Raw genomic sequence first — 56,559 nt, forward strand, 5'->3', positions numbered from 1 at the left:
AGCACCACGGCGTCGTGTCCCATCTGGCGTAGCCAGCTCGCTGCCACGGTCGCACGCACACCATCGGCATCGATCAGCACGAGGCGCGCGCGCCGCACGCCCACATACTGGTCGGTGGCCTGGATCAACTGGCCGCCGGGTGTGTTCTGGGCGCCGGGTACCGACCCGGCGGCATACTCCTCCGGCGTGCGGACGTCGCACAGGAAGGTAGTGCGCGAGCGGTCGTCGAGCCACGCGCGGGCCTCGGCCACATCGATGCGGGGGACTGAGAAGCGCTGCGCCATCGCCTGCGCGGCGGCGCGGCCCGCATCGAGGCCGCGGGGCGCGGCGTTGTCCGGATAGCGCCGCGTGCCGCCGTGTTCCAGCCTGAAGTCGTTCAGGTACCAGCCTTGCGTGCCGTTCTCCAGTGCGTATACGGGGTTGGGCACACCGAAATTGATCAAGGTCTGCGCACCGATGATGCTGCGCGTGCGGCCGGCACAGTTGATCACGATGGGCGTGGCCGGGTCCGGCACGAGGTCGCGCAGGCGGTAGGCCAGTTCGCCATTGGGGCAGCAGATGGCGCCGGGGATGTTCATCTTGCGGAATTCCGCGACGGGCCGGCCGTCGAGCACCACCGGGGCTTGCTCGCCGGCCTGCATGGCGGCCAGTTCGGCGGCCGAGACGCGGGGCGTGCCGTAATGGTGCTCGGCCAGTTCGCCGAAGGTCTTGGATGGCACATTGACACCGGCGAACAGCGCATAGCCGGCGGCATGCCAGCCCGGCACGCCACCGTCCAGCACGAACAAGCGCGTGTAGCCGAGTGCCGCCAGGGCCTGCGCGGCGCGCGGCGCCACGCCGTCGCCATCGTCGGCCAGCACGATGCGCGCCGAAGGATTCGGGGCCAGCCGGCCTATGTCGAGTTCGAGCCGGCTGTAAGGCAGCGGTACCGCGTAGAAGGGATGGCCTTCGCCGTACTGGCCATGTTCGCGGATATCGAACAGGGCGATCTCCTCCTGGTCGTGCAGCCAGCCTTTGAGGGCGGCGGGATCGAGCAGGGTGTAAGGGGTAGCAAGGATGTCGGGCATGCGGTTCTTCAGGCAAAAAGGGGGCCTGGCCTCCTGGCCGCGCACGGGCGGGAGGCAAGCGGTAGTGCGCTGGAAAAGGGCTTTGGCAGAGGCGGGTCGGTGCGGGCGTGTCAGTGCCGCACCGACCCGGTGCCGCTTAGCGGCGCGTCTTGACGCCCACGCTCATGGCCTGGCAACGGCCCGTTTCGAGGTCATAAGCGGTGCGGCTGGTCAGGGTTTCCAGGGCGCGGCCGTACATATGCAGGTGACGGATCACGGATTCGCCGCGAATTTCGACCGAGTGGATGTCGTCGGGGAGCAGCGCGATGCCCGAGCCCGGGCCCACTTCCACGGTGTGCGAGTGCGCCAGCGTACCCACGCCCGGCACGCTGCCGTCGTCGGTGCGCAGGTAGACGTCGTTGTACTCGGTCCCCACCACGCCGGCCACGCAGGCCCAGGTGGTGTGGTCATGCGGCGGGATGCGCTTGCCCGGCCGCATTACGTTGAGGTACAGCGCGAAGCTCTGGTCGGGATCTTCCGCAATCAGGTAGCGGGCCTGGCGCTCGCCTTCCTCGGGCGGGGCGAATTCGCTCTCGGCCCACAGTTGCGGCCTGGCTGCCAGTTGCGCCACCTGATCCAGGACGCTGGCCAGCGAGTCGCGGGTGACACCGCCGCTGGCTACGATTTCCTTGATGGATCGAATGGTTTCCCCGACGGCGGCCTGGCGTTGTTGTGCGATCGACATGTCTCTAGAATCCTTGCTGAGTCTTGATAGTTCTTGGTTTGCGGGGCGGGACGTATCTTTGTCTGGTTTCACTGTAATGAAGGCCAGTGCCCAAAACCACTTAATCACCCATGAAAACACTTAAGCAAGTCTAATGAATGCGTAATCTCGACCTGGACCTGCTGCGCACCCTGGTGGCCATTGCCGACCACGGCACGTTTGCCGCGGCGGCCGAACGGCTGCATCGCACCCAGTCTGCCGTCACCCAGCAGATGCAGCGGCTGGAGGAGCAGGTGGCGCTGGTGTTGTTCGAGCGGCAGGGGCGCGGCAAGCAACTCACGCGGCATGGCAACAAGCTTGTGGAATATGCGCGGCAACTGCTGAACCTGAACGACGAGGCGTTGCGCGTGCTGCGCGAGGGCGACCTGACCGGATCGCTGCGTATCGGCGCGCCGCACGATGTGGCCGACACCATCCTGCCGCCGCTGCTGTCACACATCGCGCGGGCTTCCCCCGCCTTGCGGCTGGAGATCCATGTCGGGCGCAGCCCTTTCCTGATGGAGTCGTTGCGGCGAGGCGAAATCGACCTGACTGTCTCCACCCGCGAAGACAGCAGCCTGGATGGCCTGGTGTTGCGCACTTCGCCCACCATCTGGGTGTGCGCGGCGGATTTTGCCTATGAGCAGGGCAGCACGGTGCCCTTGATCCTGGCCGACGAACCCAGCCTGTTTCGCAAGCTGGCGCTGGAAGCGCTCAAGGAGGCCGGCGTGCCCTGGCGCGCGGCCTATTTTGCGCCGAGCCTGATTGGCATCAAGGCGGCCATCCGCGCGGGCCTGGGCATCACGGCCCGCAGCATCGACCTGCTTGGCGCCGATATGCGGGTGCTGGGCGACAAGGACGGGCTGCCGCGCCTGCCCGATGTGACGTATTACCTGTGGGCCCGGCCGAATGCGGCCAACCCGGTGGCGCGGCAGGTGTTCTCCATGCTCAAGACCACTTTGCAGCGTGGACTGGCGGCTGCGTGAAAGTGGCTTGAGGCGGGTGGGGGTAGCTTGAGGTGGTTGTGGAGGGGCGTGCGTGCTGGCCCTCAGGCGGCCTGCGCGAGCCGGAAGGCGCCGACCGCCTCGGCAAGCTGGCGCGCCTGCGTTTCGAGCGAACCGGCCGCGGCGGCCGCCTGCTCCACCAGCGCCGCATTCTGCTGGGTGACGGCCTCCATCTGGGTGACGGCCTCGCTGACCTGCACAATGCCGGCGCTTTGCTCAAGCGATGCCGACGAGATGTCTTCCATGATCCGCGCCAGGCGCTGCACGGCGTCCACGGTCTCGCTCATGGTCTGGCCGGCCTGGGCGACGAGTGCGTTGCCCGCACCGACCTTGCTGGCGGAGTCGTCGATCAGGGACTTGATCTCGCGTGCGGCGCTGGCGCTGCGTTGCGCCAGAGCGCGGACCTCGCCCGCCACCACGGCGAAACCGCGTCCCGACTCGCCCGCCCGCGCCGCTTCCACGGCGGCGTTGAGCGCCAGGATATTGGTCTGGAATGCAATGCCGTCGATCACGCTGATAATGTCGGCGATCCGCTTCGAACTGCTGCTGATGTCGCCCATGGTCTGTATCACGCCGCGTACGTCGTCGCCGCCGCGCGTGGCCAGGCGGGCGGCTTCGGCGGCCAGTTCGCTGGCCTGGCGCGCGCTTTCCGTGTTGTTGCTGACCGTGGAGGTGAGTTCTTCCATGCTGGCGGCGGTCTGCTCGAGCGATGCGGATTGGTGCTCGGTGCGTGCCGACAGGTCGGTGTTGCCCGCGGCAATCTCGCGCGCGCCGGTGTTGACGGAGTCGGAGCTTGCGCGCACCTGGCTGACGGTGCGCGTCAGCGCCTCCTGCATGCGTGCCACGGCGGCGAGCACACGTCCCACTTCATTGCCGCTGGCCGCCACCGCGCGGTGGCTCAGGTCGCCCTTGGCCACGCGGTCGAGATGCTCGGCGGCGGCAGCCAGGGGCGCTACGACGAACGCGCGCAGCCCCAGGTGTACCGCCACGATCAGGCCCAGCGCTGCGGTGATGCCCACCACCACCAGTTTCACTACCAACTGGTAGCGCGCGCTGCTTGCTTCGGTTTCCTGTTGCGACAGCCGGGCCGCCTCCACCTGGAAGCGCTCGACACCCGCCGAGTAGTCCGCGCCCGAAGGCGTGACTTCCTTTTCGTTGAGGGTGGCATAGGCAGCAGCGTCGCCGCTGCGCAGCGCTGCCATGGCGCGCTCTATCGTGCCGGCATGGCGCCGCGCGGCGTCGGCGACCTGGCGGCGCAGGGACGCGTCCTGCTCTTCCTGCGCGGGCGTGGCCTCGAAGCGCTGCAACGCCCTGGCGGAATTTCCAAGGGCTTTGGCGGCGGCATCAAGTGCGCTGGCATCGACCCCGGCACCACCCTCGCGCGCCGTGGTGTAGGCCCGTGCCAGCGCTGCGCGGGCCCGGGTCATGTCCTTGTACGCATCGTTGAGCAACAGCGTGGTGGCGGAAAGCTGCTGGACGCGGCCGGTTGCCTGGTTGGCGGCTCCCAGCGCTAGCACGCCGACGCCGGCGCCAAACACGATCATGCATGCAAAGGTCACCAGGATGCCCAGCAAGGCGGTGCGCACGCTCAGGTTTTTCATCATCGGATCGGGACAGGGATTTGAGATCACTGGACTAACGGAGGCCGTGGCCCGGACTTGACCGGGATCATGCCGATGTTTGCGTCAGATCAATCCCGATGCGTGAAATAGGCGGCCAGGTGTCGGTTTGCGCACAACTTGCGGCCGCCCCTCAAGTTGTCGCCGCACCGCACCGATAGACAGGCTTTCCGCCCAGCGCGGGCTCCACAGCCATTAGCCTCCGGGCACCTCGCCATGCTTGCCAGCCTGACCATTCGCGCCCGCCTTCTCGCTACCGTTTCCCTGCTGTTCCTGCTTGCCCTGGGCGTGGGAGTGGCCGCCTTGCTCGGCTTGCGTGCCGCCAACGACGCGCATGAGTCCACCTACACGAACCAGCTCGCTTCGGCGCTGGCGCTGGGCGAAGCGGACCTGAGCCTCACCCGCGCGCGTACGGCGCTGGACCGCGCCATGCTCTACCCGGACAGCCCGGAAGCCAAGGGTTTGCTCGACCGTACCGAAGAGCTGACGCGGCGTTCGGACGAGGCATGGAAGCGCTTCATGGCCTTGCCGCGCGACAGCGAGGAAGACCAGTTGGCCGTGGCTGTCGCGGCCAAGCGGGAGGCCGCCAACCGCGATGGCATCGCCGCCATCATCGCCGCGCTGCGGGCCGGGGACCGCGCTCTGGCCGACCAGATCATGGACGGCAAGCTCTCCCGCCTGTTTCGCGACGCCAATGACAGCAGCCTCAAGCTGAGCCAGTTCCAGCTCAAGATGGCCGCTGGCAATTTCGAGGCGTCGCAGGTGGCGTATCGCCATTTCCGCAACGGGGTGATTGCCGCCATCGTACTGGCGCTGCTGGTGGCGGCCGCTTGCGCGGTGTTCCTGCTGCGCGCTATCGTTGGCCCGCTGGAACTGGCGCTGAAGCAGTTCGACCGCATCGCGGCGGGCGATCTCAGCCATCCCGTGCAGGTTACGCGCCGCGATGAGATGGGGCGCCTGCTTGAAGGCCTGGCGCGCATGCAGGCCAGCTTGGCGCACACCGTGGGGCGCGTGCGCCAGGGTGCCGGTGCGATCACCGCAGCCACGCGGCAGATCGCAGCCGGCAACGCCGACCTCTCCGGCCGCACGGAGGCGCAAGCCGCCTCCCTGGAAGAAACGGCATCCAGCATGGAACAGATGACCTCCACGGTGCGCCAGAACGCAGACAACGCGCGCCAGGCCAGCCAGCTTGCCGTCAGCGCGGCCGAGGTGGCCCACCAGGGCGGCGCGGTGGCAGGCGACGTGATGGCCACCATGGGCGATATCAGCGCTGCGGCCAAGACCGTCGCGGAGATCATCGGTGTCGTCGACGGCATTGCCTTCCAGACCAATATCCTGGCGCTCAATGCCGCCGTCGAGGCTGCCCGCGCGGGCGAGCAGGGGCGCGGCTTCGCCGTGGTAGCGGGCGAAGTGCGCGGCCTGGCGCAGCGCAGCGCCGGCGCGGCGCGCGAGATCAAGTCCATGATCGAGACTTCGCTGGCGCATGTCGCAACCGGCAGCAGCCTGGCCGGGCGCGCGGCCAGCACCATGGAGGATGTGGTCGCGGCGATTCGCCGCGTGACCGACATCATGGGCGAAATCGCCGCCGCCTCGGCCGAGCAGAGCAGCGGCATCGAGCAGGTCAACCGGGCGGTGACGTCGATGGACGAAGGCACCCAGCAAAACGCCGCGCTGGTCGAGCAGGCTGCTGCCGCGGCGGCCTCGCTGGAGGAGCAGGCGCGCCAACTGGATCAGGCTATCGCCGCGTTCCGCGTGTAAGCTGGCGGTCGGGCCCGCGCATATGGCGGGATGAGGGATGCGCGGTGGCGCCGCATGCCACTTTTGTGCGTTCGGTCCCATTGAACTAGGGTATACGTAGTGACAAAGGTGGCGGAACAGTGCCATCGTTACCAGCAGGCGGCCTGCGGTGGCCGAAGCACCGGGAATCCCCGGTTTCCTCGCAAACGGACCTGAATCGTGCGTCGACGTCTCTGGCCCAGGCTACTGTTATTGGTGCTGCTCGTTAGTGGCGTCTACTTCGTCTGCGCGGCCGTCAGCGAGGAGCTGGCCACTTCGCGGTTGCAGGCGCGCTACTTTGCCGGGCGGGCGAAGGACATCGCGTTCGCGGTGCAGGACGGTCCGAGTGATCGCATCCGCTTTCCGGAAGACGGGCCTTATGACCTGCGCTTCGGCTACAGCCGCTTGCCGGAGTTCACGGAACTGCTGGAGGCGCGCGGTTATCGCCGCGAACGCCAGGCGCGCTGGTCCGACCAGATGCTTGAGCTGACCGATTCCGGATTATTCGCGCCGTACCACGAAAAGACCCACGCGCGCCTCGACCTGCTCGATTGCAATGATGAGGCGTTCAATGCCACGAGCGCGCCGTCCCGTACCTACGGCAGCTTCGACCAGATTCCAGGCTTGCTGGTGGGCGCCTTGCTCTTTATCGAGAACCGCGACCTGCTCGATCCCGAATTTCCCACGCGCAACCCCGCGCTTGACGTGCGGCGCTTCACGCGCGCCGCAATGGACCAGGGCGTGCGTTTTTTCAACGATAAGCACGACGCCGCCGGCGGCAGCACGCTCGCCACCCAGATCGAGAAATACCGCCATTCGCGTGCGGGCCGAACCAGTTCGCCCAAGGAAAAGCTTCGGCAGATGGCCAGCGCGTCGATGCGCGCTTATCTGGACGGGCCGAACACCGTGGCCGCCAGGCAGCGCATCCTGCTCGATTACCTGAACTCCGTGCCGCTTTCGGCCCGTGCCGGCCTGGGCGAGATCAACGGGCTGGGGGATGGGCTGTGGGCCTGGTACGGGCAGGATTTCGACGAGGCCAACCGCTTGCTGGCGAATGCGGCAGGCCCGGGACCCGGCGCCGGCCAGGGCGAAGGCGAACTCGGCGAGCGGCAGGCGAAGGTGTTCAAGGAGGCGCTTTCGCTGATTATCGCGCAGCGCGGGCCATCGCATTTCCTGCGCCGCAATACCGCCGGGCTGGTGGCATTGACCGACAGCTACCTGCGCTTGCTCTCGGCTGCGGGCGCCATCCCGCCGTGGCTGCGCGACGCGGCGCTGGCGCAGCCACTGAAGCTGTCTCCCCCGTCGCTGGACCGGCCCGAAATCTCGTTTGTTTCGCGCAAGGCCCTGAGCGGCGTGCGCACCGACCTGCTGCGCTATCTCGATCTCGACAGCAGCTATGAACTGGACCGCCTCGACCTGACGGCCCATAGCACCATCAATACCGGACTGCAACGTGTCGTCACCGAGGCACTATTGAAGGCGGGCACGCGCGATGGCGCCCATGCCTTCAACATGTACGGCCACAACCTGCTGCGCGAAGGCGACGACCCCGGCAAGCTGGCGATCAGCTTCACGCTCTACGAGAAGATCGACGGCGCGAACCTGCTGCGCGTGCAGGCCGACAACCTGGACCTGCCGTTCGACCTCAACCGCGGCGCGAGGCTTAACCTGGGCTCCACCGCCAAGCTGCGCACGCTGGTGACTTACCTCGAGATCATCTCGGAACTGCATGAGAAATATGCCGGCATGACGCCCGCCGAGTTGCGTGAGGTCAAGCCGGCCAAGCTAGATGCGTTGACCCAGTGGGTTTTGAACTACCTGCTCACCGCTTCCGACAAGAGCCGTCCCGCCATCCTGGAGGCCGCCATGCTGCGCCGCTACTCCGGCGGGGCGGGCGAAGCGTTCTTTACCGGCGGCGGGCTACAGACCTTCACCAACTTCGAGCGTTGGGAGAACACGAAGATCATGCCCGTGCGGGAGGGGTTCGAGCATTCCGTGAATCTGGTCTTCATCCGCCTGATGCGGGATATCGTGCGTTACGAGACCTACCGGCTGCATCCCGATGCCGACGAGTGGCTGAACAACCCGGCCGCGCCGCAGCGGCGGGCCTACCTGGTCCGCTTTGCCGACAAGGAGGGTAGCGACTACCTGCGCGCTTTTTATTCGAAGTATCGCGGCAAGACCCATCAGGAAGCGTTGAAGCGCATGCTGGAAAACCGGCACTTCTCGCAGGTGGGGCTGGCGGTGGCGCTACGCAGCGTCGAACCCGACATCGATCCGGCGCAGTTCAACAAGATCATGCGCGCCACCCTGCCGCGCGTGGGGCTGACCGATGACAAGCTGGCGACGCTGTACCGCAAGTACGGCCAGACCAGCTTTTCGCTCAACGACCGCGGCTACCTCGCACGGGTGCATCCGCTGGAGCTATGGCTGCTGGATTACCTGCGCCAGCGGCCCGACGCCAGCCTGGATGAAGTCTTGCGCGACAGTACCGACCAGCGCCAGGAGGTGTACGCCTGGCTGTTCAAGGCCCGCAATCCCGGTGGCCAGACCCGCCGCATCCGCAGCCAGCTGGAGCGCCAGGCTTTCGCCGAAATCGCGCGGCGCTGGCAACGGCTGGGCTATCCGTTCAGCGGGATCACGCCGTCATATGCCTCGGCGATCGGCGCTGCCGGCGATCGTCCCGCCGCCCTGGCCGAACTGGTCGGGATTATCCAGGGCAATGGCGTGCGCCAGCAGGCGACCGCGCTGCGCAGCCTGGAATTCGCGCAGGGCACGCCGTACGCCACCGATTTCGGGCTGGCCGGGCAGGGCAAGCGGTTGTTGAGCGAGGACATTTCGGAGGTGGTGCGCGCGGCGCTGGTCGGCGTGGTGAATTCGGGCACGGCTGGCTCGCTGAAAGCCGCGCTGGGCAACAGCGGCATCGTGGCCGGCGGCAAGACTGGCACCGGCGACCATCGCTACGAAGTCTACGGGCCGGGCGGCCGGCTGATTTCCTCGCGCGTGGTCAGCCGCTCGGCCACGTTTGTGTTCTTCCTTGGCGACCGTTATTTCGGCAACGTTACGGCTTATGTGCAGGAACCCTACGCCGCGCGCTACGCCTTCACCAGCGCGCTGTCCGTGCAACTGCTGAAATCGCTCGCGCCTACGATCCTGCCGCTGGTGCGCGACGGCGGCGCGCGCTCTCCGCTGGCGTGCCGGCATTGAACGGCCGGCACGGCGGTCCCGCTGAATCCGCGGCTAGTCCCAGCAGTGGAGCCGCGCACAGTACGCGTCCTCGGAAGTCCGGGCATTGCGTTCGTATTCGGCGATTACCTGCAAGGTGGCGGACTGGAGCAAGGAGCCCGCGGTGAGCGAAGCGGCAAACTCGCGCAGACCCTGCAGGCAAATCACGATGGGAGGTAAAGCTTGGTCCTGCATGATGCGTTGCTGGCTCGTTGATGGGCGGGATGTGCCTCCCGACAATTCGATTGTAGGTAGCGGCGAGCCGGGCAATTGCAAAGCAATGTGTCTGCGCGAACCTTTGTGGTGTTGGGCCGCAAATCAGTTGCGTCCGAGCCACGGAGTGTAGCGCGTGAGCCGCGTGGCCATCACCATGGCTGCCCTGATTCATGGCGCGATGATGACTGCGGCAGCCATGCGGCCGGTGGGGCGTTGCGCGGCCACCACGGAAGCCGGCCCCGGCACAGGAATAAAGCAAGCCGTGGATGAGGTCGAGCGGGGATATCACATGGCCAGCCCCCCGGCACCTCGGTAAAAACATCGATAATGCGCAGTCCTTTGCGCGGCACGGAAGACGGGCGGTTGTCCTTGGGACGTTGTTCTATTATCATTAAATGTTAATCAAATTAACATGGCTGGCGCACTGGCTGGCACTCTGCAATCCCATGGAATCCAAAACCGCCCGTCTCACCCTGCTGATCGACCCGGTGAAGAAGAGCGCCTTCGAGAACCTGTGCGCGGCACAGGACAAGACGCCCTCCCAGGTAGTGCGCCAGTTGATTCGCGACTATCTTGAAATGCATGGCGTAGCTTATGCCACCAAGCCACGGCTTGGCGGCGAGGCGCAGGTGGGGGGCGAGGAAGCCTGAGCGCAGGCCGCCAAAGCGGCGGGGGCGGCTGGAAACGCGAGGCCGGCATCGCCGTCCTGAGTCGGCCGCGCGAACCGCCCGGGCTATCGCCTTGGGCGTCCCGACGTGAACGTTGGCCTCAGCGCCTGGAATGCCGGTCGCCGGGCACCGCGGACTGGTGTTCGGCCGGCCGTGGCGTGGTGATCCAGCGTGCTACCGCGGCGGCGTCCAGCGGGCGCGAGAACAGATAGCCTTGTCCCATATGGCATCCCTGCGAGAGCAGGAACTGGCGCTGCGCTTCGTTTTCCACGCCTTCGGCGACCACCGCGAGTTTCAGGCTGTCGCCAATACGGATGACGGCGCTGGCCAGTTCGCGGGCGGCGGCATCGCTTTCCAGGTCGATCACGAAACTCTTGTCGAGCTTGAGCTGGTGCACAGGCAACTGCCTGAGATAGCCAAGGCTGGAATATCCCGTGCCGAAGTCGTCCATGGACAAGCGTACGCCCTGTGCATGGATGGCCGCGACGGTGGCGGCAATGCCGGCGTCATCCTCCATCAGCAGCCCCTCGGTCATCTCCAGCACCAGCGCCTGGGCGGGCAGGCCGTGGCGAGCCAGGGTCTCGGCCACTTGTGCCGGCAGCCCCGGGTCCCGGAAGCTGGCGGGGGAGATATTGACCGAGATCGTGGGCACGGACAGCCCCTGCTGGCGCCAGGCGGCGAGTTGCGCGCACGATTGCTCCAGCACCCAGCGATCGAGTGCGCCGATCAGGCCGCTGTCTTCGGCCAGCGGTACGAAGCGGTCGGGTGACACCACGCCGAAATGCGGGTGATGCCAGCGGACCAGGACTTCCAGGCCGTAGAGCCGCCCATCCCGCAGGAACACCTGGGGCTGGAAATTGAGATGCAATTCCTCCGAGAGCAAGGCATCGCGCAGCGCCGATTCCAGCGCAAGGCGCTCCTGGGCGGCCCAGTTCATCTCGATGCTGAAGAAGCGGAACAGGTTGCGCCCCGCGGCCTTGGCGTCGTACATGGCCATCTCGGCGCAGTGCAGCAGGTAGTCCAGGGCATCGCCATCGGCGGGAAACATGCTGATTCCGATGCTGGCCGACGGCGCGATGCTGGCGTGATCGATGCGCAGCGGCTGGTGCAGCGCGGCCAGGATGCGCTTGCCCGCGGCAATGGTCCGGGCGCGGTCGCTGTCGGGCAGCACCAGAGCGAACTCGTCGCCCGAAAGCCGGGCCACCAGCGCGGATTCCCCGGCATGCGCGATCAGGCGCTGGGCAACCTCGCGCAACAGCTTGTCGCCGCCGGCGTGGCCAAGCGAGTCGTTGATATGCTTGAAACGGTCCAGGTCGACGAACAGCACGCTGAGCGTGGTGCCGGCCTGGCGCGCGGCGGGCAGCAGGGTGCTAGCCTGCATCTGCAGCAGGCTGCGGTTGGGCAGGCCGGTCAGCGAATCGTAGTGGTCGAGCTGCATGATCCGCTCGGCCGCTGCCTCGCGTTCAAACGCGAGCTTGCATAGCGAAGTGCACACCTCGAAGAGCTGCAGGTGGAACGCATCGGGCTGGCGGACAGTGCGATAGTAGAACGCCAGCGTGGCGAGTACGCGCCCGTCGCTGGCCTTGATCGGATACGACCAGCACGCCGCCAGGCCAAGCGGCAGGGCGAGATCGCGGTAATCCGCCCACAGCGGATCGTTGGCGATATCGCTGACCACCACCGGCTCGCCCAGCCAGGCGGCCGAGCCGCAGGAGCCGGCAGCGGGCCCTATGCTCATGCCGTCCAGTGCCGCCGCGTAGTGCGCCGGCAGGCTCGGCGCGGCCAGCGGGCGCAAACGGCCGTCGGCGTCCACCCGCAGTACCGAAGCAATCACTGAAGGCGCAACGCGTTGCACTTCCTCGCAGATCAGTTCCATCACGGCCGGGAGCGGTTGCTCCATCACCATGGCCTGCAACACCTTTCGCTGCAGCAGTTCGTAGGCTTTCTGCTGTGTGATATCCGTGAGGATGACGATGCCGTGATGCCGGTCGCCCCCGGTCGGATGACGGTCGCTGGCGACCAGATGCCGGACCGTGGCGGAGACCCACAGCGGGCTGCCATCGCGCGCGTACACCAGCGCTTCATGGCGTTCGCCGCCTGGGGAGGCGCGGTGGGCATGCAGCCGTTCCATCACGCCCGGATCCGTGAATTCGCGGGCCAGCAGCTCGCGCGGCGTCTTTCCAACCATCTCGCCGCGCGTGTAGCCGAGCATGCGCGTGAGCCCGGCGTTCGCGTACACAATATGCCAGTCGGCATCGACCACGAGGACCGCGCTGTCGATCTCGTCGGCGATGACCGAAAGCAGTGGATGGTCGTCGCGGCTGGGTTCGACGCTGCCCGCCACCTTCAACAGTAGCGTGCGCAGCGTGACGTCTCCGAGCCGGGTACTGGACTCCGCGATAAAGCCAAAGCGCCGCTCGCCGTCCGGCCGCAGGATCTGGACGGCGGGCAAAGGCAGGGCATGCTCGCCGTCCTGGCCGGGTTCCGCGCCGTGAGCGCGCGCGGCGATGCCGGGCAGCTTTTGCACGAGCGCGTCCACGTCCATCCCGAAGACTTGCTTGCGGGATGCCCCATAGAGTGTCTCCGCCGCTGCGTTCAGGAAGATCACCCGGTTGTCCGCGTTCAGTACGAAGACGGCGTCGGAAGCTTGCTCAAGCGAATTGCGGAACAACTGATGCGGGTCGGCTATGCTGAGCGCTTTGTCTCTGTCTGGCATGGGTGAGGTAAACGTCGCTAACGCCCGAGAATGCCCGCCTGGCCCGCCTGGGCTCATGGGACATTGACTCGGCTCTGATGCAGGTATCGGCATCCGGTAGCGGATCCTGAAGTTTTTTTTGCATACCGCTTTCCGGGAGTTGATTCAGCGACCGCTGAAAACCGCGGGTTGCCCGCGCAGGACCGCAATGGCAGCGCCTGCCGCAAGACCGGCGCGACGCGGCAAGCTTGGCATAATGGCGCGCTGTCCTGGCGGCGCGATGCACGTGCCGTTCCCATCGAACCGGAATTTCCCATGATCATCTGCGCCGGCGTAGGTCCCGGGCACCTTGACTTCCTCACCCTTGGCGTAGCGGACCTCATCCGCGGCGCCGACATCGTGGCCGGATTCGATACGGTCATTGAGGTCATACGGCCGCTGGTGCCGCCGAATGCCCGGATTGTCACCATGGGCTACCAGGACCAGGTCGAGCGGCTCGACTGGGTTGCGGCCAGGCATCATGCCGGCCGCCGGTGCGTGGTGCTGTTCATGGGCGACATGCACTTCAGCGGCTTCCAGTACCTGGAGCGGGTGGAACGGGCTTGCGGCCATCCGGTGGAAACCGTACCTGGCATTTCCGCCGCCCAGGTGCTGGCCGCGCGCGGCAAGGTTTGTTTCGACGAAACCACCTTCCTGACGTTTCACCGGCGCGGCGACCTGGATCCGTTCAAGCGCCATCTCCTGCATGTGCTGGCGGACCAGCGCAATGCCATCGTCATTCCACGTCCCTGGGATTTCATGCCCAGGGACATCGCCGCCTGGCTGGTGGCCCAGGGCGTTGCGCCGGCGCACCCGGTCGAGGTGTGGGAGAACCTGACGCTGGCAGATGCCGCGTGGCGGGGCACGCTGGCGCAATGCACGCAGGCGTTCAGCGACATGAGCATCATGCTGATCCGCAGCATGGCGCCGATGCCCAGCCAGATTGAGCCACGGCGCACCCCGGCGCAGGGGGACTCGGGACAGGAGAAAACTTGATCTGCCGCAACACCCGCGCATCGCCCGCTTGCGCTGCACTGCACACGGAGTAGAGTCCATCACGGATGGTCGGACAAGGTCTCCGCGCGATCGCGGACGTCCCCGGAACGGAGGGAAAACACCATGGATTTCAAGACCGTGCTGGTCGAACTCGGCTCCGACGCTGGCTGTGCGGATCGCGTCGGCCTTGCCGCCGGGCTGGCGCAGCGCTGCGCGGGCCATGTGATCGGCGTGACAGCCACCGGCATGCGGCTCGAGCCTTTCCGGGGCGCGGGCGACGAGGCCGGGCGCTACGCCGAACTGGCCAGGCGCCAGTTGCTGGCGCAGGGCGCCGAAGCCAGCGCCGCGTTCCATCGTGCCATGCACGAGGCGGCGCCGGGCGTGGGCTTCACGCACCGGCTCATCGAGGACGAGCCCGGCTGGGCCCTGGCCCAACAGGGGCGGATGGCCGACCTGGTTGTCCTGGGCCGCCCGCCCGGCCCGGAATCCGTCCCCGTGCTGGTGGCGCAGACTGCCGAGTATGTGATGCTCAACGCCGGCCGGCCGGTGTTGCTGGTGCCACCTGGCGCGCGCCGCCTGACTGGCGAGCATGTGGCCATCGCCTGGGACGGCGGACGGGAGGCTGCCCGCGCGGTGGCGGATGCGATGCCCCTGCTGCGCCAGGCGCGGTGCGTCACGGTGGTTTCGGCGTCGAGCACGCATGATCGGAAAGGCACCCACGACATGCCCGATGTCCCCGGCGCGCACGCAGGCCTGCGCGATCATCTGGCGCGGCACGGCATTGCCACTGTCATGCATACCGTGCAGGGCGGCGACCGGGTTGGCCGGCTGCTGCTGGAAGCCGTGCGTCACCTGGGGGCTGATCTGCTGGTGGCGGGGGGCTATGGTCACGCACGCCTGCGCGAGCTGGTAACCGGGGGCACCACGCGCACGCTGATGCGCCATGCCGAAATTCCGTTGCTGATGTCGCACTGACGGGCCAGCGGTGTCCAGAGCTGCTGGCTCGCCTGCCGGCGACATCGGTATATAAATTAATACAATATGTAGTGATATATTGATTGCTTCGGCCAGGGGCCACCCTGGCTGCGCCCGGCCATTTTTCCATGCCATTGCCGACGCCAATGGCCGGCGTGGTGCTGTCTGGCGCGGGTGCATGGCAAGGTGCGGTCTTCGTACTGGCCATGCTGGCCGGCATGGCGTCGTCCGAATGGCATGAAGGGCCCGAATGGCTCGAATGGCTCGAATGGCTCGAATGGCTCGAATGGCCGGGACGCTCTCGCGCAAGCCACCCACGCTGAAGCTTTGCCGGGCACAATCACGGCTGCCGCGCGAAGCGAAATCACCGGCCCCCTAACCCACACGCCCCCAGCGCCATAGAGAGAAATCGATGGAAGTCGATACGATAGACGAAGAATCCGGCGAGGACGCGCCAGCCAAGGCCCAGGCTGCGCGCCGTAGCACGTGGGTGAACGTGGCGGTCAACATCCTGCTGACCTGCATGCAACTGCTGGCCGGCCTGTTCGCCGGCTCGCAGGCGTTGATTGCCGATGCCATCCACTCGTTGTCCGACCTGGTCTCGGATTTCGTGGTGCTGTTTGCCAGTCACCATAGCAGCAAGGACGCGGACGCCGATCACCACTATGGCCACCAGCGTTTCGAGACGGCCGCGTCGCTGGCGATCGGCGTGCTGCTGCTCGCGGTCGGCGCCGGCATGCTGTGGTCGGCCGTGCAAAAACTCGAGCATCCGGAGTTGGTGCTGCCGGTCAAGCCCATCGCCCTCTGGGTGGCATTGGGCGCGCTGGCGGCAAAGGAGCTGTTGTTCCGCTACATGCTCGCCGTAGCCGAGCGCGTGCGCTCCAGCATGCTGGTTGCCAATGCGTGGCATGCACGCTCGGATGCGGCTTCGTCGCTGGTGGTTGCGGTCGGTATTGGCGGCAATATGCTCGGCTACCACCTGCTCGACCCGGTAGCGGCGCTGGTGGTTGGCCTGATGGTCACAAGGATGGGCTGGACGTTTTCCTGGGACGCGCTGCACGACCTGATGGATCGCGCCGTGGACGAGCAGACCGTCGAGGCGATCCGGCAGGCCATGGCTGCCACGGCAGGCGTACAGGGCCTGCATGACCTGAAGACGCGCAAGATGGGCGACTTCATCCTCGCTGATGTACATCTCGAGATCGATGGCGCAATCAGCGTGGAAGCCGGGCACCGTATTGCCGTGGAGGCGCGCCGGCGCGCGCTGGAAGTGCGCGATGTGTTGAACGTGATGACCCATGTCGACCCGGTCCCGGTGGTGCCGCAGGCAGCGGCGGAGCCGGTCCGGCCAGGCGCGGCATGACTGGCCGCCGCGCCGTGCATTGATCGGCCGCGGCGATCAAACCATCGGGAAATGCGGATTCCCGCATCGAAGACAGCCCCCTATACTCGCGCTCACCGGAACACGCCGCGCGGCAGATTCCAGGGCCGCGCGCCTCCGGTTCCAAGAAATGAAGGCAAAGACCTGACCGAAGCGAGGGGAGACAAAGATGGAAAAAAGACGGGCTGTTGCCTGTGTAGTCATGCTGGCTGCCAGCGCCATTGGCATGCAAGGCGCTGCGGTTGCGGCCGAGGCGTATCCGGCAAAGGCGATCCGCTTTGTCGTGCCCTATCCGCCGGGCGGCCCGACCGACCTGATGGCGCGGTTGCTGCAGGCCAGCATGCAGGCGCGCTTCGGCATTCCGGTGGTGGTGGACAACCGCGCCGGCGCCGGCGGCAACATCGGCACCGATGCCGTGGCCAAGGCGGCGCCGGACGGATATACCATCCTGCTCGCGGCGAGCGGACCGATGGCCGTCAATGCCACGTTGTACAGGAGCCTGCCGTTCAGTCCGCAGAAGGATCTCGCGCCCGTGATCCAGATATCCGCGTTTCCGCTGGTGCTGGAGGTTCATCCGTCCAGCCCGCTCAAGGACGTGAAGGCATTTATCGCCGCCGCCGGCAGCAAGCCGGGCGACTACAGCTTCGCGTCGGCGGGCAACGGCACGCCGCAGCACCTGGTCGGCGAACTGTTCAATACCGCCGCCGGCACGAAGATGCAGCACGTCGCCTACAAGGGCGCGGGACCCGCGCTCAACGACGTGCTGGGTGCCCAGGTGCCGGTGATGTTCGATATCCTGGGCAGTTCGCTGCCTTATATCAAGGCGGGCAAATTGCGGGCGCTGGCGGTCACCACCAAGGCGCGCGTGCCGGCTTTGCCGGACGTGCCGACGCTGGCCGAAGCTGGCCTGCCGGGGTTTGAGTTCGTGGCGTGGCACGGCATCGCCGTGCCGGCCGCGACGCCGCGGGAGATCGTGTTGAAACTCAACGGCACCATCAACACCATCTTTGCCGATCCCGAATTCCGCAAACGCTGGGAAGCCATCGGGACGCCGGTGGTGGGCGGCACGCCGGAGGCCTTCGGCACGCTGATACGCAGCGAAACCACCAGACTGGGCAAGATCGTGCACGAAACGGGCGCGACCGTGGACTGAGCGGTGCAGTGCGGCGTGCCGATTCCCGGCAGGATTGCCATCCCGGCCTTGAACGGGCATCCGGCGGCCGCACGCTTCGTGCCGCCGCGAAGCAAGAGCAGGTGTCGTTGATCGGGTATGTGCGGCTCTCGCCCGAGGCGGGGCGGATTCTGGCAAGCTGGAGCGCTTAGGCCTACAGCAAGGTCGAGTCAACCGCCAATATCTTCGGCGCCATATCAATCAGGCGGTCGGCCTGGCGGCGGACCAGGGCAGCGATCGAGCGCACCATGTCTCGCTCCTCTCCGACATACACCAGATCCTCGGCTTGCCCGGCGGCCTGCGCGGCAGCGGCGCGCGCCAGGCTTGTCATGGTCCGCACGGCGGTCGGCCTGCGGATGCCGATGCGTGACATGAAATCCGCGAAGGCATAGGGCGTGGCCTCCGCCATGTCGAACGCATCGCCGATCGCCATCGCAAAGTCATGCAGGAACTGATCGTACTGGACCACGGAGACCAGGTCGTAGAAGGGCGCGGGCGTCAGCCCGGCTCGCGTGCAGAAGAACGAGAAGTTCTTCCCGTGCGCGTCGCTGTTGCCGATCAGGAACTGGAAAATCGCCCATTGCAGCATGATGCGCTGGGCGACGGCCTGGTTGACCGTTTTCTCTCGCAATGAAAACAACCGTGCGAAGCTGACGCCGTCGCGGATCGCCGCAACGTCCCTGGCGGCGCCGAAATTCCGTTCGTATTTGTAGCTCACCGGAAGATCCAGCGCCTGGCACGCGTCGACGATATGCAGGCGCCTGACGATGCCGTTTTCCTTCACGCGGTCAAAGCGCGTGACCAGCAGGACCGGGCTGGGAATGCGGCGAATCGACACCGGCGCCACGGGCAAGCCCAGGCGGCCGGCCAGCGTCATGCAGAAGTGTTCGTTTGCCACCATGCAGCTGGCCGAGTCATGGACCGGCTCGGGTTTGACGATGTGGGTGGACGCGACGCCGGCCCCGTCGGCCAGGTAGATGCGCTCCCCTTCCATGAAGACAGCCAGTTTGTCCTGGTAGCCGGCGATGGACAGGCGAACCCGGCCATCCCAGACGGTGAAAGGCACTTGCTCCCGGTCGCGGATGCGCTGGTTCAGTTCAGCGGCGGAGATCTCGCGCAGCTGTGGCGCCTGCGCCGGCGGCGGGGCGTCGGCATGAAAGCTGAGTGCCCCCGCAGTTTCCCCGCCAAGCTGGCGGATCAGGCCGTAGACGTTGTTCTTTGAGACTTGCCCGTAGACCGAGGCGATGTCCAGTGCCCGCCCTTCGGGAAGCAGGTTCTCAATAAAGCGCCTGAGACTTGCCGAACTGGCCGGCCTATCGAAGGGGATGGCTGGCGAGAGCGGGTAGCGATGCGCGGCCGAACGCCAGGCCTCGTCATAGGCAAACGAGAAACTGTCTTCCAGCGCGTCATACTGGACGGTTCCCACCAGATCGGAACCATCGAAAACGCGGAGCGAGTGCGTTGCCATCAGGCACCCTCGAAAGCGATGGCGGGAATCTCGATATCCGCGGTGGCCGCCTTCGGTCCCAGGATCATGCCAAGGCCCAGTCCGGAAAGGACGAGCAGGAGCTTGTCGGTCTGGACCGGGCGGCCATTTTCCAGCCGCGACAGAAGATTCGCCGATACGCCGCAAAAGCTCGCCGCGTCGTCGATCCTGAGCTGCTGCTTGAGCCGGCGATGACGGACGAGCGCGCCGAGTTCGCCAAGACTGGAGATCCGCGGCTGGGGAGGGGGCAGGGAGGTTGGCAACTGGCGCGGCATATGGTTTGAGACTTCCTGGCGTCTGGGGAATTGTTTCGTTTTACGGAAACAAGGGTCACGCGAAGTGAAACCTGGTTCATTGTTTCCGTAAATGGAAACAATAGGATTGATGACGGCCAAAGTCAATATAGTTTCCGTTTGGCGAAACTATAGTGCCTGGTGAGGCATGCGAGGCGGCTGAAACAGGGTGACCATCCACCTCGACATCGATTCGGTGCGCGCGCTGGAACGGGCCTTGAGCGCCTATCCGGGCGCCATCCTGGTGGTGTCGCACGACCAGCGCTTTCTCGATGCGCTACGGCTGACACATCGGTTGGCCTGGCACGGCGGGGAGTGGCGGCTGGTGCCTTGCCGCTGAGGCGCCGGCGTCAGTTGCCCGCGTCGCCAGGGTGTTCGTCGACCGAGCGGACCGCCGCGCGCCGCAAGGCGTCGAGCGCGGCGCTCACGGCGGTGCGGCCGAAGCCATCGTCGCGCCAGTACATCGACACCGAGCCGAAGCCGGCAAGCCGCAAGGGCAGGATGCGCAGGGCGCCGAGCTGTTCCAGGCGGCGCGCGGTCCGGTGCGAGGCTACGCCGATCATATTGCTGTGGTTGAGCAAGGTCAGGTTGAGGATGACCGAGTTCGACTCCACGCAGTCGCCTGGCATGCTCTCGCCAGCCGCGTTCAGCGCCGATTCCAGCGTGTTGCGGATGGGCGTGCCGCGCGGCCAGACGATCCACCGGTAGGCACGCAGATCGCTCCAGGCGGGCTCGGCTAGCTCGAACAGCGGGTGGCGCGGGCGCGTCACGAAATGGATCGGCTCCATGTAAAGCGCCTCGGTGCGCATCTGCCCGTCTTGCAGTTCCGGGGCGGAGCGTCCCACCACGATATCGGCCTCGCCCCGCGCCAGTTGCGCCATCAGCAGGTTCATCGTGCTTTCCACCAGCCGGACCTGGGCTTTCGGCAGGCGCTGCAGCAGGGAGGTGACGGCAAGCGGCACGGTGTCGGCGGCAGAGGCACCCGAGGTGCCGATCACGACCAGGCCGGCGCCGCCTTCGCGCATGGCCTGCATGTCGTCGCGGGCGCTATCCAGGTGCGCCTCGATGCGCTGGGCGTGCGCAATCATCGATTCGCCATAGGGCGTTGGCCGCAGCCCGCGCGCGTGGCGCTCGAACAGCGGCAGGCCGATGTCGTCTTCGAGTTCCTTTAGCCATTTCGACAGGGCCGGCTGCGTGGTGCTGAGCGCCACGGCGGTCTGGCTCATATTGCCGGTCTGGGCCAGGCTGAGCAGCATCTGCAAGTTGCGCAACCGGAGGCGCTGGGTCCAATCCATCAGGGTATTCCCTTTGAGATATATCCATATCGATATGGATAAGAGGAATTGATTATTTTACAAGGTATATCTCCGGGCGTATAAATCTTCCATCGAAGCCCACAGTCCGCAGCCCGCAGTGGCTGCTCCCCGCCCCGCAGGGCGATGGACCCGGAGACAAGCATGTCAGACGCAAGCAAGAACGCGGATCGCTCGGCGTATTACGGCCGCATCGGCCGCAACCATCTGGCCCCCCTGTGGGAATCGCTGCACGCGCTGGTGCCGCGCGAGCCGCGCCCGCAGGCGCAGCCGGCGATCTGGAAGTACGCCGAGATCCGTCCTCTGGTGATGCAGGCTGGCGAGGTCATCAGCGCGGAAGAGGCCGTGCGCCGCGTGCTGGTGCTGGAGAATCCCGGCCTGCCCGGCAAGTCGAGCATCACGTCCACCCTCTATGCCGGACTGCAACTGATCCTGCCGGGCGAGATCGCCCCCAGCCATCGCCACACGCAATCCGCGCTGCGCTTTATCGTGGAAGGCCGCGGCGCCTGGACCGCCGTCAACGGCGAGCGCACCACCATGCATCCGGGCGATTTCATCATCACGCCGTCGTGGACGTGGCACGACCACGGCAACCCAGCCGTGGCCGACGGCGGCGAGCCGGTGGTCTGGCTCGACGGGCTGGATATCCCGCTGCTGCAGCACCTGGACGCCGGGTTTGCCGAAAACTATCCCGAAGCCTCACAGCCGGTGCTGCGTCCCGAGGGCGACAGCTTTGCCCGCTTCGGCCACAACATGCTGCCGGTGCGCCACCGCGTCACCGATCCCACTTCACCAATCTTCAGCTACCCGTACGCCCGCAGCCGCGAGGCGCTGGACCAGCTCTACCGCAATGGCGAACTCGATGCCTGGGACGGCGTGAAGCTGCGCTACGTGAACCCGGCGACCGGCGGCTGGCCGATGCCGACCATGGCGACCTTCATGCAGTACCTGCCAGCCGGCTTCCAGGGCAAGACCTATCGCAGCACCGACGCCACCGTCTATTCGGTGGTGGAGGGGCGCGGCACCGTGCGCATCGGCGAAGCGCAGTTCCAGTTCGAGCCGCGCGACACCTTCGTGGTGCCGTCCTGGCAGCCCGTGCAACTGGCTTCGGTCGGGGACACGGTGCTGTTCAGCTATTCCGATCGTCCGGTGCTGTCCGCGCTCAACCTGCTGCGCGAAGAACGCACCTGATCTTTTTTGCCCGGGGGCGGAACGCGGCGCGTGCCGGCCCTGCAAGGCTTCATCCATTCTTTCCGTGTGAGGGTTTCCCCATGCCTTTCGTCATTACTCCTCCCGCTACCGTGGCCATTCCGGTCGTGGGCAGCAGCGACCAGTTTCCCGTGCGCCGCGTCTACTGTGTGGGCCGCAACTACGCGGCGCATGCCCGCGAGATGGGCTTCGATCCCGATCGCGAGCCGCCGTTCTTCTTCTGCAAGCCAGCCGACGCGGTGATTCCGGTAGCGTATGGCGAGACCCTGACGCTGCCCTATCCGGCGCAGACCGCCAACTACCACTATGAAGCCGAACTGGTCGTCGCCATCGGCAAGGGCGGTTCGGATATTCCGCTGGAACAGGCGCTGGAACACGTGTGGGGCTATGCCGTGGGCCTGGACATGACCCGCCGCGACCTGCAGATGAAGATGCGCGAGATGGGCCGCCCCTGGGAAATCGGCAAGGCCTTTGACGCCTCGGCGCCGATCGGCCCGATCCATCCGGCCAGCGCCGCCGGGCATTTCGCGCAGGGCGCGATCTGGCTGACCGTCAATGGCGCCGACAAGCAGCGCAGCGACGTAACGCACCTGATCTGGTCGGTGGCCGAGACCGTTGCCGATCTGTCGAAGTACTTCCGCCTGGAACCGGGCGACCTGATCTACACCGGCACGCCCGAAGGCGTCGGGGCGGTCAAGCCGGGCGACCTGATGGTCGCCGGTGTGGAGCGCCTTGGCGAATTGTCGGTGCGGGTGGCCTGATTCATTTTTGCGAGGGCTGCGTTGTGCAGATCTATAGCTTCTTCAACAGTTCCACTTCGTACCGCGTGCGCATCGCGCTCGCCCTGAAGGGCCTGCCTTACGACTACCACCCGGTCAATATTCGCGTCGGCGAGCATCGCGCCGCGGATTACGTGGCCGCGATCAACCCGTCTGCCGTGGTGCCGGCGCTGGTCGACGGCGATTTTCACCTCGGCCAGTCGATGGCGATCATCGACTATCTCGATGCCCACCACCCGGAGCCGCGACTCATCCCGCGAGAGCCTGAACTGCGCGCCCGGGTGCTGGAACTGGCCAACGTGATCGCCTGCGACATCCATCCGGTGAACAACATGCGCATCCTGCGTTACCTGCAGGACACGCTCGGGGTATCGCCGGAGCAGAAAGACGCCTGGTACCGGCACTGGGTCGATGAAGGGCTGGGCGCGGTGGAGCGGCTGCTCGCGCAGCACGGGCGCGGCCCGTGGTGCTTCGGGGCGGCGCCCACGCTGGCCGACTGCTGCCTGGTGCCGCAGATCGCCAACGCGCAGCGCATGGGCTGCGATACCAGCGGCTTCGAGCGGGCCATGGCGGTGTACCGCCATGCCAGCGAGCACCGGGCCTTCCGGCAGGCAGAACCTCAGCGGCAGCCGGACTACACGGCGCGCTAACCGAATGGGGTGCCCCGGGGCGTTTTTGTCCCGGCGCGCGCACCCAAGGAGACCATCATGAATATCATTCGCAGCACGGACCGCAAGGTGATCGTCGTGGGCGGCGGCATAGGCGGCCTGGCCGCCGCGCTGGCGCTGGCCCGGCAGGGCATCGGCGTCGAATTGCTGGAGCAGGCGGAGAAAATCGGTGAGATCGGCGCCGGCATTCAGCTCGGCGCCAACGCCTTTGCCGCGCTCGATGCGCTGGGCGTGGGCGAAGCCGCGCGCAAGCGCTCCGTCTTTACTGACTACCTGATGATGATGGACGCCATCGATGCTACCGAAGTGGCCAAGGTGGACGTGGGCGCGCGTTACCGCGAGCGCTTCGGCAATCCCTATGCCGTGATCCATCGCGCCGACATCCACCTGTCGATACTGGAAGCCGTGCAGGATCACCCGCTGATCCAGTTCCGTACCGCGACCACGGTGTGCGCGCTGGAGCAGGACGAGCGCGGCGTCACCGTGATCGACCAGCACGGCGAGCGTCACCGGGCCGACGCGGTGATTGGCTGCGACGGCGTGAAATCGGCGGTGCGCCAGGCTTTGCTGGGCGACGAGCCGCGCGTGACCGGGCACGTGGTGTACCGCGCCGTGGTCGACGTGGCCGACATGCCTGCCGACCTGCGGATCAACGCGCCGGTGGTCTGGGCCGGCCCCAACTGCCATCTTGTGCATTACCCGCTACGCGGGGGCGAGCAGTACAACCTCGTGGTCACCTTCCATAGCCGCGAGCAGGAAGTGTGGGGCGTGCGTGATGGCAGCAAGGAAGAAGTGCTGTCGTACTTCGAAGGCATCCATGCCCGTCCGCACCAGATGCTGGACCGGCCGACGTCCTGGCGGCGCTGGGCCACCGCGGACCGCGATCCGGTCGAGCGCTGGAGCTTTGGCCGCGCCACCATCCTGGGCGATGCCGCGCACCTGATGACGCAGTACCTCGCGCAGGGCGCCTGCCAGGCGCTGGAGGATGCCGTCACGCTGGGCGCGGCCGTCGAGGCCAGCGACGGCGACTTCGAGGCGGCCTTCGCGCTGTACGAGAAGGTGCGCATCCCGCGCACGGCACGGGTCCTGTACTCCGCCCGCGAGATGGGCCGGCTCTACCACGCCAAGGGCGTGGAGCGGCTGGTTCGCAATTCGCTGTGGGTGGGACGGACGCAGGAGCAGTTCTACGACGCGCTGCAGTGGCTGCACGGCTGGCGTGCCGAGGACTGCCTGGGAGGGGTGCGGTAGAGCCGGCTACGAAAGCCGGAGAAAGCCGGAGAAAGCCAGAGAAGGCCGGGAAGGCCACCAAGGGCGAGCCGACAGCAAATCGGCCGCCTAGAAAGACAATGAAGGAGACAGCCGTGCCCACCCAACCATCCATCGGTATCACCGAGTTCATCGACCGCCAGCCCTTGTCGGCGTTTCAGGTCGGCATCGTCGTACTGTGCTTCCTGATCGTCGCCATCGACGGCTTCGATACCGCCGCCATCGGCTTTATCGCGCCGGCGATCCGCGCCGAATGGCAGCTCACGCCCGGGCATCTCGCGCCGCTGTTTGGCGCCGGGCTGGCCGGCCTGATGGCGGGCGCCTTCCTGTTCGGCCCGCTGGCCGACCGCTTCGGGCGCAAGACCATCCTTGTCTTCTGTGTGCTGTTCTTCGGCATCGCCAGCCTGGCTTCCGCCTTCTCCGGCTCGCTGTGGGGCCTGGTGGCGCTGCGCTTCCTGACCGGCCTCGGCCTTGGCGGCGCCATGCCCAACGCGATCACGTTGACCTCGGAGTATTGCCCGGCCAAGCGGCGCTCCTTCCTGGTGACGACCATGTTCTGCGGCTTCACCATCGGCTCGGCGCTGGGCGGCCTGGCCTCGGCGAACCTGATCGAGGAACACGGCTGGCGCTCGGTGCTGCTGCTGGGCGGCGTGCTGCCCTTGTTGCTGTTGCCATTCCTGCTGTGGAAACTGCCCGAGTCGGTCCGGTACCTGGTGATGAGCGGCAAGCAGCCGGAGCGGGTTGCCGCTACGCTGCAACGGATCGCGCCGGGCGAGCCGATTGCGCCCGGCAGCATCGTGGTCACGGACAAGCGCGTGCCCGGCTCGCCGGCCGCCCACCTGTTCAAGCCCGAGCTGGTGCGGGGCACCCTGCTGCTGTGGCTCACTTTCTTCATGAGCCTGCTGGTGATCTATCTGCTTTCCAGCTGGCTGCCCACGCTGCTGCGTACGACCGGCGTCTCGCTCAAGACCGCTGCGCTGGTCACCACGATGTTCCAGGTGGGCGGCACCCTCGGCGCCATCGTGCTGGGCTGGCTGATGGATCGCGCCAACCCGCACTACGTGCTGGCGGCAAGCTATACGCTGGCGGGTATCTTTGTGGCGGCTATTGGCAGCCTGACCGCCGTGCCCTGGCTGGCGGGCCTGGCGGTGTTCGCCGCCGGGTTCTGCGTTTCCGGTTCGCAGGTCGGTGCCAACGCGCTGTCCGCGGCCTACTATCCCACCGATTGCCGCGCCACCGGGGTGGCCTGGGCCAATGGGGTCGGCCGGATGGGCTCGGTGGTGGGATCGGTGGGTGGCGGCACCATGCTGTCGCTGGGCCTGACGATGCCGGCGCTGTTCCTCCTGGTGGGGATCCCGGCCGTGATCGCGGGCGCTACCATGCTCCGGTTCGGGCGTCATCACGCGGGCCAGGCGCGGCACATGGCGGTGGCCGCCTGAGGACTGAGCCGGGCCGGCAAGCTGGCTTATTCTTGATCTTTTAAATGATAATGCGTATCATTTGAGTTTCTCGGGTTTGTGACACGATCTGAGTCAGCAAATGGGTTCCCGGACACGTCTCGTGTCCGGTCTTTTTTGTGCGGGCCGCCTTGTGTAGCCACCTCGTGTAGCCTGGCAGGGCCGGCATAAGGTGCCCTTGCGCACGAACGCACGCCTCGCGCTACCCCGCTCGCGGTAGCATCTCCCCAGCCCAGGCACGGTTGTCTTTCCCTCTCCAGCAGGCCGCCTCTGCCTCACGGCACTTTTTGTTTCCTTCGAGCCACGCAGCCACTGATGCGCCAGGCGCGCATGGGGGAGCCAATGACGGCAGCCCGCAGGCCACCGCAAGACGCCGCATCGCGCGCGCATGCCGAGCCGGCACCCTTGCCGCCAGCATACGGCGGCGGCACTGGCCGGCGCTGGGCCTGGCTGCCGGAGCAGGGCGGATGGCGGTACTACGTGCTGCTCGGCGCCGTCGGGGTTTTTGTGCTCGGCCCGCTCGGCGGGGTTGCCGCGGCCTATATGAACTTCTCGCTCGGCTTCTTCGTGGGCGGACAGGTCCTGGCGGGGATTCTCGGCTCCACGGTGACCTATGGCTACGGCACCGAAGGGCGCCACGGGGCGAACTATATCCAGACCATCGCCTCGTCGGTGGCCGGCATGAGCGGCATGGCCGTTGTGATCCAGGCGATGACCTGGATGGGCATGGCCGAGCCGCCGCTGTGGCAACTGATGCTGTACATGCTTTGCGTCGGCATGTTCGGGGTGGGCGTGGGCATGCTGTACACCCCGATCCTGGTCGACCGCCTGCAACTCACTTTCCCGTCCGGCCTGGCGGTGGCCAATATCCTGCGCGCGTTGACCGATCCGGTGCTGCTCCGGCGGTCGTTGTCCCGCCTGGCCGGCGGCACGGTGCTGGGCATTGTCGGCGGTATCGGCGCGGCCCGGATCGATCGGCTTGCCGCCATCGACCTGTCGGCGTCCACCTTCGGCGCCGGCATGATCGTCGGCGCGCGCATCGGCCTTGCCGCGCTGGTGGCCGGGCTGGCGGGCTGGGCGCTGATTCCGTTCTTCATCTCGATCGGCTGGCTGGCGCCAGGCGAGCCGTTTCGCAAAATTACCTTCCTGATCGCGCTTGGGATGATCATGGGCGCGGCGCTGGTCGATATCGCGCTGATCCTGTTCAAGGCGTACCGGCAGCACCGGCGCCTGCGTGGCAGCGGCATGCCCGGGCCCGCAAGGCCATCGCGGGGCAGCCAGTGGCGGCTGGCGGCGTGGGTGCTGTTCTGGGGCGCCGCCATCGTGGCGGTTGGTGCGGGGCTGCTCCACCAGCCCGCGGGCTATCTGGTGCTGGCGGTGCTGCTGGTGTTCGTGTTCGCGATGGTGAATGGCATCTCGGTCGGCATGGTCGACCAGAACCCGATTTCCTCGGCCTTCGTGCTTTCCGTGATCCTGATGGCCGCGCTTGGCTTGCGCAACCCGCACGTGGGGCTGATCGCGGCGACGGTGCTGCTGGTATCGACCAGCGAGGCGTGCGATATGCAGCAGGACCGCTCCACCGGCTGGCGGCTCGGAACCAATCGTACCTTGCAGTTTCGCTTCCAGGTGGCGGGGATTGTCGCCGGCGCGGTGCTGGCGGTGCTGTTCGCCAGGCTGTTCATGGGTGCTTATCCCGAGCTGGCGCTGGACCAGACCGCGCTTGCCGCCAGCGATCAGCCGCATCGCTGGGCATCGGCCATGACGTACAAGATCGTAGGTGCCTTGCGTGGCCTGGCCGATGACCTGCCGCACCAGCGCACGGCGGTGGCACTCGGCATCGCCCTGGGCTTTGCCACGGCGCTGCTGCGCTTGCTGGTCAGATCGGGGGCGCGCTATCAGCGCTTCGTCCAGGCCGGCACGGTTGGACGCATTGCGGACTTCCTGCTGGATACCGTGGTGTTGCCGTCGCCCTATGCGTCCTCCTTTGGCGGATTCGTCAACCTTCCCACCTCCGCGTGGTTCGCGCTGGGCGGGGTAGTGGCCAGCGTGCTCAATAGCCTGCCGGGGTCGAAGGGCACGCCTGACCCCTTGCCTGAGGACATGAGCACGACGTCGCTGGTGGGCGGCGGGCTGATCGCGGGCGATGCGCTGGCGACGGTGGGGCTCGGCATAGCGGGCCTGGTTTTTACGGCCATGGGCTAGCCCGCTTTTGTCTTGTGCATCCACCCCTCGTTTTCCTATTTGCAGGGCGTGTGTTCCGTCCAGTGGTTCCGGCGGGGCCGGCCAATGTGATCGGGACGGCAGGACGACGCGGGCGTTATCGAAATATGGGTGACGCATTGCGCTCATGTGTGTCAGGGCTACCATCGCCCGGCAGCACCTTGCGGACAGGCCGCGAATCGTGGCCACGCTCAGGTAGCGCGCCGTTTTGAATATTCTTGAGACAGATCTGAATTCTTTGTGCCTGCCAGCCGCGCGCGGGCGAGGGCGGGCGGTTGTAGCGCAAAATGATTGCCGGCGGCGCGAGCGCCGGCCGGCCGGCGCCGGGCGACCGGTTCGCATGCGCGGATCGTGGCCGCGTGCATTGGATGAGAGGTGATAGCTCCATGACAGTTGTAGTGCTTGCAGCAGACGGGTCGCCAAGCAGCGAGGCGGCAGCGGCAAGGCTGGTGACACGGCCGTTGTTCGCGCCGCCGTTGGTGGTGCATGTCGTTCATGTCTCGCCGGCGCTGGGCGCGGCGGGGCGCCAGGTGATGCCGGGCGCGGAGCTTGCGCTGGAGAACAAGGCATCTGCGGCCCGCGCGTTCGACGGGGTCGGCGCGGCGCTGGGCCCGCTTGCCACCGAGATGCATCGGCATTGGGTCACTGGCGACCCCGCGCATGAGATCATGCGGCTGGCGGCCGAGCTGGATGCCGACGCGATCGTGGTGGGCTCCAAGCGGCGCGGTGCGCTGGCCAATGCCATTCTCGGTTCCGTCGCCACGACGATCCTCGGCAAATCGCAAGTGCCGGTGGTTGTCGTCAACCGGGACGAGGCAACGACCGGTACCTGAAGCGCTTTCCCGTTCAACAGCCCGCACCCCACCGGTGCCGGCCATGCAGGAGGGAGTGATGACCATGGTGGCGCTCGCCGCGAACAGCTTGTCCAGCCGCATCGCTGGCCCGGCGCCCGGAGGTGGCCGATGTTGATGGTCTGGCTGATTGCGCTCCCGCTGTTCGCCGCGGTGCTGATGCCGCTGGCCCGGCGTCTGGCCCGTGGCCTGGCCGCGCCCATCGTGGTGGCCACGCCGCTGGCGGGCCTGGGCCTGCTGCTCAGCGCGCGGGGCCGGGTGGCCGATGGCGGCGCCATCGTCTGGCGGCAGCCCTGGATCGAGGATATCGGGCTGAGCCTGAGCCTGCGGCTGGACGGACTGGCGTATGTGTTCGCGCTGCTGGTGCTGGGCATCGGGCTGCTGGTCATTCTCTATGCGCGCTATTACCTGCCGCGCAGCGAATCCACCGTACGTTTTTTCTCCCTGTTGCTGCTGTTCATGGCGGCGATGCTCGGTGTCGTGCTGTCCGGCAACCTGCTGCTGCTGGCGGTGTTCTGGGAGATGACCAGCATCGTGTCATTCCTGCTGATCGGCTTCTGGTCCTATCGCTCGGACGCGCGCAAGGGCGCTCGCATGGCCCTGACGGTGACCGGCGGGGGCGGGCTGGCCTTGCTGGCCGGCGTGCTGCTGCTCGGCCACATTTGCGGCAGCATGGAATTGTCCGATGTGCTGGCGCAGGCAGGCACGGTGCAACGGCACCCGCTCTATCCGCTGATGCTGTCGCTGATCCTGCTGGCGGCGTTCACCAAGTCCGCGCAGTTTCCCTTCAGTTTCTGGCTGCCGCACGCCATGGCGGCACCCACGCCGGTCTCGGCGTATCTGCATTCCGCCACCATGGTCAAGGCTGGCGTCTTCCTGCTGGCCCGGCTTTATCCGGTGCTGGATGGCACCAACTGGTGGTTCTACATGGTCAGCCTCACCGGCCTGGCCACGCTGGTGGTTGGCGCCGGCATGGCTTTGTTGCAGCGCGACCTGAAGGGCTTGCTGGCGTATTCCACCATCAGCCATCTCGGCCTGATCACGCTGCTGTTCGGGCTGGACACGCAACTGAGCACGGTGGCTGCGCTGTTCCACATCCTCAACCATGCCGTGTTCAAGGCGTCGCTCTTCATGGCGGCGGGCATCATCGACCATGAGACCGGCACGCGCGACCTGCAACGGCTGCGGGGCTTGCGCAGCTACATGCCGCATACCGCGCTGCTGGCCATCGTGGCCTCGTTGTCGATGGCGGGCGTGCCGCTGTTCAACGGCTTCCTGAGCAAGGAGATGTTCTTTGGCGAGACCCTGGCGCAAGGCCTGCTCGGTGAGTTCAACTGGATCATCCCGGCGGCGGCGACCTTCGCAGGGGCACTGACGGTGGCGTACTCGCTGCGTTTTATCTACGGCGTGTTCTTCGACGGCAAGCCGGTCGACCTGCCGAACTACCCCCCGCACGAGCCACCCCGTTCCATGAGGATCCCGGTGGAGGTGCTGGTTGCCATCTGCCTCGTGGTCGGGCTGTTCCCCGCGTACACAGTGGGGCCCTTGCTGGCCTCCGCGGCCCTGGCCACGCTGGGCGGGCCGTTGCCGGCGTACAGCCTGAGCCTGTGGCATGGCGTCAACCTGCCTTTGTTGATGAGCCTGATCTCGATGGTCTGCGGTTCGGTGTTTTTCTTCTTCCGGCGCCAAGCCTTCCATCGCCATCACGCACGCATGCTCCACCTGAACGCCCGCGATGCCTTCGAGGCGGCCATCGGCTGGCTGGCGCGGCTGGCCGGCCGCATGACCGGGGCGTTCGAGAGCGGCTCGCTGCAAGGCTATCTGGCGTGGATGGTGGCCGCCATGCTGCTGATTCCGGCCACTTTCCTGGCGGATCTGGACACGCTGGCCGGCCCGTTGCCCACCGGCCCGCTCGACGCGATGACCGTGACAGGCATGGCGCTGCTGGGGCTGACGGCGATCGGCGTGGTGCTCGCTCACAGGCAACGGCTGAGCGCGCTGATCCTGCTGGGCGCGTGCGGGCTGCTGGTGGCGCTGGCGTTTACGTGGTTTTCGGCTCCCGACCTGGCGCTGACGCAGGTTTCAGTCGAGGTCGTCACAATCCTGCTGCTGGTGCTGGCCTTGTTCTTCCTTCCCATCGACCGGCCGGACGCCTCGCCGGTGTCCCGGCGTGTCCGCGATGCCTGCCTTGCCCTGGGCAGCGGCGGCTTGCTAGCCGTCCTGGCATATGCCGTGATGACCCGGCCCTATGATTCGATTTCCGCCTTTTTCCTGGCCAACAGCGTTGAAGGTGGCGGCGGCCACAATGTGGTCAATGTGATCCTGGTGGATTTCCGCGGCTTCGATACGCTGGGTGAGATCTGCGTGCTGCTGGTCGCCGGTCTTGCGGTGCAGGCCTTGCTCAAGGGCATGCGCCTGGCGGCGCCGCAGGCGGGGCCCAACGGGCTGCCGTGGTCGAGTCAGAGCCACCCGTTGCTGCTGGCCATCCTGGCCCGGCTGATGCTGCCGCTGACCATGCTGGTCGCGGTCTTCATGCTGCTGCGCGGGCACAACTTGCCGGGCGGAGGCTTTATCGCCGCGCTGATCACGGCTGTGGTCTTGCTGCTGCAGTATGTGGCCAGTGGCGTGCTGTGGACCGAGGCGCGCATCGCGCTGAATTACCGCGCGCTGGCGGGCAGCGGCATCCTGGTGGCCGGGCTGACCGGGCTGGGTAGCTGGGCGTTCGGCTTCCCGTTCCTGACAACGGCCTTCGGGCACTTTCACTTGCCGGTGCTGGGCGAAATCGAACTGGCTACTGCCATGCTGTTCGACCTCGGCGTTTATTTCACGGTGGTGGGCACGACCTTGCTGATCGTGTCGCACCTCGGCGTGCGCGACAAGCGCATCCACGCGCGGGAGGGTGCCTGATGGAAGCCGTCTACGCCTGCACGGTTGGCATCCTGATGGGCTGCGGCATCTACCTGCTGCTGCGCGCGCGCACATTCCCGGTGGTGCTGGGACTGGCGCTGATCTCGTACGCAGTGAGCCTGTTCCTGCTGGGCATGGGCCGCCTGTCCAGCGGCCGCCCGCCGGTCATCGCCAGCGGGGCGCGGTATGCCGACCCGCTGCCGCAGGCACTGGTGCTGACGGCCATTGTCATCGGTTTTGCCATGACCGCATTCGCGGTGGTGCTGGCGCTGCGCTCGCTTGGCCTCACAGGCAGTGACCATGTGGATGGCAAGGAAACGGGCCAGCAGGAGGCCGGCGGCGCCGGCAGGAACAAGGCGGACGGCCCATGAACCACAGCCTGCCTTTTTCGATCCTTCTGCCCATCCTGCTGCCGATGTTCGCAGGCGGTTTACTGGTGGCGATGCCGCTGCGCTGGCTCCGGGTCCAGCGCACGCTGAGTACGGCCGTCGCGCTGCTGCTGTTGCCGGTGGCTGCCTGCATGGTCCTGGAGGCAGCCACCGGCGCCATCCCGGTCTATCACGTCGGCAACTGGCCGGCGCCGTTCGGCATCGTGCTCCAGCTCGACCGGCTTGGCGCGCTGATGCTGCTGCTGACCGCCGTGCTGGGCGCGGCTGCCGTGGTGGCTGCGGGCAGGGGAGACGCGCGGATGGGGCGGCATTTCCACGCCCTGTTCCAGTTCCAGCTGATGGGCCTCAATGGCGCGTTCCTGGCGGGCGACCTCTTCAACCTCTTTGTCTTCTTCGAGATCCTGCTGATCGCCTCCTATGCCTTGCTGGTGCATGGCGGCGGGCGCGCGCGGATCGGCGCCGGGCTGCATTACGTCTTGCTGAACCTGGCGGGCTCGGCCTTTTTCCTGATCGCCATCGGCGTGCTGTACGGGCTGAGCGGCACCCTGAACATGGCGCACATGGGCCTCCGGCTGGCCGGGCTGCCGCCTGCCGACGTGCCGCTGGCCACGGCCGCGGGGGCCATGCTGATGCTTGTTTTCGGACTCAAGGCGGCGCTGTTCCCCATGCTCTTCTGGCTGCCCAAGGCCTACGCCAGCGCGACGGGCTCGGCCGCCGCGCTATTCGCCATCATGACGAAGGTGGGCATCTACGCCATCCTGCGTTGCGCCGCGCTGATCTTCGGCGCGCCCGACGGCATGCTGGCGGCGTTCCTGCATGACTGGGTCTGGTGGATGGCGCTCGCCACCATGGGGTTTGGCGCGCTCGGGGCGCTTGCCGCCCCCAACCTGAAGACGCTGACCTGCTACCTCGTGCTGGCATCGGTCGGGCTGCTGGCGGCCAGCGTATCGATGCAGACCGGACAAAGCTGGGCGGGGGCGCTGTATTACCTGCTCAGTACCACGTTGTGCACGGCGGCGCTGTTCCTGCTGGCGGATGCGCTTGAGCCGGCGCCGCCGGCGGGCTCGGCGGGGCAGCCTGTCCCGGTTGTCCACGGCTCGCGGCTGGCAGGCGCGCTGTTCCTGGTTGCGGCGCTGGCGGCGATCGGCCTGCCGCCGCTGTCGGGCTTCATCGGCAAGGTCATGGTGATGCGCAGCGCGCCGTTGCCGGCTGCGGCCGTGCTGTGGCCGGGTGTCCTGCTATCCAGCCTGGCGCTGCTGATTGCCGTGAGCCGTACCGGCACGCGCCTGCTCTGGCGCCTGCCCCAGGAACACGATCCCGAGCGCCACGGTGCTTACCATCGGGTCGCGCCGGATGGCTGGAAGCTGGGTTGTTGCGCCTTCCTGCTGGCCTGCAGCGTCGCGCTGGTCCTGTTCGCGCAGCCGCTGAGCCGGTACCTGGCGGACACCGCCGCCCAATTGTTCGACCGCGCGGCCTACCTGCGCGCGGTGCTGCCGGCCGCAGGGAGCTAAGGTCATGGTCAAACGCTTGTTTCCGCATCCGTGGCTCAGCCTGACGCTCCTGGCGACATGGCTGTTGCTGGTAAACAGGGTGTCGCCTGCCGACTGGGCGCTGGGCGCATTTCTCGGCTGGGCGATCTCGCTCCTGATCGGCAAGGGACTCTGGCTGCGTCCGATGCGCGTGGGCCGGCCCGATCTGATGCTGCGCCTGGCGGCGCACGTGCTGATCGACATCGTGGTGGCCAATGTGGAGGTGGCCTTGCTGGTGCTGGGGCCGGTGTCGCGGATGCGCCCGGCTTTTATCCAGGTGCCGATCGATGTCGAGCATGAACTGGCGCTGTCCGCGCTGATCAGCATCGTGTCGCTCAGCCCGGGCACCTTATGCGCCGAACTCAGCGATGACCGCCGCCGGCTGCTGGTCCACGTGCTCGATCTGGACAATGAAGCCAAGCTGATCGCGCTGGTCAAGTCGCGCTACGAGGCGCCGCTACGGGAGATATTTGAATGCTTGCCGTCGTAATACCGCTCTCACTGGGAATCCTCGGGGTCGCCTTCCTGCTCGCCTTTATCCGCCTGGTGCGCGGGCCTGGCCTGTCCGACCGCATCGTCGCGCTCGACACGCTCAATATCAATGCCATCGCGCTGATCGTGGTGTTTGGCATCTGGCTGCGCTCGGAACTGTTCTTCGAGGTTGCCTTGCTGATCGCGGTCATGGGCTTTATCGGCACCGTCGCCCTGACCAAGTACCTGCAGCGCGGCGACATCATCGAACTGAAGTGATCAGCCGGCTCGAACGGATCGGACCGGTCCGGCAACCATGACGGGAGGCCCAATGGACAATATGAGCCCAATCGCGGAATTCGCTACCTGCGTGCTGCTGCTGATCGGCAGCGTGTTTGCCCTCGTCGGCGCCATTGGGCTGTTCCGGCTGCCGGACTTCTTCATGCGCCTGCACGGGCCAACCAAATCCACCACGCTGGGTGTCGGTGGCGTCGTGGTGGCTTCGGTTGTGTTCTTCAGCAACCAGGGCAACGGCCTGAGCCTGCATGAACTGCTGATCACCACCTTCCTGTTCCTGACCGCGCCAATCAGCGCCCATATGCTGGCCAAGGCGGCGATGCAGCAGCGCCTGCCCGTCGACCCGCGCACACGGGGGCGCACATGGGAGGCGGAGGACCGGGAGCGCAGCGAGCCGCGCGGGCAGGGCGCGGATCCATCATCGGCGGGGAAGGTTCCCGAGAGCTGACGGCGCCGGCATGGCGTCCAGTCTTCAGCCCTGCTCCCACGCGCTGCACCAGCCGGCGGCGGCCACCTGCTTGTCGCCGAACAGCACGCAGCTGCCCGTCGACGGACTGGCGCCTTCCTGGAACAGCTGGCAGTTGGCGCAGGTCTGGCTGGCCGCATGCCTGGGGAATTTCGCCTGGTCCACCTTGCGGGTGTCCGCCTTGTAGTCCAGCTTGACGGCCTGCGGATCCTTCTCATCGAGCGTGGCCGCGCCGGCGCCGGACGGCGCCGCAACGGCCGCGAGGCTTGCGGCCACGGCTACCGGCAGTGTCTTCAGGAATTGACGGCGGGTCGACATGCGGCTTCCTTTTTCTGTAGGGATTGACGACTGCCGGACTCGACGGCATCACCGGTAGCGGACCGCGCGCGGCGCCTGGCTGACTGGTGTGAAGGCCGATATTCTGTGGGGGAGTTCCGGCGTGCGGCTGGTGTCGATTGTGGCACAGCGGCCGCCGCCTGGCGCGGCATGTGCGCTTCGCCGCCACCGGATTCTCCGCGGAATGGACAAGCCAGGGTGAATCGGGATAATCGTGGCTCCGCTGGCTGGCCTATGGCAAACTCGGCGCTACCTTTTTTGCCGCAGGCGGGTTCACCGCCGCCACGCCAACCACACGCCATCCACCACTACGCCCATGACCGCTCGCACCAACACCGATACCCTCCGCCAGGCGCTGCAGGAACCGCTAGCGTTGCAACTGTCGCCCTTGATGGGCCCGGACTTCGCCGGGACGGCCGAGGGCGAGCATTTTGCCATCTATACCGAACCGCCGGAAGCGCCCGGACGCGACGAAGTGCTGGCAACCCTGCGTGCCCAGCTTGAAGCGGAAGCCGGCGTACCGTTGCCCGGCGGCGACGCGCCTGTATCCGGCGAAGTCCTTGACAGCGAGGACTGGGAGCCCGGCCAGGCGTTCGAGATGGACATGGATAGTGACGAGGTCTGCGGCCAGGTCCTCTTCTACCGGCTGATCCTCGCGCGGGACCTGCATCCGGTCGGCTATTGCGCGTTCGAAATCAATGCCGACGAAACCGGTGTGATCTTCGTGACCCTGGTCGAGTCGTGGGTTCGGCCGCAATACCGGCAGCTCGGGCTGGAGAGCGGCTTCGTGCTGCAGATGGGCAATGCCGTCTACAACCTGCTGGCCAACCTGGACGCGCGGCTGCAGGCCGCGGGCGAGCGCAGCGCGTCGTTCGAAGTGTTGCTGGGGCTTGAGCAGGCGTCCGTGGCAGGCACGGCGCTGTTGCGGTCACTGGCCAACACGCTGCAAGGCTGGAGCGATCCCTCCGCCGCGCGTGGCGCCGCCGGGCGCGAGCCGTTGGGCATTACCAGCGTCCGCGTTTCGGTGCTTCCCGCCAGTTCGGCGGATTGAGGAAGGGGGAGGCAACGCTCGTTGCCTCCGCTGCTTTGCCCCGTTCCGGAAAAGCGGGCGCTGAAGTGAACGATTTCCGGCCGATCTCCTGCGCCAGACCGCGTTGATCGTCATTACTGATCGTCACAACGCCGGCCGACGGCTGGCCCACTCGCGCACCGCCTGCGCAAACAGCCTCAGCGCGGTAGGCGGGTGCCGGTTGGCCGGGTAATAGAGGCACAAGCCGGGAAAGGAAGGGCTCCATCCCGGCAGCAGGTGGATCAGCCGGCCCGAGGCCAAGTGCTCCGCAACCTGATCTTCCGGGACCCAGGCGATGCCGATACCTGCCAGCGCTGCCTCGACCATCAGATTCAGGTTGCCGAGCGTCAGCGGCCCGTCGACATCGATGCTGGCGCTTTTGCCGCGATGCTCGAGATCCCAGCGGTAGAGCGCGCCACTCTCGAACCGGAAGCGGACGCACCGGTGCTGCCCCAGGTCGTGTGGCGCTTTCGGCGGCTCGTGACGCGAGAGGTATTCCGGGGATGCCACTGCGGCGAACCGCATGTCAGGTCCGAAGCGGACGGCGATCATATCGCGCGGCACATCGTCCAGAACCCGAATGCCGGCGTCGAAACCGTCGGCCACGATATCCACGAGTCGTGTGTCCACGATGAACTCGACGTGTATGCCGGGGTAAGCCGCCAGGAAGTCCGGCAGCACATGGCGCACAAGCGGCCTTGCCGCGGACTCGGATGCGCTGATACGGATCGAGCCCGACGGCCGGTCGCTTGCTGACGCGACTTCATTTACCGCATCCTCAATTTCGGCGATGGCCGGCCTGACGCGCCGCAGAAGCTGTTCACCCGCTTCGGTCAGCGCGACCGACCGGGTCGTCCGGTTAAACAATCGCACATCCAGCTTCGCTTCGAGATTCCGCATTGCGTGACTTAGCGTCGACGGCGAAACGCCCAGCGTGCGCGCGGCCGCGCGAAAGCTTCGCTGCTCGGCGATGGTCATGAAAGCAGTCAGTTCGGACAGACCAGCGCGCATCATTGATGAATTAATCTCAACTCCTTGTGAAATGGTAGGCGGATTGTTGAATGAAGTACAGCAACCTAGAATCCACCACAGCAAATAGCGACTGACACGTGTCAGGTGTTGCCCGCGCAGCTACGGCCTCCCTGCAAAGGCCGTGACAGTAGCGCCCGATCAACGGCAACGATTCGCTGCGACATTTGGAAAAGAGAGATTATGCAAAAGCGCACACTAGGTGACAGCGGTCTTGAGGTTTCGGAACTCGGCCTTGGCTGCATGGGCTTGAGCTTCGGATACGGCCCGGCCACTGAAAAGTCCGAAGGCATCAAGCTGATCCGGGCTGGATTCGAGCAAGGCATCACGTTCTTTGACACGGCCGAGGCCTATGGCCCGTTCGTCAACGAGGAACTGGTTGGAGAGGCCGTGGCGCCATTTCGCGACCAGGTGGTGATCGCCACCAAATTCGGCTTCAAGGACGGCGATTCGACAAAGGGCCTCGACAGCCGGCCCGAGCGTATCCGCGCCGTCGCGGAGGCATCGCTGAAGCGTCTGAAGACGGATCGCATCGACCTGTTCTACCAGCATCGTGTCGACCCGGCCGTGCCGGTCGAGGACGTGGCCGGCACCGTCGGGGAGCTGATCCGGGAGGGCAAGGTCAAGCACTTCGGCATGTGCGAGGCTGGCGCGCAGTCGATCCGCCGCGCGCACGCCGTGCAGCCGGTGGCGGCGCTGCAGAGCGAGTATTCGTTGTGGTGGCGCGAGCCGGAGGAAAAGGTGCTGGCGACCCTCGAGGAGCTCGGCATCGGCTTTGTGCCGTTCAGCCCGCTAGGCAAGGGCTTCCTGACCGGAGCCATCGACGCGGGCACCACGTTCGACAAGACTGACTTCCGCAACGTTGTGCCACGCTTCTCCGAGGAAAACCGCAAGGCCAATGCGGGCCTCGTCGAGGTACTTGGCCGGATTGCGGACGGCAAGGGCGCCACGCGCGCACAGATTGCGATCGCCTGGCTGCTGGCGCAAAAGCCGTGGATCGCACCGATTCCGGGTACCACGAAGCTGCACCGGCTGAATGAGAACGTCGGCGCGGCCGCCGTCGAACTGTCGGCCGAGGATTTGTCCGTCATCGAGGCGGCGCTGCAACAGATCACCGTTGCGGGTGATCGTTACCCGGCCCATCTCCAGCAGCGAGTCGATCGCTGACTTGCCTGTGGCAGCAACGCGCCGGTGTCCGGCCTTCCGGGTACCGGCGCGTTTGCCGTGCGCAGCAGGATATCGAACCATGTCATTGAACGATCCACCTTCCGGCCAGCCGGGCAGGTTTCCCGACGGCGCTGCCGAGAACGCATCCGCGCACCAGGCCGCGGATGCGGGCGGCACGCGGGTCCTCGCGATCCTGAGCATCTTGATGGCCTTCGCTTCGATTTCGACAGACCGACAGACCTCTACTTGCCCGCTCTGCCTGCCATGGGCGCGGCGCTTCATGCCGGCGCCGGTACTGTCGAGCTGACGATTTCGGGGTATCTGACCGGCTTTAGCCTGGGCCAGCTTGTCTGGGGCCCCGTCGGCGATCGCTATGGCCGTCGCTTGCCGGTCGCCATCGGGCTCGTTCTGTTCGTCATCGGTTCGGCCGGTTGCGCGGTGTCGACGAGCGTGGAGATGATGATCGGCTGGCGCGTACTGCAGGCCGTGGGAGCGTGCGCCAGCGTCGTGCTGGCCCGTGCGATGGTGCGCGACCTCCATGCAGGGCACCGCGCGGCCCAGATGATGTCTACGCCGATGACGGTGATGGCAATCGCTCCGCTGCTCGGGCCGAGCCTGGGTGGACAGATCCCCAGCGTTATCAGGCCGGCTCGGGGTTCAACAGATTGGTGAAGCGGCCCGGACTCGCCCCGAGCGGTGTCTTCCTTGTCTGGGCGAGTCTGGCGGAACGCCTTATGGCCTTATGGCCTTATGACTTGCTCGTATGGCCCGGCTTTCCCTTTTGCCTCGTGGCGGCCATGTCGTGCAGTTCGGCTTCGCCTATCGACCTGAGCATGGATTTCGAGGCGCCTTTCAGGCTACTTGCCTTCCGGTCGCCGCGCTTCGCGGAAAGCGCCACGCCAGCGGCCATTTGTTGTGCCCTTGACTTCGCGTGCATGGAGATCCTCCTTCGCGTATGCAATGCATGACCAAAGCCGCCACCGGATGGCGGCGGGGTATGCGCTTGGCGCAAAGCACGTGCCCGCGCAACGCCAGGCTTGCCTGCCGGCGGGATACGCCTCCTCGCGGGTTGGGCCGCTCGGGTTTGGCGCCGCTGCCGCGTGGCAGTGGCGGCGAATAGCGCAACGCCGGTAACAAAGTCTTCAGGACGCGGCGCTCAGCCGTGCACCGAACGGGGATCGTGGCCAAAGCTGTTGCGCGCACGGATCTGTCCGTCCAGGCCGTGAATCAGAAGTTCGACGTGCTCGCGCTGGGCGTCCCGGGTACCGGCTTCCACGGCGTCCTCCTGGGACGTGTGATGCGAGTTGGCATACCTCGCCCCCTCCTGGATCACGTCCCAGCCGGTGCCGTGCGGCAAAACGTGGATATTCCTGGCTGTCATGGCGATCTCCTGTTTGGGGCGTGTCGGGACGTGTGAATACTTCCATTCTGGACCCGACGTGACGCTTGACCATCGGGGAGCGTCTGACAAAGGCGCGAGGGGGAGCCGGCTCCGTTTCAGTGCAGGTGTGGCGGTAGCGCTTTACTCGTCAGGACATCGCCGCAAGAAATATGCCGTGCTTTCCGGCGCGCCTACGCGTTAGCCGTGGGCGGGTCGCCGACGGGATCCGGATGGATCCGCATGATGGCGTCGCGCTTTTCCAGCAGGTGCCGCTTGAGAATCGAGCCGAGCAGCTTGCCGTCGCGCGCTTCCAGTGCCTTGATCATGTCTTCGTGATCGTGCACCGCGCGGTCCCACTTGTCGGTCTCGTGATTCGAGCGGAAACGCAGCGCCTTCAGGCGCCGGTTGATGCTCTGGTAGGTCTGGCGCAGCGTGGCATTGCGCGCCGCTTCGTTGATCCGGTCGTGGATTTCCTGGTTGCGGCTGTAGTAGCCCGGCAGGTCGTTCTGCACGCGGCAGGCCAGCATCGAATAATGCAGCGCCTTGATCTCCGCCAGTTCGGCCGGCGTGATGCGCTCGCATGCCAACTCGCCCGAAAAAGCTTCGAGGCCGCTCATCAGCTCGAAGGTTTCCCACACTTCCGATTCCGTCATGCGCGAGACGCTGGCGCCCCGGTTGGGAGAAATCTCGATCAGGCCTTCCGCCGCCAGCACCTTGAACGCCTCGCGCAGCGGCGTGCGCGAGATCCCGAGGGTTTCGCACAGTTCGCGTTCATTGAGCTTCATGCCTGGCGATAGCACGCCTTCCACGATGAATTTGCGCAGGTGCTCGACCACCGTGTCGTGAAGCCGTTGCCGTTCAACCTTGGGGAGGACCGGCGCAGGGCGGGAGAGGTCGCCGCCAACTGGATTCTGCATACAAAGTCCTTATCTTTGCGTTTTCCGCATTTTACTGCATCTCCCGCCAGACGCGCAGCTTCGGGGTAAACACCCAGTGTTTACAGGCATTCAGCGCTTGGAAGGAGGTCCTTTCGTCTGCTAAAGTATTTTGAATGCAAAATGCATAATCCACAAAGGAGGGACCAACCCATGATCAAACTCGACTTCCACCCCGCCGGCCGCCACTTCCTTCAGATCCCCGGTCCGAGCCCCGTGCCCGACCGCATCCTGCGCGCGATGAGCTATCCGACCATCGACCACCGCGGTCCGGAGTTCGGCGCGCTGGGCCGCAAAGTCCTGGCCGATATCAAGAAGATCTTCAAGACCGCGCAGCCGGTGATCATCTATCCGGCCTCCGGGACGGGTGCCTGGGAAGCCGCGTTGACCAATACGCTGAGCCCCGGCGACAACGTGCTGATGTTCGAGACGGGTCACTTCGCCACGCTGTGGAAAAAAATGGCGGAGGCACTGGGACTGAAGCCGGAATTCCTGGGCCTGCCGGGCATCGAGGGCTGGCGCCGCGGCGTGCAGCCGGACATGATCGAAACCCGCCTGCGTGCCGACAGCGCGCACGCCATCAAGGCCGTATGCGTGGTGCACAACGAGACTTCGACCGGCGTTACCTCGAATATTGCCGCCGTGCGCCGCGCTATCGACGCGGCCGGCCACCCGGCGCTGCTGTTGGTGGACACCATCTCCGGCCTGGCCTCGGCGGACTACCGGCACGACGAGTGGGGCGTGGACGTAACGGTGTCGGGATCGCAGAAGGGCCTGATGCTGCCGCCGGGGATCAGCTTCAACGCGTTGTCGCCGAAGGCGATCGCGGCCAGCAGGCAGGCGAAGCTGCCGCGTGCCTTCTGGGGCTGGGACGAAATCATCGAAGCCAACAAGAACGGCTACTGGCCGTACACGCCGAACACCAACCTGCTCTATGGCCTGTCGGAGGCGCTGGACATGATCCTGGACGAAGGCCTGGACAACGTCTTCGCGCGGCACCAGCGGCTGGCCGAGGCGACCCGCCGCGCGGTGCGGGCCTGGGGGCTGGAGATCCAGTGCGCGGACGCATCGGTGTACAGCCCGGTGCTGACCGGCGTGATGATGCCGGAGGGCGTGGACGCCGACGCGGTGCGCAAGCACATCTATGAACGCTTCGACATGTCGCTGGGGCAGGCACTGGGCAAGATGCGCGGCAAGATGTTCCGTATCGGGCATCTCGGCGACTGCAACGACCTGACCCTGATGGCCACGTTGTCCGGTTGCGAGATGGGGCTGAAGCTCGCGGGCGTGCCGGTGGCGGCGAGCGGGGTCGTGGCGGCGATGGAGTACCTGGCCGCGCATGCGGACGCGCCAGCGCTGAAGGCCGCGGCCTGAACCGGCACCTGAAGGCCGGGCGGCTTGCCCGCGCGGCAGGCGCACGCCGGCCTTCCTGAATCACAGCAAGTGCAGACAGGCATGGCCTCACCTCACAGGGTGAGGCCAGGGAGAGGTGTCGCCTTTTGGCGCCCCGCCGCCTGCGCGGACTAGCGGGAACCGGCCATAGAGCCGGCCGCGATGAGTCTGCCCCGGCCCGGACCGGGTGGGCAGGAAAAAAAGGATTGGAGACAAGCAATGAAGCGCCTTCGTGCAACCAGCGTCGTGCTGGGGATGCTATGCATCATGTATTTCATCACCTACCTGGACCGTGTCAACGTCAGCACGGCCGCGGCCGGCTTTGGCCAGGAGTTCAACCTCAGCAAAACCGAGATCGGCCTGGTGTTCTCGGCCTTTGCCTACCCCTACCTGGTGTTCCAGATCATCGGCGGCTGGGTCAGCGACCGGTTCGGCGCCAAGCGCACCCTGATGGTCTGCGGCGTGCTCTGGGCCATCGCCACCTTGTTGACCGGCTTCGCCGGCGGGCTGATTTCCCTGCTGGCCGCGCGCCTGCTGCTGGGCCTCGGCGAGGGCGCCACGTTTCCGGCGGCCACCGCCGCCATGGCGCGCTGGGTGCCCAAGGAGAAGCGCGGCTTCGCGCAAGGCATCACCCACGCCTGCGCACGGGTGGGCAACGCGGTAGCCCCGGCCGCAGTCGTCGCCATCATGGCGATCTATGGCTGGCGCGAGTCGTTTTATCTCTGCGGCGTGATCAGCCTGGTCTGGGTGGCGTTGTGGGCGGTGACCTTTACCGAGCACCCCAAGGATCATCCCCGCATCACGGCGGACGAACTCGAAACGCTGCCCGCCGCCAAGAAAAAGGCTGGCAACGTGCCCTGGCGCCGCCTGTTCAGGCGCATGGCGCCGGTCACCATCGTCTACTTCTGTTACGGCTGGACGCTGTGGCTGTTCCTGAGCTGGATTCCCCAGTACTTCCTGCATAGCTACGACCTGGACCTGAAGAAGTCCGCCATCTTCGCCTCCGCCGTGTTCTTTGCCGGCGTGCTCGGCGACACGCTCGGCGGCGTCGTCACAGACAAGCTCTACGAACGTACCGGCAGCCTGAAACGCGCCCGCAGCTGGATGGTGGCGGTCTGCATGCTGCTGACGATGCTGTCGCTGATCCCCATGCTGTTCACCCATCAGCTCTACGTTTCGATGGCCTGCCTGGCTGCCGGCTTTTTCTTTGCCGAGATGACCATCGGGCCGATGTGGGCGATCCCCATGGATATCGCGCCGGAGCATTCCGGTACCGCGAGCGGGATGATGAATTCCGGCTCCGCGCTGGCGGCGATCATCTCGCCGGTGCTGTCGGGCTACCTGATCGACCGCTTCGGCAGCTGGGAGTTGCCCTTTATCGGCAGCATGGCGCTGATGGGCATCGGCGTGGTGCTGGCCTTCCGCATGCAGCCGGAAAGCAGGTTCGAAAGCGAGCCCGCCGCCGCGGCCGATCCCAAGCAATTGCACGCATAAGCGATGCGCGCCCCTCACTCGCCAATGGAAACGCAATCATGACATGAGCCATCCCCACCCGGAACAGGAACTCGCCAGCCGGCTTGCAGGCGCGGGCAACGAAGGCATTCGCTTCTCCGCCTTGCCAGGCGAACTGCTGCCGCAGGATGCCGACGCCGCCTACGCCGTGCAAGCCGAGGTGCTGCGGCTGCGCAAAGCGGGCATCGGCGGCTGGAAGGCTGGCGCGAAATCCGCGACCGGCCCGATCCAGGGCGCGCCGCTGCCGAACGACTGCGTGCATCCGAGCCCCGCCACGCTGTCGCGCGGCGGCTTCCGCCCGCTTGGCCTGGAACTGGAGATTGCGTTCTGCTTCGGGCGGGTTTTCGCGCCGCGCGGCGCTCCTTATTCCGGTGATGAGGTGCTGGAAGGCGTGCAGTACATGGCGGCCGCGATCGAGGTGGTGGCGAGCCGGTACCAGGAATGGCCCGCGGTGGACAAGCTGGCGCAGCTTGCCGACCTGCAGAACCACGGTGCCCTGATCGTCGGCGACTACGTGCCTTACCAGCCCGGCTATCCCTTCCTGGATCCAAGCCTGTTCTTCACCTTCGATGGCGAGGACGTGGTCAAGGGCGCGCCGGCCAATCCCGCCGGCGACCCGCGCCGCCTGCTGCCGTGGGTAGTCAACCATTGCACCGCGCGCGGCATGACGGTGGGCCACGGCACGCTGGTCACGACCGGTTCCTACACCGGCATGCATTTCCCGGACAGGCCGGGCGCGGCGCTGGGCAGGATCGCCGGCCTGCCCGCGGTCGAACTCATCCTCGCGTAACAAGCCGCGCGCAGACGCGGCACCGATACCCACAAGCCACTGGTAGAAAGCCATGAACGATTCCTCCCCCTCGCTGCTGGTCAAGCCGATCCACCTCGTGCCGTCGCAAGGCCGCGCCAGTTCGCCGCTGTCGGCACGACTGCGCAAGGAACTGCGCGGCGATGTGCTTTTCGACCGGGCCAGCCGGGGCCGCTACGCTACCGATGCCTCGATCTACCAGATCATGCCGGTCGGCGTGGTGGTGCCGCGCGACCAGGCCGACCTGATGCTGGCGCTGGAGATCGCCCGCGACGAAAAGGCCCCGGTGCTGGCGCGCGGCGCGGGCACCAGCCAGTGCGGCCAGACCGTTGGCGAGGCGCTGGTGATCGACAACAGCAAGTGGCTCAACAACGTCGTGGATTTCGATCCCGCCGCCCGCACCGTCACCGTGGAACCCGGCATCGTGCTGGACCACCTCAATGCCTGGCTCAAGCCGCACGGCTTGTGGTTTCCCGTGGATGTATCGACCGGGGCCCAATGCACCATCGGCGGCATGGCCGGGAACAACTCATGCGGCTCGCGCTCCATCGAGTACGGCAACATGGTGCACAACGTGCTGGGCATCGATGCCGTGCTGGCCGACGGCAGCCAATGCCATTTCGGCTCACTCAAAGAGGCTGTCGCTGGCAGGCGGGTGGAGGGCATCCTGCAAGGCCTGCGGCGAATCGCCACCCGCGAGCGCGAGGAAATCGCCGAGCGCATGCCGAAGGTGCTGCGCCGCGTGGCGGGCTACAACATCGACCTGTTCGAATGCCAGAATCCGCGCGCCTATACCGACGACGGCTACGCCAATCTCTCGCATATCCTGGTGGGATCCGAAGGCACGCTCGCCTACAGCCGGCAGCTCACGCTGAAGCTGTCGCCGCTGCCGCAGCACAAGGTACTGGGTGTGGTGAACTTTCCCACGTTCTACCAGGCGATGGACATGACGCAGCATATCGTCAAGCTCAAGCCCGTGGCGGTAGAGCTGGTAGACCGCACCATGATCGACCTGTCGATGGAGAACCCGGCGTTCCGCCCGGTGATCGGGCAGGCCCTGTCCGGCGAGCCGCAGGCCATCCTGCTGGTCGAGTTCGCGGGCGAGGAGCACAGCGCGCTGCTGGCGCAGCTCGACGATCTGGCGACGCTGATGAGCGACCTGGGCCTGCCGGGCTCCGTCGTCAAGATGCCCGACGCCAAAGCCCAGAAGGCGCTGTGGGATGTGCGCAAGGCGGGCCTGAACATCATGATGAGCATGAAGGGCGACGGCAAGCCGGTGTCCTTCATCGAAGATTGCGCGGTTCCGCTGGAGCACCTGGCCGAGTACACGCGCCGGCTCACCGCCGTGTTCCACAAGCACGAGACCGAAGGCACGTGGTACGCCCATGCCAGCGTGGGCACGCTGCATGTGCGCCCGATCCTGGACATGCGGCGCGACGGCGCGCTGCGCATGCGCGAAATCGCGGAGGAAGCGGCCGCGCTGGTGCGTGAGTACAAGGGCGCCTATTCCGGCGAACACGGCGACGGGCTGTGCCGGGGTGAGTGGGTGGCCTGGCAATACGGTCCGCGCATCAATGCCGCCTTTGGCGAGATCAAGGCGCTGTTCGACCCGGACAACCGCTTCAACCCGGACAAGATCGTGCGGCCGCCGAAGATGGACGCGCGCGAGAACTTCCGTTTCGCGCCGGGCTACGCCGCGCTGCCGCTCGCGCCGGCCCTGGACTGGTCCGCCTGGAACGTGACGCGCAACCCGCTGACCGGCGAGGAAACGGCGCCGGGCACGGGCAGCGACCGCGCGGGCGGGCTCGCCGCGGCAGTGGAGATGCGCAACAACAACGNTGCAACAACAACGGGCATTGCCGCAAGTTCGATGCGGGCACCATGTGCCCAAGCTATCGCGTGACCAAGGACGAGCAGCATGTCACGCGCGGCCGGGCCAATACGCTGCGGCTGGCGGTCTCCGGCCAGCTGGGCGATGAGGGCCTTGCCAGCGCGGAAGTCAAGGAAGCCCTGGACCTGTGCGTCTCCTGCAAGGGCTGCAGGCGCGACTGCCCGACGGGCGTCGATATGGCGAAGTTCAAGATCGAGGCCCGCCATGCCTGGACCAAGCGCCATGGCATCACCTTGCGCGAGCGCATGGTGGCCTTCATGCCGCGCTATGCGCCGGTCGCCAGCCGGTTTCCCGCGCTGCTAGCGCTGGCCGACAGCATTCCCGGCATCTCCGGCGCGATAAAGCGCGCGTTGGGATTCGCGCCGCAGCGCTCGTTGCCACGCTTCAAGACATCGTTCCTGTCGAAAGCCCGGACCAGGGGGCAGGCAGAACCGGGCCGCGAAGTCATGCTCTTCGTGGACACCTTCACCAATTACATGGAGCCGGAAAACGCGCTGGCGGCGCGGCAAGTGCTGGAAGCCGCCGGCTACACGGTGCACTTCAACACCCGCGAGGGCGAGCGCCCCCTGTGCTGCGGCCGTACCTTCCTTGCGGCGGGGCTGGTGGACCAGGCCAGGGAGGAAGCGCGGCGCCTGCTGGATGCCGTCAAGCCCTATGTCGACCGGAACATCCCGATCGTGGGGCTGGAGCCTTCGTGCCTGCTGTCCCTGCGCGACGAGTTCCTCAATTACGGCTACGGCGACGAGGCCAGGAAGCTGGCTGCCCAGGCCTTCCTGTTTGAAGAATTCCTGGTGCGGGAGAAGACGGCGGGACGCCTGGCCCTCGATCTCGATGCGCTGCAGGCCAGCGAAGCCCTGGTGCATGGCCACTGCCACCAGAAGGCCTTCGATGCCTTCACCCCGGTGCAGACCGTGCTCGGCTGGATCCCCGGCCTGAAGGTGTCGCCGGTGGAATCCTCCTGTTGCGGCATGGCGGGCAGCTTCGGCTACGAGGCCGAGCACTATGAGGCATCGAAAGCCATGGCGGAGCTCTCGCTGCTGCCGGCGGTGCGCCAGCGCGCGGCCAACGCCCTTGTGGTCGCCGACGGCACCAGTTGCCGCCACCAGATACTGGACGGCGCGGACACCGAGGCCGTGCACGTGGCGCGCGTGCTGGCGATGGCGCTGAAGCGGAAGGACCAGGGGCAGCCGCATCATGCGTGAGCACACCGGCCCGGCAGCCGCCAGGCGGCCACCCTTGCGGCTTCCCGAGCCGGCCGCGAAGGGCGATGCGCTGGAGGACGTGGGTTCACCGGCGCTGCTGGTGGACCTGGACGCCTTCGAATCGAACCTGCTGCAGATGCGTGACCTGGCGGCGGCCGCGGGGGTGGCCTTGCGCCCGCATGCCAAGGCGCACAAGTCCGTCGCCATCGCCCGGGCCCAGATGGCCCAGGGAGCCGCGGGCATCTGCTGCCAGAAGCTGAGCGAAGCCTATCCGTTCGCGGCGGCCGGCATCGCCAGCATCCATATCAGCAACGAATTTGCCGGCGCCGACAAGGTGGCCATGGCGGTAGAACTGGCCGGGCATGTGGCGCTGAGCATCTGCGCCGATGACGTGCGGCAGGTGAGGGCGGTGGGGGCCGCCGCCACCGCCGCGGGTGTGAAGATCACGGTGTTGCCGGAGGTCGACGTGGGACACGGACGCTGTGGCGTTGCCAGCCGCGATGCCTTGAGCGCGCTGGCTGACGCCATCGCAGCGTTTCCGGCATTGCGGTTCGGCGGCCTCCAGGCGTATCACGGTCCGGCCCAGCATATCGCCGTCTGGGCGCAGCGCCGCCAGGCCGCGCAACGGGCCGCCGAAGCGGCGCACGCCTATGTCCGGCACCTGGATGCGCGCGGCATCGCCTGCCCGGTGGTCACGGGCGGGGGTACCGGCACCGCGGAGTTCGACGTCGGCAGCGGCGTCTACACCGAGATCCAGCCGGGGTCCTATCTGTTCCTGGACGGACATTACGGCGCCAACGAATGGATGGGGCAATTCCGGCCGGTGCACAGCCTGTTCATCGCGGCCACGGTGATGAGCACGGCGCGCCCCGGCGTGGTGGTTTGCGATGTCGGCCTGAAGACGGTGGCGGTCGATTCCGGACTGCCACGGCTGTGGTCGCGCGACAGCGACGGGTCGCTGCGCTACGTCGCCGCCAACGACGAGCACGGCGTGCTCGAAGTGCTCAACGGCGACAGCCACGAGTTGCTGGGCGGCAAGCTGCTGCTGATCCCGGGGCACTGCGACCCTACCGCCAACCTGCACCGGCACTACGTCTGCTTCCGGCAGGGGCGGGTAGCCGGCCTGTGGGATATCGATGCGCGGGGCCTGAGCCGCTGATGCATCGGCGCCGGTGGCGCTTGCGATCTTGGGGGGCATTCCCCGCCAGCCGCGAGCGATCCCGGACGTATTGCCAGAACAGATTCGCAGCTTGGCCGGCACCGCAGCCCGGTGCCGGGCAGTAGAACGCCGCACGCCACCGGCATGCGGACCTGGTGATGTTCCGAAGGAGACAACAACATGAAGAAGAAACAAGACTGGAAAGCCCTTGCCCTCACGCTTGGTGCCACTGCCGCCGGTGTCGCCATGAGCGCCACGGCATTCGCGTGGGAGCCCAACAAGCCGGTGGAAATCATCGTGCCGTTCAGTGCCGGCGGCGCCTCGGACCAGATGGCCCGCTCGATCCAGGGCATCATCGCCAAGCACAAGCTGATGAGCCAGCCGGTCATCGTGCTGAACAAGGCCGGCGCCAGCGGCGCGGAAGGCTTGATGGATACCAAGGCGTCGCAGGGCAACGCGCACAAGTTGCTGGTCACCTCATCCGCGCTCTATACCGTGCCGATGGTCAGCAACCTGCCGTTCAGCTGGCGCGACCTGACGCCGGTGGCGATGGTTGCGCAAGATGAATTCGTGCTGTGGACCAATTCGGCGAACCCGGCCAAGACCGCCGGCGCGTTTATCGATGCTGCCAAGGCCACGCCCGGCAAGACCAAGGTGGGCGGCACCAGCTCCAAGCGGGAGGACCAGATCATTGCCACGCTGGTGCAAAAGAAGACCGGCGCCAGGTTCATCTACGTGCCTTACAAGGGCGGCGGCGAGGCGGCCACCCAGCTGTCCGGCCAGCATATCGACGCCAACGTCAACAATCCCTCCGAATCGATCGCCCAGTGGCGCGCCGGCGAGCACCGCGCCGTCTGCGTGTTCGCGCCGGAACGCATGAGCTACAACGCCAAGGTCACGGCGACGCAGAGCTGGCACGACATTCCCACCTGCAAGGAGCAAGGCCTGGACGTGCAGTACCAGATGCTGCGCGTGTTCATGCTGCCGGGCGGCGTGACACCCGACCAGCAGAAGTACTACGTGGACCTGATGCAGAAGATCGTGGCCACGCCGGAGTGGAAGGAATACCTGGAGAAGAACGCGCTGAAGAACGAATTCCTGACCGGCAAGGCGCTCACCGATTTCCTGGCGAAGGACGAGAACGTCCACCGCGACATCATCAAGGAAGCCGGCTTCGTCGCCGCGCGCTGATCCGGACGCGGCTGCGCCGGGGTGCGCAGCCGCTGGTCAAACAGGATGGAGGAGACAACTTCATGGACGCGAAGCATTCCGAGGTGCCCGCCGGGGGCGGCATCTCCGTACGCGCGGTGGAACTGGTGGTAGCGGCCTGCCTGATGGCGGGCGCGCTGGTGGTGATCTGGAGCAACTACACAATCGGCGCCGGCTGGGCCGCGGACGGCCCGGAGGCGGGCTATTTCCCGCTGCGGGTCGGCGCCATCATCCTGGTCTGCAGCCTGGCGGTCGCCTGGCAGGCGCTGCGCGGCGGCGAGCGCAAGACGTTCGCGACCTGGCAGCAACTGAAGCAGGTCAGCGTGATCCTGGCGCCCCTGACGGTGTACGTCGGACTGATCGGCGTGCTGGGCGTGTACCTCGCGTCTTCGATCTTCATCGTGGGCTTCATGGTCGCGATCGGCAAGTCGGCGTGGTGGCGGGCCTTGCTGATCGGGCTCGGCATCAACGTGGTGCTGTTCTGGATCTTCGAGATCCAGTTCCGCGTGCCCTTGCCCAAGGGTCCCATCGAAGCCGCGCTCGGCTATTGAGCAGGAGAGGAGACCGATATGGAAGAACTTAACTCCCTGATGGGCGGCTTCGCCGTCGCCTTGTCGTGGCAAAACGTCGGGCTGATGTTCGCCGGCATCCTGCTGGGCATCGTGGTCGGCGTGCTGCCCGGCCTTGGCGGGCCGAACGGCGTGGCGATCCTGCTGCCGCTTACCTTCTCGATGGATCCCACCTCGGCCATCATCATGCTGTCCTGCATCTACTGGGGCGCATTGTTCGGCGGGGCCATCACCTCGATCCTGTTCAACATTCCCGGCGAGGCCTGGTCCGTCGCCACCACCTTCGACGGCTATCCCATGGCCCAGCGCGGCGAGGCGGGCAAGGCGCTCACCTCCGCCTTCACCGGCTCCTGCCTGGGCGCGCTGGCCGGGGTGTTGCTGATCACTTTCCTGGCGCCGATGGTGGCCAGGTTCGCGCTGCGCTTCGGGCCGCCGGAGTTCTTCGCGGTCTACCTGCTGACCTTCTGCAGCTTTATCGGCATGGGCAAGGAATCCAAGCCCAAGATCCTGATCGCCATGTGCCTGGGCTTTACGCTGGCCGCGGTCGGCATGGACACGGTGTCCGGCACCTTGCGCATGACCTTCGGCTCGCATGAACTGCTGCGCGGCTTCGATTTCCTGGTGGCTGTGATCGGCTTGTTCGGCATCAGCGAAATCCTGATGACCATGGAGGAGGGCGTCGCCTTCCGTGGCAAGCAGGCCAGGATCGATCTTAAAGTCGTGCTGAGCACCTGGGCGGAATTGCCGCGTTACTGGATGACCGTGTTGCGCTCGTCGGCGATTGGCTGCTGGCTCGGCATCACGCCCGGCGGCGCCACCGCCGCATCGTTCATGGGCTATGGCGTGGCCAAGCGCATGGGACGCGATCCGGATTCCTTCGGCAAGGGCAATGTCGAAGGCGTGATCGCGCCGGAAACCGCGGCGCACGCTGCAGGCACCAGCGCATTGCTGCCGATGCTGGCCCTGGGGATTCCGGGCTCCGCGACTGCCGCGGTTCTGCTGGGTGGCCTGATGATCTGGGGCCTGCAGCCGGGTCCGTTGCTGTTTGCCGAGCAAGGGCCGTTTGTGTGGGGCCTGATCGCCAGCATGTACCTGGGCAATATCGTCGGCCTGATCGTGGTGCTGTCCACCGTGCCGCTGTTTGCCGCCATCCTGCGCATCCCGTTCTCGATCATCGCGCCGCTGATCCTGGTCATTTGCGCGATCGGCGCCTATACGGTCAACGGCGCGCTGTTCGACGTCTGGCTGATGCTGGTCTTCGGCGTGGTTGGCTATGTGCTCAAGAAGCTCGACTATCCCCTGGCGCCGCTGGTGCTGGCCCTGGTGCTCGGCGACCGCGCCGAGGACGCGTTCCGCCAGACCATGCTGGTCTCGTCGGGAGAACTCGGCATCTTCTGGTCCAACGGGCTGGTCGGCACCATCATGGCGCTGGCCATCCTGGTGCTGGTCTGGCCACTGGTCGCGGACTTGCGCGCCAAGGCGCGGCGCATGGCCTGAGCGCGTCCGGGCGCGGGTAGCGGCGGCGGAGCTGGCGCAACGCCACGGATCCTAATGCACCCGGTTTGTAATCCGGCGCGCGGCCAGCGCTGCCAGCACGGGCGCCACGGCAAAGCTGGCGAACAGCCAGGCGGCAGCCGACTGCGCGCCCGCCGTGCCGCCGGGGACGATCAGGCCAGCGGCATTCGCCACCAGCCCGGCGATCGCCGCGCCGATCGCCATGCCGTAGAGCTGGACGGTTGTGATCGCGGCCGAAGCCGTGCCTTCCTCGCCGTGCGGCGCCAGCGTCAGCACGCGCGTCAGCAAATGCGGCCAACCGATGCCCACGCCAGCGCCCGCGCCGGCCAGCGCCAGGCCGCTGAGCAGCGTGCGAGCTGCGGGCGCCAGGCTTGCCCCCGCCGGTACCACGATGGCCAGCGCGATCAGGCTGGCGGCGCACAGTATCGGCCCCGCGCGCAGCAGCCGTGCCGCGCCCGTACCGCCGTGGCCGGAGGAAAGCAGCGCCCCCAGGCTCCAGCCACCCGCCATCGCGGCTGTGAGATAGCCCGCGGCCAGCGGTGTGTGGCCATGCAAGGTCTGCAGGAAATAAGGCACGAAGACTTCGGTGGTGGTGCCGATCAGGAGCAGGGCCACGCTGGCATAGACCGCGCCCAGCGGCGTGCCGGGCTCGGTGCCACCGCCAGGCAGCAACCGCACCAGCGCGCGTCGGTCCCACACAATGGCGGCGGCGCCGAATGCCAGGCCCGCGGCCACGCCGGCGGCCTGCCAGCCCATCGCCGCTGACAGGCTGCCGGCGGCGACAGCCAGGACCGACGCAGCCAGCAGCGCGATCTGCGCGGCGGGAATGCTCGGCGCGGCGGCGGACGAGACGCGCTCGCCGGCCGGGCGCAATTGCAGCGCCACCAGCAAGCCCTGCATGATGGACACCGGCAGCAGCGTCCAGAACGCCCAGCGCCAATGCCCCACCTGGGCGAACAACCCGCCCACGGCCGGCCCGCAGAGCGTGGCGATGCCCCACATGCCCGAGACCAGCGCCACCGCGCGGGGCCATAGCGGCGGCGCGAACACAACCCGGATCAGTGCATAGCTAAGCGCTGCCAGCGTGCCGCCGCCCAGGCCCTGCACGCCACGGCTGGCCAGCATCCAGGGCATGGACGGCGCGAGCGCGCAGCCCGCCGATCCCAGCGCGAACACGGCTAGCGCGGTCAAGGAGGCACCGCGCGGTCCCAGCGCGGCCAGAAGCCGGACGGACAGCGCGGCGCCGACGATGGAGGCGACGACGAAAAGCGTGGTGTTCCAGGCGTACCAGTCCAGGCCGCCAATGTCCCGTACCACGGACGGCAGCACGGTGGTGACAATGTGGACGTTGATGGCGTGAAGCGCCACGCCGCCGGTAAGGGCGAGGGCAAGTAACCCGTTCTTGCCAAGGAGCAATTCGCGCCAGGCGCCGGTGGAGGCTTGTTCAGGAGGCATCGAGAGCGTGCGGCAGCATGGCTGCCGTCTTATTATCCAAAATGATTCTTGGATAATAAGACGGTGCCGTGAATTACACAAGCAATGGCTTGGTATTTCCGGGTCCCGGGTCGCTCCCGACGGCGCCGGCTTACTGTCTAGCCCCGCACGTCGCGAGGGTCGTGGCCATAGCTGTTGCGCATGCGAATCTGGCCATCCTGGCCGTGAACCAGCAGCTCCACCTTCTCGCGCCTGGCGATGACCGTGGCGGCCTCGATGGCTTCGTCCTGGTTGAGGAAATGGGCTCGCTCGCCCCTGGCTCCTTCATGGACGACATCCCAGCCGTCGCCGTGAGGCACGACATGTACGTTGCGCTGCGCTTTCGAATCCATGGAGGTCTCCCGCTAACCGTGGCCGGAGGCCACGCTCCGCTCTGTATTGTGAGGCGCTGGAACAGTAGCGCCAGGGGGCGCAGTCCCGCAGGTTCACGCGCCTCGCAGGAATCAAGCATAGGTGTTCTGGCCCGACGGTGCCCGGCGGGCTGTCAGGATGCCGCCTGGCGCACCAGGTAATCCACCAACAGCTTCGCCGCCGGCGAGAGGCTCGCCTCGTCGCGGAAGCAAATCGCGAAGCGGCGCTGCGCCCAGCTATCCGTGAGCGGGACCATCTGCACGCCAAAGCTGGCGGAAACGGGCTCAACCACCTCGCGGGGCACGATGGCAAGGCCAAGGTTCGCGCGGACGCAGCGCAGGGACGCATCGAAGGAGGAAACCACCACCCGGTACGCCATCGGCTTGCCGATGATGGCCGCCGCGCGCGCCAGCATGGTGTGTACCGCGGTCTGCCCGGGCAGGCCGATATGGTCGAATTCCAGCGTCTGCTCGAAGGAACACGCCGCCTGGCTCGCGAGCGGATGCGAGGAATGCACGATGGCTGCCAAGGTATCGCTGCGATAGGGCCGGGTCTGGAGTCCTTCGAGATCCGCGGCATCCCAGCAGATGCCCAGCGGCGCGGAGCCTTCCCGCAGTGAGCGGACAAGCTCGCGGCTGATGCTCTCTTCGACGGTGACGCGGATATCCCGATGGTCAGGCACCTGCAGAAAGCCGGCGATATCGTCGGGCAGCGACTCGGCCATGCACGAGACGGTGGACAGCAGGCGGACTTGTCCCTTGATGCCGGTGCCGTAGCCGGCCATATCGCGCTCCACGCGATCGGCCGCGGCCAGCATGGCGCGTGCATGCTCCAGCAGGATCTCGCCAGCCCCGGTCGGTATCACCCCACGCCGGCGCCGCTCGAACAGCGTGACGCCCACGGTGTCTTCCAGTTGAGCCAGGCGCTTGCTGATGGCCGAAGCCACGATGTGTTGCTGTTCGGCGGCGCGCGCCATGTTGCGCGTCTCGCAAACCGCCACGAACAGGCGCAGGGAGGTGAGGTCCAGGTCACGCATCGGAAGCTTCCGGTGTTGAGTTTAGGATTTCCGATATGGAAATTTAGTGTTGTAATTTTAGCGGGTATTGCATTGATGAGGAATCTCTAAACCGAGGGCACATGGGGTGGCGTGATGCTACCCAGCTATTCCGATTCGGAATGTTAGTGCTTCTGGATTAGCGCTTCTGCCTAGAGCCGGAACGGCATAGAGTGCTCATGCCAGACCGAAACGCGAACATCCGAGGGGACCCAGACAAAATGACAACACACGCTGAATTCGCTCCACGCCGGGCCGTGATTCGGGAGGTAGGGCTGCGCGACGGCCTGCAGAGTATCGCCACCATCCTGCCGACCTTCGCCAAGCGGGAGTGGATCCAGGCGGCCTATGCGGCAGGCCAGCGGGAAATAGAGGTCGGTTCTTTCGTCCCGGCGAAGCTGCTGCCGCAACTCGCCGATACCGCGGAACTCGTGGACTTTGCCAGGTCGCTGCCGGGGCTGTTCGTCTCGGTCCTGGTGCCAAACCTGCGGGGCGCGGAAAACGCCATCGCCAGCGGCGCCGACCTGATGCTGGTGCCGCTGTCCGCCAGCCATGCCCATAGCCTGGCCAACCTGCGCAAGACGCCCGACGACGTGGTGGCCGAGGTGGCAAAGATCCGCGCCGCCCGCGACGCGGCCGGCTCCAGGACGCTGATCGAAGGCGGCGTGGGCACCGCCTTCGGTTGCACGCTGCAGGGACATGTGGATCCACACGAGGTGCTCCGCCTGATGCAGGCCCTGCTGGATGCGGGCGCCGATCGCGTCAGCCTGGCGGACACGGTGGGCTATGCCGATCCCGCGATGGTGTGCAGCCTGTTTGAACGCGCCACGGCAATCGCCGGCGACCGCTTCTGGTGCGGACATTTCCACGACACGCGCGGGCTGGGCCTGGCCAACGTGTATGCCGCCCTGCAAGCCGGCGTGACCCGCTTTGATGCCTGTCTCGCCGGGATTGGCGGTTGCCCGCACGCGCCCGGCGCCAGCGGCAATGTCGCCACCGAAGATCTGGCCTACCTGCTGGGCAGCATGGGCTTCGATACCGGCATCGATATCGACCGGTTGCTGGCGCTGCGCGAGCGCGTGGCCGGCTGGCTGACCAATGAGACCCTGCACGGCACGCTGTGGCGCGCCGGCCTGCCCAAGACATTTCCCGCATCGGTTGCCGATGCTGCTGCCGCCTGCGCCTGAGAGAGAAAATCATGAGCACTGAACATGCCTACTTGCCGCTCGCCGGCGTCCGCGTGGTTGAGTTCACCCATATGGTGATGGGCCCGACCTGCGGCATGATCCTCGCTGACCTGGGCGCGGAAGT

General features: G+C 66.5%; 51 protein-coding genes and 2 pseudogenes (1 of these 53 only partly in view). 37 read left to right on the top strand and 16 right to left on the bottom strand.

Annotated elements, in window-relative coordinates; all coding sequences use genetic code 11:
• A partial coding sequence (locus CF70_RS11435) for a rhodanese-like domain-containing protein (protein ID WP_035864294.1) occupies positions 1–1,067 on the bottom strand: 1,067 nt, incomplete at its 3' end.
• A gap of 136 nt (positions 1,068–1,203) precedes the next feature.
• Positions 1,204–1,791, bottom strand: a complete 588-nt coding sequence (locus tag CF70_RS11440) for a cysteine dioxygenase family protein (RefSeq protein WP_035864295.1) — start codon at positions 1,789–1,791, stop codon at positions 1,204–1,206.
• A gap of 137 nt (positions 1,792–1,928) precedes the next feature.
• On the opposite strand from CF70_RS11440, the gene CF70_RS11445 reads away from it, so the two are divergent.
• Positions 1,929–2,795: a LysR substrate-binding domain-containing protein gene (locus tag CF70_RS11445; RefSeq protein WP_035864298.1), complete on the top strand. Its 867-nt coding sequence runs from the start codon at positions 1,929–1,931 to the stop codon at positions 2,793–2,795.
• 62 nt (positions 2,796–2,857) lie between these two features.
• Here the strand turns inward: CF70_RS11445 and CF70_RS11450 are convergent, their stop codons facing one another.
• Positions 2,858–4,417, bottom strand: a complete 1,560-nt coding sequence (locus CF70_RS11450) for a methyl-accepting chemotaxis protein (protein ID WP_414629444.1) — start codon at positions 4,415–4,417, stop codon at positions 2,858–2,860.
• Between the two features lie 231 nt (positions 4,418–4,648).
• On the opposite strand from CF70_RS11450, the gene CF70_RS11455 reads away from it, so the two are divergent.
• Together CF70_RS11455 and CF70_RS11460 are read left to right on the top strand one after the other, a co-directional pair.
• Positions 4,649–6,190, top strand: coding sequence for a methyl-accepting chemotaxis protein (locus tag CF70_RS11455; protein ID WP_035864300.1), 1,542 nt, complete (start codon positions 4,649–4,651; stop codon positions 6,188–6,190).
• 234 nt (positions 6,191–6,424) lie between these two features.
• Entirely contained in the window at positions 6,425–9,415 is a 2,991-nt protein-coding gene (locus CF70_RS11460) for a transglycosylase domain-containing protein (protein ID WP_235185001.1), read from the top strand.
• Between the two features lie 33 nt (positions 9,416–9,448).
• Here the strand turns inward: CF70_RS11460 and CF70_RS11465 are convergent, their stop codons facing one another.
• A complete protein-coding gene (locus tag CF70_RS11465; RefSeq protein ID WP_035864305.1) occupies positions 9,449–9,628 on the bottom strand; it encodes a hypothetical protein in 180 nt (59 codons plus the stop codon).
• A 467-nt stretch (positions 9,629–10,095) separates the two neighbouring features.
• Between CF70_RS11465 and CF70_RS11475 the strand changes: the two genes are divergently transcribed.
• Positions 10,096–10,299 (top strand): hypothetical protein, encoded by a 204-nt coding sequence (locus CF70_RS11475; RefSeq protein ID WP_035864308.1) that lies wholly within the window; start codon positions 10,096–10,098, stop codon positions 10,297–10,299.
• Between the two features lie 118 nt (positions 10,300–10,417).
• On the opposite strand, the gene CF70_RS11480 is transcribed toward CF70_RS11475, so the two are convergent.
• Positions 10,418–13,033: a sensor domain-containing protein gene (locus CF70_RS11480; protein ID WP_081862133.1), complete on the bottom strand. Its 2,616-nt coding sequence runs from the start codon at positions 13,031–13,033 to the stop codon at positions 10,418–10,420.
• 294 nt (positions 13,034–13,327) lie between these two features.
• On the opposite strand from CF70_RS11480, the gene CF70_RS11485 reads away from it, so the two are divergent.
• The 5 genes from CF70_RS11485 (at position 13,328) to CF70_RS11500 (ending at position 17,556) form a co-directional block, all read left to right on the top strand.
• Positions 13,328–14,047 (top strand): cobalt-precorrin-7 (C(5))-methyltransferase, encoded by a 720-nt coding sequence (locus CF70_RS11485; RefSeq protein WP_035864487.1) that lies wholly within the window; start codon positions 13,328–13,330, stop codon positions 14,045–14,047.
• 123 nt (positions 14,048–14,170) lie between these two features.
• Positions 14,171–15,022: a universal stress protein gene (locus tag CF70_RS11490; RefSeq protein ID WP_035864310.1), complete on the top strand. Its 852-nt coding sequence runs from the start codon at positions 14,171–14,173 to the stop codon at positions 15,020–15,022.
• A 128-nt stretch (positions 15,023–15,150) separates the two neighbouring features.
• Positions 15,151–15,345, top strand: a complete 195-nt coding sequence (locus CF70_RS37685) for a hypothetical protein (RefSeq protein WP_235185002.1) — start codon at positions 15,151–15,153, stop codon at positions 15,343–15,345.
• An 89-nt stretch (positions 15,346–15,434) separates the two neighbouring features.
• Entirely contained in the window at positions 15,435–16,385 is a 951-nt protein-coding gene (locus CF70_RS11495) for a cation diffusion facilitator family transporter (protein ID WP_035864313.1), read from the top strand.
• Positions 16,386–16,572: 187 nt separating this feature from the next.
• Positions 16,573–17,556, top strand: a complete 984-nt coding sequence (locus CF70_RS11500; protein ID WP_035864315.1) for a Bug family tripartite tricarboxylate transporter substrate binding protein — start codon at positions 16,573–16,575, stop codon at positions 17,554–17,556.
• A gap of 172 nt (positions 17,557–17,728) precedes the next feature.
• On the opposite strand, the gene CF70_RS11505 is transcribed toward CF70_RS11500, so the two are convergent.
• Both CF70_RS11505 and CF70_RS11510 read right to left on the bottom strand, forming a co-directional pair.
• Positions 17,729–19,042 (bottom strand): HipA domain-containing protein, encoded by a 1,314-nt coding sequence (locus tag CF70_RS11505; RefSeq protein WP_035864317.1) that lies wholly within the window; start codon positions 19,040–19,042, stop codon positions 17,729–17,731.
• Positions 19,042–19,335 (bottom strand): helix-turn-helix domain-containing protein, encoded by a 294-nt coding sequence (locus CF70_RS11510; RefSeq protein WP_006156357.1) that lies wholly within the window; start codon positions 19,333–19,335, stop codon positions 19,042–19,044. The genes CF70_RS11505 and CF70_RS11510 overlap by 1 nt, the downstream gene beginning before the upstream one ends.
• A gap of 187 nt (positions 19,336–19,522) precedes the next feature.
• Between CF70_RS11510 and CF70_RS36575 the strand changes: the two genes are divergently transcribed.
• Entirely contained in the window at positions 19,523–19,693 is a 171-nt protein-coding gene (locus tag CF70_RS36575) for an ABC transporter ATP-binding protein (RefSeq protein WP_081862134.1), read from the top strand.
• A gap of 10 nt (positions 19,694–19,703) precedes the next feature.
• Here CF70_RS36575 and CF70_RS11515 read toward each other — a convergent pair whose 3' ends face one another.
• Positions 19,704–20,648 carry a LysR substrate-binding domain-containing protein gene (locus tag CF70_RS11515; protein WP_035864322.1) on the bottom strand — a complete coding sequence of 315 codons (945 nt, stop codon included), beginning with the start codon at positions 20,646–20,648 and terminating at the stop codon, positions 19,704–19,706.
• A 162-nt stretch (positions 20,649–20,810) separates the two neighbouring features.
• Between CF70_RS11515 and gtdA the strand changes: the two genes are divergently transcribed.
• From gtdA to CF70_RS11580, 13 genes are all read left to right on the top strand, one after another.
• A complete protein-coding gene (gene gtdA, locus CF70_RS11520) occupies positions 20,811–21,857 on the top strand; it encodes a gentisate 1,2-dioxygenase (protein ID WP_035864325.1) in 1,047 nt (348 codons plus the stop codon).
• Positions 21,858–21,937: 80 nt separating this feature from the next.
• The gene (locus tag CF70_RS11525; protein WP_035864329.1) at positions 21,938–22,636 is read left to right on the top strand and encodes a fumarylacetoacetate hydrolase family protein; all 699 of its coding nucleotides are present in this window, start codon (positions 21,938–21,940) and stop codon (positions 22,634–22,636) included.
• 23 nt (positions 22,637–22,659) lie between these two features.
• The gene (gene maiA, locus CF70_RS11530; protein ID WP_035864331.1) at positions 22,660–23,304 is read left to right on the top strand and encodes a maleylacetoacetate isomerase; all 645 of its coding nucleotides are present in this window, start codon (positions 22,660–22,662) and stop codon (positions 23,302–23,304) included.
• A 57-nt stretch (positions 23,305–23,361) separates the two neighbouring features.
• Positions 23,362–24,570, top strand: coding sequence for a 3-hydroxybenzoate 6-monooxygenase (locus tag CF70_RS11535; RefSeq protein ID WP_035864333.1), 1,209 nt, complete (start codon positions 23,362–23,364; stop codon positions 24,568–24,570).
• A gap of 113 nt (positions 24,571–24,683) precedes the next feature.
• Complete coding sequence (locus CF70_RS11540) at positions 24,684–26,027, top strand: MFS transporter (protein ID WP_035864489.1); 1,344 nt, start codon at positions 24,684–24,686, stop codon at positions 26,025–26,027.
• 360 nt (positions 26,028–26,387) lie between these two features.
• Positions 26,388–28,247 (top strand): OPT/YSL family transporter, encoded by a 1,860-nt coding sequence (locus tag CF70_RS11545; RefSeq protein WP_081862135.1) that lies wholly within the window; start codon positions 26,388–26,390, stop codon positions 28,245–28,247.
• Positions 28,248–28,651: 404 nt separating this feature from the next.
• Entirely contained in the window at positions 28,652–29,098 is a 447-nt protein-coding gene (locus tag CF70_RS11550; RefSeq protein WP_035864335.1) for a universal stress protein, read from the top strand.
• 129 nt (positions 29,099–29,227) lie between these two features.
• The gene (locus CF70_RS11555; protein WP_035864338.1) at positions 29,228–32,023 is read left to right on the top strand and encodes a monovalent cation/H+ antiporter subunit A; all 2,796 of its coding nucleotides are present in this window, start codon (positions 29,228–29,230) and stop codon (positions 32,021–32,023) included.
• The gene (locus CF70_RS11560) at positions 32,023–32,394 is read left to right on the top strand and encodes a Na+/H+ antiporter subunit C (RefSeq protein WP_035864339.1); all 372 of its coding nucleotides are present in this window, start codon (positions 32,023–32,025) and stop codon (positions 32,392–32,394) included. Before CF70_RS11555 ends, CF70_RS11560 begins: the two co-directional genes overlap by 1 nt.
• The gene (locus tag CF70_RS11565; protein WP_035864341.1) at positions 32,391–33,923 is read left to right on the top strand and encodes a monovalent cation/H+ antiporter subunit D; all 1,533 of its coding nucleotides are present in this window, start codon (positions 32,391–32,393) and stop codon (positions 33,921–33,923) included. Before CF70_RS11560 ends, CF70_RS11565 begins: the two co-directional genes overlap by 4 nt.
• A 4-nt stretch (positions 33,924–33,927) precedes the next feature.
• Positions 33,928–34,431: a Na+/H+ antiporter subunit E gene (locus CF70_RS11570; protein ID WP_035864343.1), complete on the top strand. Its 504-nt coding sequence runs from the start codon at positions 33,928–33,930 to the stop codon at positions 34,429–34,431.
• Positions 34,416–34,691, top strand: coding sequence for a K+/H+ antiporter subunit F (locus CF70_RS11575; protein WP_035864345.1), 276 nt, complete (start codon positions 34,416–34,418; stop codon positions 34,689–34,691). The genes CF70_RS11570 and CF70_RS11575 overlap by 16 nt, the downstream gene beginning before the upstream one ends.
• Positions 34,692–34,752: 61 nt before the next feature.
• Entirely contained in the window at positions 34,753–35,157 is a 405-nt protein-coding gene (locus tag CF70_RS11580) for a Na+/H+ antiporter subunit G (RefSeq protein WP_035864494.1), read from the top strand.
• A 24-nt stretch (positions 35,158–35,181) separates the two neighbouring features.
• On the opposite strand, the gene CF70_RS11585 is transcribed toward CF70_RS11580, so the two are convergent.
• Entirely contained in the window at positions 35,182–35,493 is a 312-nt protein-coding gene (locus tag CF70_RS11585; RefSeq protein WP_035864346.1) for a high-potential iron-sulfur protein, read from the bottom strand.
• Between the two features lie 334 nt (positions 35,494–35,827).
• On the opposite strand from CF70_RS11585, the gene CF70_RS11590 reads away from it, so the two are divergent.
• Complete coding sequence (locus CF70_RS11590) at positions 35,828–36,562, top strand: hypothetical protein (protein WP_035864350.1); 735 nt, start codon at positions 35,828–35,830, stop codon at positions 36,560–36,562.
• Positions 36,563–36,685: 123 nt separating this feature from the next.
• Here CF70_RS11590 and CF70_RS11595 read toward each other — a convergent pair whose 3' ends face one another.
• Positions 36,686–37,594 (bottom strand): LysR family transcriptional regulator, encoded by a 909-nt coding sequence (locus tag CF70_RS11595; RefSeq protein WP_035864353.1) that lies wholly within the window; start codon positions 37,592–37,594, stop codon positions 36,686–36,688.
• Positions 37,595–37,792: 198 nt separating this feature from the next.
• Between CF70_RS11595 and CF70_RS11600 the strand changes: the two genes are divergently transcribed.
• On the top strand, positions 37,793–38,776 hold the full coding sequence (locus CF70_RS11600) for an aldo/keto reductase (protein ID WP_035864355.1): 984 nt from the start codon (positions 37,793–37,795) through the stop codon (positions 38,774–38,776).
• Positions 38,777–38,981: 205 nt separating this feature from the next.
• Positions 38,982–39,406, top strand: a pseudogene (locus tag CF70_RS38775) (MFS transporter); the annotation flags it as partial.
• Positions 39,407–39,524: 118 nt separating this feature from the next.
• Here the strand turns inward: CF70_RS38775 and CF70_RS11610 are convergent.
• The 3 genes from CF70_RS11610 to CF70_RS11620 form a co-directional block, all read right to left on the bottom strand.
• Positions 39,525–39,713: a DUF3008 family protein gene (locus CF70_RS11610; RefSeq protein WP_035864357.1), complete on the bottom strand. Its 189-nt coding sequence runs from the start codon at positions 39,711–39,713 to the stop codon at positions 39,525–39,527.
• A gap of 219 nt (positions 39,714–39,932) precedes the next feature.
• Positions 39,933–40,157 carry a DUF2188 domain-containing protein gene (locus CF70_RS11615; RefSeq protein WP_035864358.1) on the bottom strand — a complete coding sequence of 75 codons (225 nt, stop codon included), beginning with the start codon at positions 40,155–40,157 and terminating at the stop codon, positions 39,933–39,935.
• Positions 40,158–40,348: 191 nt separating this feature from the next.
• On the bottom strand, positions 40,349–41,074 hold the full coding sequence (locus tag CF70_RS11620) for a GntR family transcriptional regulator (protein ID WP_035864360.1): 726 nt from the start codon (positions 41,072–41,074) through the stop codon (positions 40,349–40,351).
• A gap of 171 nt (positions 41,075–41,245) precedes the next feature.
• Between CF70_RS11620 and CF70_RS11625 the strand changes: the two genes are divergently transcribed.
• The 9 genes and pseudogenes from CF70_RS11625 to CF70_RS11660 all read left to right on the top strand — a co-directional run bounded on the left by CF70_RS11625 (position 41,246) and on the right by CF70_RS11660 (position 52,331).
• Positions 41,246–42,466, top strand: a complete 1,221-nt coding sequence (locus CF70_RS11625; protein WP_035864362.1) for a pyridoxal-phosphate-dependent aminotransferase family protein — start codon at positions 41,246–41,248, stop codon at positions 42,464–42,466.
• A gap of 237 nt (positions 42,467–42,703) precedes the next feature.
• Positions 42,704–43,978, top strand: coding sequence for an MFS transporter (locus CF70_RS11630; RefSeq protein WP_035864365.1), 1,275 nt, complete (start codon positions 42,704–42,706; stop codon positions 43,976–43,978).
• 43 nt (positions 43,979–44,021) lie between these two features.
• Entirely contained in the window at positions 44,022–44,786 is a 765-nt protein-coding gene (locus tag CF70_RS11635; protein ID WP_035864366.1) for a 2-keto-4-pentenoate hydratase, read from the top strand.
• A gap of 52 nt (positions 44,787–44,838) precedes the next feature.
• Positions 44,839–46,642 (top strand): FAD-binding oxidoreductase (locus tag CF70_RS37690; RefSeq protein ID WP_235185004.1); only part of this gene is annotated, 1,804 nt, incomplete at its 3' end.
• A gap of 1 nt (position 46,643) precedes the next feature.
• Positions 46,644–47,897 (top strand): annotated as a pseudogene (locus tag CF70_RS37695) ((Fe-S)-binding protein); the annotation flags it as partial.
• The gene (locus tag CF70_RS11645) at positions 47,890–49,056 is read left to right on the top strand and encodes a DSD1 family PLP-dependent enzyme (RefSeq protein WP_051648282.1); all 1,167 of its coding nucleotides are present in this window, start codon (positions 47,890–47,892) and stop codon (positions 49,054–49,056) included. The pseudogene CF70_RS37695 and the gene CF70_RS11645, both read left to right, overlap by 8 nt.
• A gap of 180 nt (positions 49,057–49,236) precedes the next feature.
• Positions 49,237–50,247 (top strand): Bug family tripartite tricarboxylate transporter substrate binding protein, encoded by a 1,011-nt coding sequence (locus CF70_RS11650; protein ID WP_035864369.1) that lies wholly within the window; start codon positions 49,237–49,239, stop codon positions 50,245–50,247.
• Positions 50,248–50,309: 62 nt separating this feature from the next.
• Positions 50,310–50,816 (top strand): tripartite tricarboxylate transporter TctB family protein, encoded by a 507-nt coding sequence (locus CF70_RS11655; RefSeq protein WP_035864372.1) that lies wholly within the window; start codon positions 50,310–50,312, stop codon positions 50,814–50,816.
• Between the two features lie 18 nt (positions 50,817–50,834).
• A complete protein-coding gene (locus CF70_RS11660) occupies positions 50,835–52,331 on the top strand; it encodes a tripartite tricarboxylate transporter permease (protein ID WP_035864374.1) in 1,497 nt (498 codons plus the stop codon).
• A 51-nt stretch (positions 52,332–52,382) separates the two neighbouring features.
• On the opposite strand, the gene CF70_RS11665 is transcribed toward CF70_RS11660, so the two are convergent.
• The 3 genes from CF70_RS11665 to CF70_RS11675 all read right to left on the bottom strand — a co-directional run bounded on the left by CF70_RS11665 (position 52,383) and on the right by CF70_RS11675 (position 55,230).
• Positions 52,383–53,804, bottom strand: coding sequence for an MFS transporter (locus tag CF70_RS11665; RefSeq protein ID WP_035864376.1), 1,422 nt, complete (start codon positions 53,802–53,804; stop codon positions 52,383–52,385).
• A gap of 137 nt (positions 53,805–53,941) precedes the next feature.
• Entirely contained in the window at positions 53,942–54,175 is a 234-nt protein-coding gene (locus CF70_RS11670; protein ID WP_035864377.1) for a DUF2188 domain-containing protein, read from the bottom strand.
• 152 nt (positions 54,176–54,327) lie between these two features.
• The gene (locus CF70_RS11675; RefSeq protein WP_035864379.1) at positions 54,328–55,230 is read right to left on the bottom strand and encodes a LysR family transcriptional regulator; all 903 of its coding nucleotides are present in this window, start codon (positions 55,228–55,230) and stop codon (positions 54,328–54,330) included.
• Between the two features lie 239 nt (positions 55,231–55,469).
• Here CF70_RS11675 and CF70_RS11680 point away from each other — a divergent pair, with 239 nt between their 5' ends.
• The gene (locus tag CF70_RS11680) at positions 55,470–56,435 is read left to right on the top strand and encodes a hydroxymethylglutaryl-CoA lyase (RefSeq protein ID WP_035864381.1); all 966 of its coding nucleotides are present in this window, start codon (positions 55,470–55,472) and stop codon (positions 56,433–56,435) included.
• A gap of 11 nt (positions 56,436–56,446) precedes the next feature.
• Positions 56,447–56,559: the start of a CaiB/BaiF CoA transferase family protein gene (locus CF70_RS11685; RefSeq protein WP_035864382.1), read on the top strand. Its footprint extends 1,042 nt past the window's final position; 113 of the gene's 1,155 nt are visible here — the first part of the coding sequence; it begins with the start codon at positions 56,447–56,449; its stop codon lies off the right edge, out of view.

It is taken from the genome of Cupriavidus sp. SK-3, from assembly GCF_000611145.1.
In the GTDB taxonomy this organism is placed as follows: Bacteria; Pseudomonadota; Gammaproteobacteria; order Burkholderiales; family Burkholderiaceae; genus Cupriavidus.

Excerpts from the sequence above, each read along its gene's own strand:
- CF70_RS11650 (WP_035864369.1), top strand. The coding sequence starts at position 49,237 with ATGAAGAAGAAACAAGACTGGAAAGCCCTTGCCCTCACGCTTGGTGCC.
- CF70_RS11495 (WP_035864313.1), top strand. The coding sequence starts at position 15,435 with ATGGAAGTCGATACGATAGACGAAGAATCCGGCGAGGACGCGCCAGCC.
- CF70_RS11660 (WP_035864374.1), top strand. The coding sequence starts at position 50,835 with ATGGAAGAACTTAACTCCCTGATGGGCGGCTTCGCCGTCGCCTTGTCG.
- CF70_RS11545 (WP_081862135.1), top strand. The coding sequence starts at position 26,388 with ATGACGGCAGCCCGCAGGCCACCGCAAGACGCCGCATCGCGCGCGCAT.
- CF70_RS11515 (WP_035864322.1), bottom strand. The coding sequence starts at position 20,648 with ATGGATTGGACCCAGCGCCTCCGGTTGCGCAACTTGCAGATGCTGCTC.
- CF70_RS11500 (WP_035864315.1), top strand. The coding sequence starts at position 16,573 with ATGGAAAAAAGACGGGCTGTTGCCTGTGTAGTCATGCTGGCTGCCAGC.
- CF70_RS11680 (WP_035864381.1), top strand. The coding sequence starts at position 55,470 with ATGACAACACACGCTGAATTCGCTCCACGCCGGGCCGTGATTCGGGAG.
- CF70_RS11490 (WP_035864310.1), top strand. The coding sequence starts at position 14,171 with ATGGATTTCAAGACCGTGCTGGTCGAACTCGGCTCCGACGCTGGCTGT.
- CF70_RS11625 (WP_035864362.1), top strand. The coding sequence starts at position 41,246 with ATGATCAAACTCGACTTCCACCCCGCCGGCCGCCACTTCCTTCAGATC.
- CF70_RS11630 (WP_035864365.1), top strand. The coding sequence starts at position 42,704 with ATGAAGCGCCTTCGTGCAACCAGCGTCGTGCTGGGGATGCTATGCATC.
- CF70_RS11645 (WP_051648282.1), top strand. The coding sequence starts at position 47,890 with ATGCGTGAGCACACCGGCCCGGCAGCCGCCAGGCGGCCACCCTTGCGG.
- CF70_RS11510 (WP_006156357.1), bottom strand. The coding sequence starts at position 19,335 with ATGCCGCGCCAGTTGCCAACCTCCCTGCCCCCTCCCCAGCCGCGGATC.
- CF70_RS11550 (WP_035864335.1), top strand. The coding sequence starts at position 28,652 with ATGACAGTTGTAGTGCTTGCAGCAGACGGGTCGCCAAGCAGCGAGGCG.
- CF70_RS11600 (WP_035864355.1), top strand. The coding sequence starts at position 37,793 with ATGCAAAAGCGCACACTAGGTGACAGCGGTCTTGAGGTTTCGGAACTC.
- CF70_RS11675 (WP_035864379.1), bottom strand. The coding sequence starts at position 55,230 with ATGCGTGACCTGGACCTCACCTCCCTGCGCCTGTTCGTGGCGGTTTGC.
- CF70_RS11570 (WP_035864343.1), top strand. The coding sequence starts at position 33,928 with ATGGTCAAACGCTTGTTTCCGCATCCGTGGCTCAGCCTGACGCTCCTG.
- CF70_RS11580 (WP_035864494.1), top strand. The coding sequence starts at position 34,753 with ATGAGCCCAATCGCGGAATTCGCTACCTGCGTGCTGCTGCTGATCGGC.
- CF70_RS11670 (WP_035864377.1), bottom strand. The coding sequence starts at position 54,175 with ATGGATTCGAAAGCGCAGCGCAACGTACATGTCGTGCCTCACGGCGAC.
- CF70_RS37685 (WP_235185002.1), top strand. The coding sequence starts at position 15,151 with ATGCCATTGCCGACGCCAATGGCCGGCGTGGTGCTGTCTGGCGCGGGT.
- CF70_RS11665 (WP_035864376.1), bottom strand. The coding sequence starts at position 53,804 with ATGCCTCCTGAACAAGCCTCCACCGGCGCCTGGCGCGAATTGCTCCTT.
- CF70_RS11525 (WP_035864329.1), top strand. The coding sequence starts at position 21,938 with ATGCCTTTCGTCATTACTCCTCCCGCTACCGTGGCCATTCCGGTCGTG.
- CF70_RS11440 (WP_035864295.1), bottom strand. The coding sequence starts at position 1,791 with ATGTCGATCGCACAACAACGCCAGGCCGCCGTCGGGGAAACCATTCGA.
- CF70_RS11465 (WP_035864305.1), bottom strand. The coding sequence starts at position 9,628 with ATGCAGGACCAAGCTTTACCTCCCATCGTGATTTGCCTGCAGGGTCTG.
- CF70_RS11615 (WP_035864358.1), bottom strand. The coding sequence starts at position 40,157 with ATGACAGCCAGGAATATCCACGTTTTGCCGCACGGCACCGGCTGGGAC.
- CF70_RS11485 (WP_035864487.1), top strand. The coding sequence starts at position 13,328 with ATGATCATCTGCGCCGGCGTAGGTCCCGGGCACCTTGACTTCCTCACC.
- CF70_RS11480 (WP_081862133.1), bottom strand. The coding sequence starts at position 13,033 with ATGCCAGACAGAGACAAAGCGCTCAGCATAGCCGACCCGCATCAGTTG.
- CF70_RS11445 (WP_035864298.1), top strand. The coding sequence starts at position 1,929 with ATGCGTAATCTCGACCTGGACCTGCTGCGCACCCTGGTGGCCATTGCC.
- CF70_RS11635 (WP_035864366.1), top strand. The coding sequence starts at position 44,022 with ATGAGCCATCCCCACCCGGAACAGGAACTCGCCAGCCGGCTTGCAGGC.
- CF70_RS11450 (WP_414629444.1), bottom strand. The coding sequence starts at position 4,417 with ATGATGAAAAACCTGAGCGTGCGCACCGCCTTGCTGGGCATCCTGGTG.
- CF70_RS11455 (WP_035864300.1), top strand. The coding sequence starts at position 4,649 with ATGCTTGCCAGCCTGACCATTCGCGCCCGCCTTCTCGCTACCGTTTCC.
- CF70_RS11575 (WP_035864345.1), top strand. The coding sequence starts at position 34,416 with ATGCTTGCCGTCGTAATACCGCTCTCACTGGGAATCCTCGGGGTCGCC.
- CF70_RS11565 (WP_035864341.1), top strand. The coding sequence starts at position 32,391 with ATGAACCACAGCCTGCCTTTTTCGATCCTTCTGCCCATCCTGCTGCCG.
- CF70_RS11535 (WP_035864333.1), top strand. The coding sequence starts at position 23,362 with ATGAATATCATTCGCAGCACGGACCGCAAGGTGATCGTCGTGGGCGGC.
- CF70_RS11595 (WP_035864353.1), bottom strand. The coding sequence starts at position 37,594 with ATGATGCGCGCTGGTCTGTCCGAACTGACTGCTTTCATGACCATCGCC.
- CF70_RS11655 (WP_035864372.1), top strand. The coding sequence starts at position 50,310 with ATGGACGCGAAGCATTCCGAGGTGCCCGCCGGGGGCGGCATCTCCGTA.
- CF70_RS11475 (WP_035864308.1), top strand. The coding sequence starts at position 10,096 with ATGGAATCCAAAACCGCCCGTCTCACCCTGCTGATCGACCCGGTGAAG.
- gtdA (WP_035864325.1), top strand. The coding sequence starts at position 20,811 with ATGTCAGACGCAAGCAAGAACGCGGATCGCTCGGCGTATTACGGCCGC.
- CF70_RS11610 (WP_035864357.1), bottom strand. The coding sequence starts at position 39,713 with ATGCACGCGAAGTCAAGGGCACAACAAATGGCCGCTGGCGTGGCGCTT.
- CF70_RS11560 (WP_035864339.1), top strand. The coding sequence starts at position 32,023 with ATGGAAGCCGTCTACGCCTGCACGGTTGGCATCCTGATGGGCTGCGGC.
- CF70_RS11505 (WP_035864317.1), bottom strand. The coding sequence starts at position 19,042 with ATGGCAACGCACTCGCTCCGCGTTTTCGATGGTTCCGATCTGGTGGGA.
- CF70_RS11590 (WP_035864350.1), top strand. The coding sequence starts at position 35,828 with ATGACCGCTCGCACCAACACCGATACCCTCCGCCAGGCGCTGCAGGAA.
- CF70_RS11555 (WP_035864338.1), top strand. The coding sequence starts at position 29,228 with ATGTTGATGGTCTGGCTGATTGCGCTCCCGCTGTTCGCCGCGGTGCTG.
- CF70_RS11585 (WP_035864346.1), bottom strand. The coding sequence starts at position 35,493 with ATGTCGACCCGCCGTCAATTCCTGAAGACACTGCCGGTAGCCGTGGCC.
- CF70_RS11620 (WP_035864360.1), bottom strand. The coding sequence starts at position 41,074 with ATGCAGAATCCAGTTGGCGGCGACCTCTCCCGCCCTGCGCCGGTCCTC.